Source organism: Paenibacillus artemisiicola (assembly GCF_017652985.1).
Lineage (GTDB): Bacteria > Bacillota > Bacilli > Paenibacillales > Paenibacillaceae > Paenibacillus_Z > Paenibacillus_Z artemisiicola.
On record NZ_JAGGDJ010000010.1, the window covers coordinates 57,672 to 115,342 of the forward strand.

The following is a 57,671-nucleotide window of genomic DNA, read 5'->3' on the forward strand; positions in this document are numbered from 1 at the left end:
AGAATCAGTCTTCTCTTCAGCGCGCTGATGGTCGCGAGCGCGATCGTGCCCGCCGTGACGAGCGGCAACGCGATCCATCTGCATCTCAACCTGATCGCCGTCGGCGTCTTCCTGCTGATGAGCAATTGGACGACCCGCCGCAACATCCCGTTCCTCTTTCTCCGCTTCCTGACGAACCGCGCGTCTGCCGCGTCCAAATCGGTGACCCGCGGGACGTGGGCGTTTCCGATCATCGTGCCGAAGGGCTATACGGTGCTCGCCGCGCTGCGGCTGTTCAAACGGGACAGCTACCATTTGATCGTCGTGATGGAGGAGCAGGGGGACGTGCTGGGCGTGCTGCCGGAGCAGCGGCTCGTGAGCGGATTTCTATCGGACGGAAAAGCGGACCGTGCAGTCTTGGAGCTTTTCATGTAAAATAGGTATCCGTGGAGACCGACCGAGGCAGGAGGTCATGGAATGAAAAAAATGCTCGTACACGGTCAGAAAGACATGCTGCAAATCGCCATCGTCGACGATCATGCCCTGCAAGAATATTATATGGAAAAAACCGAAAACGCCGGCCAGCTCGTCGGCAGCATCTATAAGGCGCGCGTCGTGAACGTGCTGCCCGGCATGCAGGCGGCCTTCGTCGATATCGGACTGCCGAAGAACGCGTTTCTGTACATCGACGACGTGCTGCATCCGCACCTGGAGCGCCAGCCGAAGGAGAAGCCGCAGATCAACCGGCTGCTCCAGCCCGGCCAGGAGCTGCTCGTGCAGGTAATGAAGGAACCGCTCGGCGGCAAAGGGGCGCGGGTCACCACGCATTTCTCCCTGCCGGGCCGGTTCCTCGTCTATATGCCGATTGCCGATTACATAGGCGTCTCGAAGAAAGTAAGCACGGAATCGGAACGTTCCCGCATGCGCGCGATCGGGGAGCGGATCCGTATGCCCGGAGAAGGCGTCATCATGCGGACGGCCGCCGAAGGCGAAAGCGTGGAGTCGCTGGAGGAAGACGTGCGGTTTCTGCGCGAGCTCTGGCAGGAGATCCGCAACCGCGGCGAATCGGCTTCGGCGCCGATGCTGCTGCATCGCGACGCCGATCTCGTGCACCGGCTGGTCCGGGATCTGCTGACCGCCGAGATCGATCAGATCTGGATCGACGACGGCGCCGTCTTCCGCAAGACGAAGTCCATGATGAAGCGGCTGGCGCCTGCCATGCTCCCGAGGCTGCGGTTGTTCGAGCCCGTGATCGGCGGCGCTTCGCTCTTTCAGCAGGCGCATATTCACGAGCAAATGCAGGAGGCGTGCCAGCGCCGCTACCGGCTCAAGTCGGGAGGCGACCTCGTCTGGGACGCGACCGAGGCGCTAACCGTCATCGACGTCAACACGGGACGCTTCGTCGGCACCTCCGACCTGGAGGATACGGTATTCCGGACGAACTTGGAGGCGGCCGAGCAGATCGCGCGGCTGCTCCGGCTCCGCGACGTCGGCGGCATCATCATCGTGGATTTCATCGACATGGAGCAGGAGCTGCACCGGGAACAGGTCATGGGGCTGCTCGAACGCTGCGTCCGTTCCGACCGGACCAAGTGCCAGGTCGTCGGCTGGACAAGGCTCGGCCTGCTCGAGATGACGCGCAAGAAGGTGCGCGAGCAGAAGGCGCCGCCGGCGAAGGAAGCGACGGGTAGCAAGGAGTAGCAAGGAGTAGCTGGAGCTAGAAGAAGTAAGGAACAGCGAGAAGCATCAAGGAGCAGCAAGAGATAGCGGGGTACTTAGGCAGCGGAAAGCTTCTTGGCAAGCCGCGGCCGCGCGGCCGGGCAAATACCTGATTTATGCGTTGCTATCGGGCATGATATGTGTTATTATGTTATGGTGTCTGCGATTGAGATAGGCGAATTGCAAACGCGTTTACCGCACAGAACGGGTTATGAAGCTCGCGCGAGCTCCGCTTACGCGGCACCTGAATCAGGCGAGTCTTCGATATAAGGAGGTGCAACACATGTTTGCAATCATTGAAACGGGCGGAAAGCAATACAAAGTACAAGAGGGCGACGTACTGTACATCGAGAAACTGGATGCCGCAGAGGGCACGAGCGTCACGTTCGACCGCGTATTGGCTGTTTCCAAAGGCGAAGAGCTCGTTACGGGCACGCCGGTCGTATCCGGCGCTACGGTAACGGCAACCGTCGAGAAGCACGGCAGAGGCCAAAAAATCGTCGTTTACAAATATAAAGCGAAGAAAAACTACCGCCGTAAGCAAGGTCACCGTCAACCGTACTCCAAAGTAACGATTGGCAAGATCGAAGCGTAAGAGGCAACGCTATGATTACGGTCACCATTGCGCGGCAGTCCGCCGCCGATCGACGGATCGTATCGTTCGCGATAGAGGGACATGCCAAGTTCGCCAATCCGGGCAAAGACATCGTTTGCGCCGGCGTGTCGGCCGTATCGGTCGGCACGGTGAACGCGATCGAAGCGCTGGCGGGCGTCGAGCTCCCGGCTTCGATGAAGAGCGGCTGGCTCCGATCCGAAATCCCCGCCGGAGCGGATGCGGATTCCGACGCGAAGACGCAGCTGCTTCTGGAGGGCATGATCGTGATGCTCGAATCCATCGCGGCCTCGTACGGCAAGTTTGTCGTCATTCATCAACAATTTCGTCAATGAAGGAGGGAACATCCATGTTGAAACTGAATCTTCAGCTCTTCGCTTCGAAGAAAGGCGTAGGTTCGACGAAGAACGGACGCGATAGCCAATCGAAACGTCTCGGCGCAAAACGCGCCGACGGCCAGACGGTAACGGCGGGAAGCATTCTTGTTCGTCAACGCGGAACGAAAGTTCATCCGGGCAACAACGTCGGCATCGGCAAAGACGATACGCTCTTCGCGAAAGTGGAAGGCGTCGTGAAATACGAACGTTGGGGACGCGATCGCAAGAAAGTCAGCGTTTACCCGGTTGCAGCGGCAGCGGTCGCTGCGGCGGAATAAGAAACACTCCCCGGTCTGCTCGCAGGCCGGGGTTTTCTTTTTTTTGCCGGAGAGTCGGCGCCGCTAAATCGGCGACAGCCGCCCTAGCCTTGTGCTATACTGTTAAGGTTAGGAAAGAATAGGAAAGTAGGCTCGGTCGTCATGAATCGCATCCGATATTACGCGGCCGCTTCCGTTATCCTGCCGGCGGCTGCGGTTCTGGTTTGGCCTATGCATCGATGGCTTATAGCAATTTTTCTGGCGTGGACGGCGTGCGCGTGGGTATTGTGGAACCGCTCTCTCGCGGCGGAGCAGGCCGGACGGCGCAAGGATGCGGAACGCGCGATGCAGCGGGCCGCGATCGCGACGCTGAATCACCACCGGCATGATTGGATGAACGACCTGCAAATCGTCTACGGCTATATTCGGATGGGCAAGACGGATAAGACGATCCAGTGCGTGGAACAGATAAGGGAACGGATGCAGACGGAAAGCAAAATCGCCAAACTCGGGGTCCCCGCGTTGGTGCTGTTTTTGCAATCGTTCCGCACGACGACCAACGCGATGGTTATTGACATGGACATCGACGGAGAAGTGAACCTGGCCGAACTGTTCCCGAACGGCGAACGGGCGGCGCATGCGATCATAGAACTGATTCGGGCATACCGCGAAGCGGCGGCGTCGAACGGCGGGGAACCGGCCAAGCTGCTGGTGGATTTGTCCGCGGAGGAAGACAAGCTCATGCTGTCGTTCTACTTCGACGGCGAGCTGGCTTCCGGCGAGACATGGAAGAAGAATTGCGAGCTGGCGCTTAAGGGCACCCCGCTGGAGCCGACGGAATGGGATCCGGCAAAAGGGACGCTCATGCTTGAGGCGCAGCTTGGGAAGTAAACGGAGGAAGCAAAGACATGTTTGTCGATAAGGCGAAAATATTCGTTAAAGGCGGCGACGGCGGGAACGGCATCGTCTCGTACCGCCGGGAAAAATACGTGCCGCAGGGCGGGCCGGCCGGCGGCGACGGCGGCAAGGGCGGCGACGTCATCTTCCGCGTGGACAGCGGCCTCAGGACGCTGATGGATTTCCGCTACCAGAAGCATTTCAAGGGCGAGCGGGGCGAGCGCGGCAAAGTGAAGACGATGCACGGGTCGAACGCGGAGGACATGGTCGTCCGGATTCCGCCGGGAACGGTCATCCTCGACGACGATTCCGGCGAAATTCTCGCGGACATGACGACGCACGGCTCGGAAGTCGTCGTAGCCCGCGGCGGACGCGGCGGACGCGGCAACACGCGGTTCGCGACGGCGAGCAACCCGGCGCCGGATTTCGCGGAGAACGGCGAGGAAGGCGAAGAGCGCTGGATCATTCTGGAGCTGAAGGTCATGGCGGACGTCGGGCTCGTCGGGTTTCCGAGCGTGGGCAAGTCGACGCTGCTGTCGATCGTGTCGGCGGCGCAGCCGAAAATCGGCGCTTATCACTTCACGACGATCTCGCCGAATCTCGGCGTGGTCGACGTCGGCGACGGACGCAGCTTCGTTATGGCGGACCTGCCGGGGCTGATCGAAGGCGCGCACGAAGGCGTCGGACTCGGGCACGACTTCCTGCGCCACGTCGAGCGGACGCGGATCATCCTGCACGTGCTGGACATGTCGGGCTCAGAGGGGCGCGATCCGTACCAGGATTGGGTGACGATCAACCAGGAGCTGGAGCTGTACAACGCCGCGCTCGCGACGCGGCCGCAGATCATCGTCGCGAACAAGATGGACATGCCGGAAGCGGAGGAGCAGCTCGCGCTGTTCCGCGAACAGCTGGCGGCGCGCGGCGACGAGACCGAGCACCGGATCGTGGCGATGTCTTCGCTGACGAAGCAGGGCGTGCAGGAGCTGCTTTACAAAGCGGCCGACCTGCTCGAGACCGTGCCGGAGACCCGTCAGATCGAGGAAGTGCGGGACGTGGCCGAACGCAAGGTGTTCCGGCTGGACCAGGAAGAAGACCGCTCCTTCAAGGTCGGCAAGGAGAACGAAGGTTTCTACGTGGAGAGCCCGTACATCGAGAAGTTCATGAAGCGCGTCAACCTGAACAATTCGTACGACGCGATCATGCGGTTCGCGCGGACGCTGCGGATGATGGGCGTCGACGCGGCGCTGCGCAAGATCGGCGCGAAAGACGGCGATATCGTTCGCATCGGGGATTATTCGTTCGAATTTTTCGAGGGAAGCGACTTCTATTACCACGATTAGCATCCCGGAGCCCGGCTGCCGGAGCCCCGTCTGCCCTGTTGCAGGCGCGGCTCGCGGCGGCTTTTTTCGTTTGGGCGGCGGGCGCGAGGGGACGGCAAGGAAATGTCTATTGCCGCGGCTTCGTTTATTGGTTATAATGTCCTCTATGGAAGAACAGATGTCTTTGATGGGAGGACGGCCAGTGGAGGAACGATATTACGTCGTTCGCGAGGATATGCTGCCGGAAGCGATCGTGAAGACCATCCAGGTCAAAGAAATGCTTCGCCGGGGCGAAGCCGCCACCGTTCACGAAGCCGCCGAACGGGTCGGCCTCAGCCGCAGCGCCTTCTATAAGTACAAGGACGGCGTCTACGCGCAGAACCAGCTCGCGCGCGAGACGATCGTCACGATATCGATGGATTTGGATCATCGTTCGGGCGTCCTCTCCAAAGTGCTCGGCCTCGTGGCCGGCTCCGAAGGAAACGTGCTGACGATCCATCAAACGATCCCGCTTCAGGGACTGGCAAACGTCGTCATTTCCGTTGATACCTCGCTCATGCGCGGCGCGCTGTTCGATTTTTTGGAGGCGCTCCGCAGGCAGGACGGCGTCCGCAAGGCGTCCATCATCGGCCAAGGATAGATTTTAACGTTGGAGGGTAAACGGAATGAAACCGATTAAAGTAGGATTGCTCGGACTCGGCACCGTGGGAACGGGCGTCGTGCGCATCGTGGAAGGCCATCAGACGGACCTGCAAAGCCAGGTCGGCTCCCCGATCGTCATCGAGAAGGTGCTCGTGCAAAATAAAAGCAAGGCCAGATCCATCAGCATCGATCCCGCGAAATTGACCGAGGACGCATGGGACGTCATTCATCATCCCGACATCGACGTCATCGTCGAAGTCATGGGCGGGATCGAAACGACCCGGACGTACATTCTCGAAGCGCTGGCCCGCGGCAAGCACGTCGTGACGGCGAACAAGGACCTGATGGCGCTGCACGGACCGGAGATTCTCGCCGCCGCGCAGGAGAACCGCTGCGACGTGCTCTACGAAGCGAGCGTGGCCGGGGGCATCCCGATCATCCGCACGCTGATCGAAGGCTTCTCCTCCGACCGGATCACGAAGATCATGGGCATCGTGAACGGGACGACGAACTATATTTTGACGAAGATGAGCCAGGAAGGCGCGGCCTATGCCGACGTGCTGAAGGAGGCCCAGGACCTCGGCTACGCCGAAGCGGATCCGACCTCCGACGTGGAAGGCTTGGACGCGGCGCGCAAAATGACGATCCTGGCGACGCTCGGCTTCCGCGCGAACGTGGCGCTCGAGGACGTCGACGTCAAGGGGATTTCGGCGATCAGCCGCGAGGATATCCTGTACGCGAAGCGCCTCGGCTACGAAGTGAAGCTGCTCGGCATCGCGGAGCGCCAGGACGATTACATCAGCGTCGGCGTGCAGCCGACGATGGTGAAGACGTCGCATCCGATCGCGTCCGTTAACGGCGTGTACAACGCGGTGTACGTCTATGGCGAGGCCGTGGGCGAGACGATGTTTTACGGCCCGGGCGCCGGCGAGCTGCCGACGGCCACGTCCGTCGTGGCGGACCTGGTGGCGGTCGTGAAGAATCTCAAGCTCGGCGTGAACGGCAAGCAGGAATTGCTTGCCTATAAAGAAAAGAAGCTCAAAACCGACGAGCAGATCGCCTCGAAATACTTCATTCTGCTGCACGTCGCCGACCGCGCCGGGGTGCTCGCCCAGATCACGCAGGCGTTCGCGGAGCACGAGGTCAGCCTGGAATCCGTGGTGCAGCAGCCGAACCCGAACATTCCGGAGGCGGAAATCATCATCATTACGCACGACGCGAGCAAAGCGGCCGCAAACCGCGTGCTGAATTCGTTCGAACGGATGGACGTCGTGAAGACCGTCAAGAGCGTGTACCGCGTGGAAGGCTAACAAGCCGCTCTCGCTTGCGGCGAGACGGCGACGGGCAAGCAATACAATACGCAGCGGATGAACAGACCTGACAGGGCAGCAAAGGTTAAGGACGCCATCCGTCAATTATGGAGGGTGCGGTAGGATGAGAAACGGCCAGGTATTGGTGAAGGTTCCGGCCAGCACGGCGAATCTCGGCCCGGGCTTCGACACGCTTGGCATGGCCTTGTCGTTGTATTCGTGGATCGAGATGGAACCTGTCGAAGGCAACACCGTCGTCGAACTGTACGGCGACGATTTGGGCGGCATACCGACGGACAAGACGAATTTGATCTACAAGGTCGCGCAAATGGTTTTCGCCGAAGCCGGCGTCGACATGCCGGAGCTGCGCATCGCGATGTACAGCGACATCCCGCTGACGCGCGGGCTCGGCAGCAGCGCCACGGCGATCGTCGGCGCGCTCGTGGCGGCGAACGCGTTGTCCGGCGGCAAGCTGGGCGAGGACGAGCTGTTCCAGATCGCTTCGCGGCTGGAAGGCCATCCGGACAACGTCGGCGCTTCCCTCTTCGGGGGCATCGTCGTATCCTCCTGGGACGGCGAACGCGCCGAGAAGGTCCGCCTTGAGCCGCATGCCGACCTGGAGGTGCTGGTCGCGATTCCGGCGTTCCAGCTGCAGACGGAGAAGGCGCGGCACGCGCTGCCCGCGAAGCTGGACCTGAAGGACGCGGTCTACAACGTCGCGAACAGCTCGCTGCTCGTCGCGGCGTTCGCGAGCGGCCGGCTGGACCTCATTCCGTTCGCCATGCGGGACAAGCTGCATCAGCCGTACCGCGCGCCGCTCGTGCCCGGCATGTCGGTCATCCTGGAGCGGGCGACCGAGCACGGCGCGCTCGGGGCCGCCTTGAGCGGAGCGGGTCCGACGCTGCTCGCGCTCGTCGACCGCAAGAGCGCGCGGAAGGCGGAGCTCGAAGCGTTCCTGCTCGATACGCTGCGCGCGCACGGCATCGAGGCGGAGACGAAGTGGCTGACGCCGGACAAGCGCGGTCCCGAGCTGACCGCGGGAGCGGCCGGCAACCAAGGTTCCTTCATGGAACGGATCAAAGGAGAAGTCAACGCATGATAAGCGCATCGTGTTTGACCAAAGGATCGACGTCGGACGAAGCCGCTCGGCTGATGCTGAACGGCCTCGGCGTCGAAATCCGGTACGAGTACCACCGCATGATCGCGGACGTCTTCCTGTCCACGGCGGAAGGCCGGACGGATTATGCCGTCATTCCGATCGAGAACACGATCGACGGCTCCGTCAGCCTGCATACCGACTGGCTCGTGGACGAGGTGAACCTGCCGATCCAGGCCGAATGGGTGTATCCCTCCATTCAGAACCTGATCGGGGCTTCCGCGGAATTGACCGAGACGGACGGCAGCCTGGCGTACGGGCGCATCGTGAAGGTCATGAGCCATCCGGTGGCCATGGCGCAGTGCACCCAATATTTGAAGCGGCATCTGCCGCATGCCGAGCTGGAGCATGTCGGAAGCACGTCGGAGGCGGTCCGCATCGTCCGCGACAATCCGGGACGCGGCTGGACGGCGATCGGCCAAGTGTCCGCCGCGGCCGACAACGGCCTCGACGTGCTGGAATCGGCGGTGACCGACCACGACAACAATTACACCCGGTTCCTGCTGGTCGGCCCGAAGCCGTTCGCGCTGCGGACGTCGGAGAAGCATAAGACGACCATCCTGGTGACGCTGCCGGAAGACTACCCGGGCGCGCTGCATCAGGTGTTGTCCGCCTTCTCGTGGCGCCGCATCAACCTGTCCCGCATCGAATCGCGGCCGACGAAGAAGAAGCTCGGCAATTATTATTTTCTGATCGACATCGAAATGTCGACCGACACGGTGCTGCTGCCGTCCGCCATCGCCGAAATCGAAGCGATCGGATGCCAAGTGCGCGTGCTCGGCAGCTACCCTAGCTTTTCGTTCGAAGCTTTGCGGCCGTAACGACGAACCTATTCCGGAGGTGCAGGTACCATCATGGCGGAACAAGTGATTTATCTCAACGGGAACTACGTAAGCAAAGAGGATGCCAAGGTTTCGGTGTTCGATCACGGATTTCTCTACGGCGACGGCATTTTCGAAGGGATCCGGATTTACAACGGCAACATCTTTAAATGTAAGGAGCATCTCGACCGGCTGTACGATTCCGCGAAATCGATCATGCTGGACATTCCGCTCTCCTACGGGGAGATGGAAGCGGCGCTCGTCGAGACGATCCGCCGCAACGAGCTGCGCGACGGCTACATCCGGCTCGTCGTTTCGCGCGGTCCCGGGAACCTGGGCCTGGATCCGACGCGCTGTCCGGCGGCTTGGGTCATCATCATCGTCGAGCAGCTGGCGATCTACCCCGAGGAAGCGTACCGCGACGGCCTCGTATCCGTATCGGTCTCGCAGCGCCGCAACCTGCCGGAAGCCCTCAATCCGAAGATCAAATCGCTGAATTACTTGAACAACATTTTGGTGAAAATCCAGGCGAACCTGGCCGGCGTGGGCGAAGCGATCATGCTGAACGCCCAGGGCTACGTCGCGGAGGGCTCCAGCGACAATATCTTCATCGTCAAGCGCGGGGTCGTCTACACGCCGCCTTGCTACGTCGGGGCCTTGGAAGGCATTACCCGCGCGACCATCATCGAGCTGTGCGCGAAGCTGGGCTATTCGCTGAAGGAGGAGCCGTTCACGCTCCACGACGTCTACGTGGCGGACGAGGTGTTCTTCACGGGCACGGCGGCGGAAGTCATCGCGGTGCGCGAAGTGGACGGCCGGACGATCGGCGAAGGGAAGGCGGGCCCGGTCACGTCGCGGCTGCTGGCGGAGTTCCGCAAGACGGTCGAGCTCGACGGCGTGAAGGTCTACGAATAAGCGTCCCGATCGGATTGAATCGAAGCTTTTCCAAGGGCGTCCGCCCGCGGGAAGCTTCATTTTTTTTTTGCGAACATGGGTGACACTCGCCCACCTCCTGCATAGGATGTAGGGATTGATAACGGGCGTTTGCCACGTCTGCCCCAGACGTAAAAACGTGACAGGAGGTTTTTGGCGGGTGAAAATTCATATTGTGAAAAAAGGCGATACGCTGTACTTGATCGCGCAAAAGTACGACGTGTCGCTGGAAGAGATTTTAAAGCTTAACCCTTCGATTACGAATCCGGACGAAATCGACGTCGGCATGAAGATCAAAGTGCCGGCGACGACGGGCGGCGATATGGACATCATGCACCAGCACGTCGTGCAGCAGGGCGATACGCTGTGGAAGCTGTCCAAAGCATGGGGCGTGCCGCTCGGCGATATGATCAAGGCGAATCCGCAGCTGAAGAACCCGAACGTGCTGCTGACGGGCGAAGTCGTCAACATCCCGAAGCCGGGCATGTCCGGAACCATGCCGGAGACGCACGAGATGCATCACGGCCACAAATCGGGAACGGGCCACCATCCGCTCCATCCGTCCTCCGTCATGCAAGGCGTGCAAGGGCTAATGGGCAAAATCCCGACCGGTAAAATTCCGACGGGCAAAAAATCGACCGGTCAAAAGCCGAGCACGGCGCCCGTGCCGACGCCGATGCCGGAACCGACGCCCGCGCCGATGCCGATACCTACGGAAATTCCGGTCGTAGAGAAAAAATATCCGACGTATCCGACCTACGAACATAACGTCGACTTGTTCAAGCAGTACGGCATTCCCGCGACTGAAGTCATGTCGCTGCACGACCTGCCGGCAGCTCCGGTACACAGCGGCTACGGCTACAGCCAGCCGACGGCGGTGTCGCCGGAGATGACGGGCGGCTACATGCCGACGGCGGTGTCGCCGGCCATGACGGGCGGCTACATGCCGACGGCGGTATCGCCGGCCATGACGGGCGGCTACATGCCGACGGCGGTATCGCCGGCCATGACGGGCGGCTACGGCATGCCGACGGCGGTGTCGCCGGCCATGACGGGCGGCTACGGCATGCCGACGGCAGTATCGCCGGCCATGACGGGCGGCTACGGCATGCCGACGGCAGTATCGCCGGCTATGACGGGCGGCTACATGCCGACGGCGGTGTCGCCGGCTATGACAGGCGGCTACGGCATGCCGACGGCAGTATCGCCGGCCATGACTGGCGGCTACATGCCGACGGCGGTATCGCCGGCGTCGACGGGCGGCTATATGCCGACGGCGGTATCGCCGGCGTCGACGGGCGATTATAGCATGCCGACGGCGGTGAGCCCGGCGGAAACGTCGCCGCAATCCAGCCTGCCTTGGGGAGCGCCGAGCTACGGTTGGGGATCGCCGATGGTCAGCCCGGCCAGCACGCAGGACTACGGCATGCCGTCGATGGTATCGCCGGAGAGCACGGGCCCCATGGGCGGCTACGGCATGCCGTCGATGGTATCGCCGGAGAGCACGGGCCCGATGGGCGGCTACGGCATGCCGTCGATGGTATCGCCGGAGAGCATGGGTCCGATGGGCGGATACGGCATGCCGTCGATGGTCTCGCCGGAGAGCATGGGTCCGATGGGCGGATACGGCATGCCGTCGATGGTCTCGCCGGAGAGCATGGGTCCGATGGGCGGTTACGGAATGCCGTCGATGGTATCGCCGGAGAGTACGGGTCCGATGGGCGGCTACGGCTTCAATCCGTCGGTCGTCTCGCCGGCAAGCATGGGTCCGATGGGCGGTTACGGCTACTACAATCCGTCCATGGTGTCGCCTGCCGGCACGGCGCCGTACAGCTACGGCTACATGGGAGGCGGTCAAGTGTCGCCCGTCAGCACGAGCGGCAACAATAAACCGTGCAACTGCGGCTCGCGGGACGAAGACGAATTCGAAGCGCCGGAAGAGCCCTTCGAATCCGTGAACGCCAAAGTCAGCAAGGCGCCGGCGAGGAAGCCGGCCAAAAAGGCCGTCGTCCGCCAGAAAAACAGCATGAAGCCGAAGCGCCGCGACAGCTTGCCTTGGATCAACCGCTAAGCCCGAAGGAACGCGCCCCGTCCGCATCGATGGCCGATGCGACGGGGTTTTTCTTATGCGCCGGGCGCGCATGCATATTTCGCCAATGCATAAGCCAAACTAACAAAAAAGGCAAATGGGGGGAACCCATATGATGACATTCAACGTGTGGCGCAAAGTCAAAGAGAAGCTAAGGCGCGGCCGACGGCCCATGTGGCAGCTGGCCTGCTTCTGGCTAGCGGTCGGCCTGTTCGCGCTCCCCGGCCCGCAGGCCGGTTCGGCGGCCGCGGAGCCGGGCGCTCCCGCGGCGGCGGCCGAGCCGGACGACGGCAGCCGGAGCGTCATCGGGGCGCTGTCCGACATGCGGGCGACGGTCACGGTCAAGCTTCACCGGGTCTACATTTGCGGCGAAGAATCGGAAACGATCGGCAGCCTGAGCTCCGCAGACGCGCTGCGCATGATGAAGCAACACCCGGAGTGGACGGCGATGGTGGACGAGCAGGGCGCCGTCGTGATGGAGCAGCGGATCGACGATCTATCGGATGCGTGCAAGCGCAGCGCTTATTTCGGATTGGACAAGCTGGGCCGCTTGTCGCTGTTCGACGGCGAGCCAAAGAAGGAGAAGGTGATGCGCACCTTCTTCCAGCTGGACGTCAATTACATGGAGAGCAGCCTGCCGCGCGAGCGGATCGACGAGCTGGTCAATGGCATCCGCGTGACGGACAAGGACGACTTCAACAGCGTCCTGTCGACCTTCAGCGATTATGCGGTGGAGCGCACCGAGAAAGTCATGAAGCGCACGTTTTAACGCCGTTTCCGGCGTCATACGCGAACATCGAAGGACGGTCGCCCCGGGCGGCCGTCCTTTCGCTTTGCCCGCCGCGGCGGGCGGGACAAAACGCGTGTTCTCATTCGACCCATCATTTGATATAATGGGAGGAAGCCATTATTAGCTATTGCGTCAATTATATCGGGTGGCTCGGGGAGAGAAGAAGCTTTGCGGGTGCTAGGCATTGATCCGGGAATCGCCATCGTGGGCTTCGGATTCATCGACAAAATCGGGAGCAAGCTCGTTCCCGTGCAATACGGCTGCATCACGACGGAAGCGAAGACGCCGCAAGAAGAGCGCCTGAAACAGGTGTACGAGTCCGCTTGCGCGCTCATGGACCGCTACAAGCCGGACACCGTCGCGGTGGAGAAGCTGTTCTTCAACCGCAACGTCACGACGGCGTTTTCGGTCGGCCAGGCGAGGGGCGTCATTATTTTGGCGGCGGCGCAGCGCGGTCTTCCGGTGGCGGAATATACGCCGCTGCAGGTGAAGCAGGCCATAGTGGGCTACGGCAAAGCGGAGAAGCGGCAGGTGCAGGAGATGGTGCGGATGTTTCTGAAGCTGAGCGCCATTCCGAAGCCGGACGACGTCGCGGACGCGCTGGCGGTAGCCATTTGCCATGCCCATTCGGCGGTTCTGGTCAACAAAATCAACGAGGTGAACCGCTCATGATCGATTACGTCAAAGGGCGGGTCGTCCATCTGGACACGGAATTCGTGGTGGTGGACGTGCGGGATATCGGCTATCAAATTTTCGCGCCGAATCCGTACGCGTTCGCGAAGAGCGACGAGCCCGTCACGATTTATACGCATCATCACGTCCGCGAGGACGCGACGCTGCTGTTCGGTTTCGCGACCCGCGACGAGCAAGCGATGTTCCGCAAGCTGCTGGACGTGTCCGGCATCGGTCCCCGCGTGGCGCTCGGCATCCTGACGGGCGGGAAGCCGGAAACGATCGCGGCGGCGATCCAGCAGGAGAACCTGACGTTCTTGACGAAGCTGCCGGGCATCGGACGGAAGACCGCGCAGCGCATGGTGTTGGACTTGAAAGACAAGCTGGACGCGATTCCGGGCGGCTTTAGCTTCGCGGCGGCGGGCGTCGCGTTCGAAGACCCCGGGACCGGCGCGGCGGAGGCGCAGGGCGGTAAGAATTGGCGCGAGGCGCGCGAAGCGCTGATGACGCTGGGCTACACGGCGGCGGAGCTCGACCGCGCCTGGCAGGCGATGCAGTCGTCGGCCGCGCCGGACGAATCGGTCGACGCGCTGATGAAGCGGGCGCTGCAGCAATTGTTTAAAGGCTAGGAGGAGGGGCGAGGCGAATGGACGAGAGGATAATTTCCGCCAACCTCATGATGGACGACCAGGCGGTGGAGCTTAGTTTGCGTCCCCGCTACTTGTCCGAATATATCGGTCAGTCCCAAGTAAAGGAAAATTTGAAAGTATTCATCGAGGCGGCGAAGTTCCGCAAGGAGGCGCTCGACCACGTGCTGCTGTACGGCCCGCCGGGCCTCGGCAAAACGACGCTGTCGAACATCATCGCGAACGAGCTCGGCGTCAATCTGCGCACCACGAGCGGACCCGCGATCGAACGGCCGGGCGACCTGGCCGCCCTGCTGACGAACCTGCAGGAAGGCGACGTGCTGTTCATCGACGAGATTCACCGGCTCCACCGCTCGGTGGAAGAAGTGCTGTACCCGGCGATGGAGGACTTCGCCCTCGACATCATGATCGGCAAGGGGCCGAGCGCCCGCTCCGTGCGGCTGGAGCTGCCGCCGTTCACGCTGATCGGCGCGACGACGCGCGCGGGCCTCTTGTCCGCGCCGCTGCGCGACCGCTTCGGCGTCGTCAGCCGGCTGGAGTTCTATACGACCGACGAGCTGGCGTACATCGTGTCGCGCGCGTCGGAAATTCTCGGCGTAAGCGTCATCGGCGAGGCGGCCCAGGAGATCGCGATGCGCGCCCGCGGAACGCCGCGGATCGCGAACCGGCTGCTGAAGCGGGTGCGCGATTTCGCCCAGGTTCGGGGCGACGGCATCGTCACGCACGAGCTGGCGCGCACCGCGATGGGACTCATTCAAGTGGATCCGCTCGGGCTCGACAGCATCGACCACAAGATGCTGCGGGCGATGATCTCGATCTATCGGGGCGGCCCCGTCGGGCTCGACACGATCGCGGCGACGATCGGCGAAGAGGGCCAGACGATCGAGGACGTCTACGAGCCGTATTTGATGCAGATCGGCTTCCTGCAGCGGACGCCGCGCGGCCGGATGGCGACGCCGCTCGCGTACCGCCATTTGGGCTTGCCGGTCCCTGAGGAGGCCGCCGCGTCCGGCGACGCGGCGGAAGCGGAGGAAGAAGGAGGCGGCTTCGTCTAATGGGCTCTAGAAGGAAACAAGCTGAAGAGGAGAGGCGGGAGAAGCTGATCGTCCTCTACGACGGAACGTGCAATTTGTGCTTGGCCAGCGTCCGCCGTTTGAAGGAGCTTCAGTCGACCGCGATTTTGCGGTTCATTCCGGTCCAATCGCTCGAGGACACGTACGAAACGATTCCCGAGCTTTCAGCTGTAACCGAAGATCAGCTTCTGACGAAAATGCATGTCGTGGAAATGGACGGCACCGTGCATGCCGGGGCGGCCGGCGTCGTTCGCATCCTGCGGACGGTGCGCGGCTGGAGATGGCTCGCGCCGCTGTACCGGGTGCCGGGACTGCGCGGCGTGGCCGATTTGCTTTACCGGATCATCGCGGGCAGGCGCTACGAATGGTTCGGCAGGTCCGACGAGAGCTGCCATGAAGGCGTCTGCGCGCTGCCCAAGCGGGATTAAGCCATTAGGAGGACAAGAAAGCCGATGAGAGGCGAACACGTGCAACTCGACGGGAGGCGGAGAACGAAGCGGCGGCCGGCGGCGATGCCGCGGGCGAAGCGGACGCTGGCGGCCATCGCGGCCGGCGCGATCGCGCTGTCCGTATGGACCTCCCACCCGTCCCAAGGCGCCGCCGTACCGGCGCTGGATACGATCCGAGTCGGCATTTTTCTTAATACGAGCAAATACAGCCTCAGCACGGCCGCGGCGACGTTCGGCTCGGCCGGCGCGCTGGCGGTCGGCGTGCGGACCCCGTCCGACATCGTTCCGCTGTTTCAGACGGGCGCCGGCGAATCCGTCCGGATCACGCTGGACGATTACAAGCCGCTGCTGCTGGAAACGACGGATTTCATGAAGGCGCTGAACGTCATGAAACGGCTGAAGGCGCTCGGCGCGTCCGGCTTCATGACGGCGGCGGCCGGGTCCGGCGGCAAGCTGTACCGCATCCTGGAGGGCTCCTACGCGACGGCCGCGCTGGCCGGCGCCGCGGGCGACAAGTGGATGAAGGACGGGACGATCGCCGGTTACGCCGGCACGTCCAAGAAAGCCGGCTTGACGGGTCCGCTGCATCTGGACACGGGCGCGAAGTACGCGTCCCAGAGCGAAGCGGCCGCCGCCGCGCAGAAGCTGAACGACGCCGGCGTAGACGCCTATGCGGCGCTGAAGCAGACGGGAACCGCCGCCGGCTTCTATACCGTATTGGTCGGCGCCGCGGCGGACCAGACCGCCTTGGCCGCGGTCAAAGCATTGGCGCAGCAAGCAGGCGGGGGAGGAACGCTGAGCCCGACGGACGCCAAGTCGTCGTACTTTCTCATCCGCGACGACTACACGACGGCGGATTCGGCCTCGAAGCCGGCCGTGCCGCTGATCGCCGTGCCGGCTACCGGCGCCAAGCTGTGGCTGGACTCGGCGTCGGCGGGCGGCATAAAGCTGACGGAGCGGTATAACCGCAGCTATCGCGGGTCGTTCGAAGTCAGCGGCCAAAGCGGCAAGCTGGCCGTCATCAACGAGCTGCCGTTCGAGCAGTACATCTATTCCGTCGTCGGCGGCGAGATGCCGGCGTCCTGGCCGGCGGAAGCGCTCAAGGCCCAAGCGATCGCGGCGCGTACATACGCCCTGTACCAGGGCTTCGGCTTTCAAATCGCCCACGTCGTGGATACGACGCTCAGCCAGGCTTACGGCGGCATCGGCGCGGAGAAGCCGACGACGATCGCCGCGGTCGACGCGACGCAAGGCGAAGTGGCGACGTACGAGGGCAACGTGATCAATACCGTATTCTCGTCCAGCGCGGGCGGCTTCACGGCGGACGCGCAGGAGATCTGGGGCAGCAGCGTCGATTATTTGAAGAGCGTCGAAAGCCCGGACGCCTCCTCGGAGAAAGGCTTGTACAAATGGTACCGCGTCGTGTTGCCGAACAGCCTCGTCGGGTATATCCGCGAGGATCTGCTCGAGGACACGGGCCAGGAATCCGCGGGCGGACAAGCCGTGCTGCGCGTGAAGACCGACGGGACGAAGGTCCGTCCGATTCCGCTCGTGCAGGACAACGTGGCGGTCGTGGACACGGTGAACCGCGGCACGCTCGTCGTGCAGCTGGAGAAGGTGACCCAATCCAACGAAATGTCGTGGGTGCGCGGCACGTATTCCGCGGCCGAGCTGCTCAAGCTGACGCAAGGCAAGCTGAGCAAGCCGATCAGCGGCCCGATCCGGACGCTGGAAATCGGCAAGGAGGGCCCGTCCGGACGCCCGACCGAAATCTTGGCCAACGGACAAGCCGTCTCCGTCAAGACGCCGGACGCGTTCCGTTCCGCCTTCGGAAGCTTGCCGAGCACCCTGTTCACGATCGACGAAACCGCGCGGATGACGATCGCCGGCGCCGGCGGAGCCACGCGCGAACGCCCCGCGGACAGCGGTGCGCTCTATACGGTCGGCGCCGACGGTCAGACGCAGGAGCTCAAAGCCGCCAACTTCTTCATCCTGAACGGCGACGGCACGGTCCGGGCCGCGACGAAGGACCCTTCGTTCCGGTTCGTCGGTTCCGGCAACGGCCACGGCGTCGGGCTTTCGCAGTACGGCGCGCGCGGATTGGCAGAACTTGGGTATGACTACAAATATATTATGCAATACTACTATAAAGACTCGAAGATCGTGAAGGAATGACAAGAACCCCATGAATGTAAACGAATTTGATTTTGACCTGCCGGAGCGCTTGATCGCGCAAACGCCGCTGGCCGACCGCACGTCGTCCCGGCTGCTGACGCTGAACAAGGCGACCGGCGACATCGGGCACGAGCGCTTCACCAAGCTGGCCGAGCTGTTGAACCCCGGCGATACGCTGATCTTGAACGATACCCGCGTCATGCCGGCCCGGCTGCTCGGCGTCAAAGCCGACACCGGCGCGAAGGTCGAGCTGCTTCTTCTGAAGCAGCTGGAAGGCGACCGCTGGGAGACGCTGGCAAAGCCCGGCAAGCGGCTGAGAGCCGGCGTTAAGCTGAACTTCGGAGATGACGGCGAGGGCCGGCCGCTGCTGGAAGCCGAAATCGTGGCGGAAGGCGAACAGGGCGCGCGCGTCGTGGAATTCCGGTACGAAGGGATTTTCAACGAGCTGCTGGACCGGCTAGGGGAGATGCCGCTGCCGCCGTATATCAAGGAACGGCTGGACGACCGCGAACGTTACCAGACGGTATACGCGAAGCATGAAGGCTCCGCCGCCGCGCCGACCGCCGGCCTGCATTTCACGAAGGAATTCCTGGACGAGCTGGCGCGCAAAGGCGTGCGGATCGGCTATATCACGCTGCACGTCGGGCTCGGCACGTTCCGGCCGATGTCGGTCGATACGGTCGAGGAGCATACGATGCATGCCGAATATTACGAGCTGAGCGAAGAGACGGCGGCGCTGCTGCGCGAAGCGAAGGCCGGCGGCGGGCGAATCGTCGCGGTCGGCACGACTTCGGCCAGAACGCTTGAAACCGTTGCGGCACGTTATGCGTATGAAGAGTTACGGGCTTGCAGCGGCTGGACCGACATCTTCATTTTCCCGGGGTACGCATTCAAGCTCGTGGACGCGCTGTTGACGAATTTCCACCTGCCGAAGTCGACGCTCGTGATGCTCGTCAGCGCCTTGGCCGGACGTTCGGCGATCATGCGGGCGTACAAGGAAGCCGTCGACCGGGAGTACCGGTTCTTCAGCTTCGGCGACGCCATGTTTATTTACTAGCAATTGCGGAAAGAGGCAGAAGCATAGTGGCAATTACTTACGAATTATTGAAAACCTGCAAGCAAACGGGCGCGCGGCTCGGCCGCGTGCATACGCCGCACGGCGTCATCGAGACGCCGACGTTCATGCCGGTCGGCACGCAGGCGACCGTCAAGACGGTCAGCCCGGAAGAGCTGAAGACGCTCGACGCTCAAATTATCCTCAGCAACACGTACCACCTGTTCGTCCGGCCCGGCCACGAGATCGTCCGCAAGGCCGGCGGACTCCACAAGTTCATGAACTGGGACCGCCCGATATTGACGGACAGCGGCGGCTTCCAAGTGTTCAGCTTGAGCGAGATGCGCAAGATCAAGGAAGAAGGCGTGGAATTCCGCAACCATCTGAACGGTGATAAAATGTTCATCTCGCCGGAGAAAGCGATGGAGATCCAAAACGCGCTCGGTCCCGACATCATGATGGCATTTGACGAATGCGCGCCTTATCCGGCCGAATACGACTACGTCAAGCAATCGATGGAACGGACGACCCGTTGGGCCGAGCGCTGCCTGGCGGCCCATGCGCGCCCGCACGACCAGGCGTTGTTCGCGATCGTGCAGGGCGGCATGTACGAGGATCTGCGCCGCCAAAGCGCGACCGAATTGACTTCCCTGGATTTTCCGGGGTATGCTATTGGGGGCCTCAGCGTAGGCGAACCGAAGGATCTGATGTATCGGATGCTGGAATGTACGGTTCCGCTGCTGCCGGCCAACAAGCCCCGCTACTTGATGGGCGTCGGCTCGCCGGACGCGCTGCTGGACGGCGCGATTCGCGGCGTGGACATGTTCGACTGCGTCCTGCCGACCCGGATCGCGCGCAACGGCACGACGATGACCAGCTCCGGCCGGCTCGTGATCCGCAACGCCAAGTTCGCGGAAGACTTCGGTCCGCTCGATCCCGAATGCAGCTGCTACACGTGCACGAATTACTCGCGCGCCTATCTTCGCCACCTCATCAAGGCGGACGAAACGTTCGGCATTCGCCTGACGACGATTCATAACCTGCACTTCCTGCTGGAGCTCATGCGGGGCGTTCGCCAAGCGATCATGGACGACCGGCTGCTCGATTTCCGGAACGCGTTTTTTGACAAATACGGCTTGAACGAGAACGACAAAGGATTTTAACGAAAGGGGTGAAATGAAATGTCAGGAGCTGCATCCTTAATTCCGTTCATTCTGATGTTCGCGGTGTTCTACTTCCTGCTGATTCGTCCGCAGCAGCGCAAGTCGAAGCAGCGGAACCTCATGCTCGGCGGAATCAAAAAAGGCGATAAAATCGTCACGATCGGCGGCATGCACGGCACGATCCTGGAGCTGACCGACGATACGGTCGTGCTTCGCGTGAACGATGCCACGAAGATTACCTTCGATCGCAGCGCGATCAACACGGTCGTCTCCTCGAGCGCGGCCATGACCGCGGCGCCGGCGACGGCACCGGCGACGGCACCGGCCATGGTGAAGGAAGAGAAGCCGGAAGATATCAAAGGCTAATACGAAGGAACGAAGCGGCGCCCGCGAGCGCCGCTTTTATTATTGCCCGCCGATCCCGGCCGGAGGCTCATAGTTTCCAGCAAGCGGGCAAATACTATAGCGACGATAACGGGATCGAGGTGTGAAGCAAACCATGTACCTATGGGTGGAAATCATCCTGCGCACGCTGTCCGCGGTCGTCTTCCTGCTGCTGCTGACGAAGGTGCTCGGCAAGCGGCAGGTGACGGAGCTGTCCGTCTTCGAATACATTACCGGCATTACGATCGGTAACCTCGCGGGCTACGTGTCTTTGGAAGCGGAAAATACGTGGTATCTGGGCATGATTTCGCTGGCGGTGTGGGCAGCCGTGTCGCTCGCCATCGAATTGTTGCAAATGAAGAGCAAAAAGGCGCGCGATTGGATCGACGGCCAGCCGACGGTGCTGATCCAGAACGGCAAAATCCTGGAGGGCAACCTGAAAAAAGAACGCGTAACGACGGACGAGCTAATGGAAAGCCTGCGGCGGAAGGACGTGTTCAAGCCGGCCGACGTCGAGTTCGCCGTCATGGAAGTGAGCGGCGCCATTAACGTCATGCTGAAGGCGGAGAATCAGCCGGTTACGCCGAAGACGCTCGGCCTTCGGGTGCAGCCGGAGCATGAGCCGCAGGTCGTCGTCATGGACGGCAAGATCCTGCCGGATCCGCTTCGGTCTTCCGGCTATAACGAGGTTTGGCTGAAAAAGGAATTAAAGAAGTCGGACGTCAAGATCGAGGACGTCTTCCTGGCGCAAATCGACGACAACGGCTCGCTGTACTTCGATCTCTTCGACGACAAGGCGAAGCTGCCGAAGAACCCGAACGGCCAAGCCGGACTGCTCGCGGCGCTCAAGAAATGCGAAGCCGACATGGAGATGTACGGCTTGCTGTCGGGGGACGACAAGGAGAAAGTGCAGTACGCGGCTTGCGCGAAGCAGCTGCAGAAGCTTATCGACGACGTGCGGCCGCTGATTTATCAATGACCGCGAACGACAAAAGACCGCTGCCAGAGGCCGAAGCCCCGCCGCAGCGGTCTTTTGTCGTAAAGGGAAATGCGTTGAAACGGTCGGGATCATGCATCTGCCGCTTACTTGGCGTCCTCCCGCAGGTAGCTGACCGGCGAAGGCGGAACGACCGTCCCCCGGCGTCCGCGCAGCGACCATGTCGCCTTGCTGAGCCGGATGCCCATGAACGAAGCGAAGGTCGCGAGCGCGAGGCCCCCGCACATGTCGATGAGCCAATGGATGCCGAGGTAGAAGATCGCGAAGATGATGACCGCGGCGCTAATGCCGCAAAACCATGCCCAGCGCTTAATCCCGGACTTCGCGGCCAAAATCGCCAACGTCACGGATATCGACGTGTGCAGGCTAGGGAAGCAGTTGTTCAAGCCCGACAAGGCGCGATATTGGTGCTCGAAGTTCGGGAACACCTGCAGCATCAGGAAGCTGACGTTCGGATCGTGGTACCAAACTTCGCTGACCGGGAAGAACAGGTAGAACGGAATCGCGACCGCGTAGTTGATCATGATCGCGTAGCAGGTTGCGTAGAACATCCTTTTATTCGGGCTTCGCAAGGTATAGATGCCGACGGATGCGATCAGCAGCGCCTGAAAGACGACGACGTACATGAACGCAAGGAACGGCGTCAGCCAGTCGTGCTGGAACGTATGCTGGAAGTTCGCGACGAAGCTGCCTTCGATCGATTGAAAAAAGCCAGCGAAATCATGCGTGTTCGACATGCCCTTTTCGATGCGAAGTTCGAACTTATTGCAGAACAGGATCAGAATCAAAAGCACGAAATGCGCGTTATATTTACGGTTGAACAGGTTCTCTTTCAGGAACAATCCGGCGACTTTAAACGGATTGGCCGCGGCCCCGTACCAGATAAGAACGACGACGGTCAGCGCCGTGTAAATGGCGACAGTCGTCATATTATTGAACAAAGTCATGATTCTAATAATCCCCCTAAGACGTTGCGTCGTTACGATCCGATTTAGTATAACACATTCCGCGGGGATGATTACAATCGCGAAATGCGCGGGCTCGGGCCGCAACCGGGGCGCGCGGCGGTCAGGAACGCTTCGTGTTGACGCCGATCATGCCGCCGAAAGAGCCGCACAGGAGCGTTTCGAGCATCATCGTCAACGTTTTGCCGCTGAAGCCGGTATTGCTGGCCAGAAAGCCGATCAGCAAAATAAGGATGCCGTAGACCAAGCCCAGCACGCCGCCGTAATACCAACCCCGCTGCCTGGAACGCCGGCCCGAGACGAATCCGCCGGCCAAGGCGGAGCAGCCGTGCACGAACAGGCTATACGTCGGCAGCTCGCTCTCCTGCATGCTGCCCCAACGCAGCATCATCGAGAGCAGCAATGCCCCGGCGGCCAGCCATATGGCCGCATACAGGATGCCGGAAAGCAGCGGCGAGGACATGTGCACTTTCGGAACGTTTTTCATCGCGGTTATCGGTTTCATCCGAGATCTCCCTCCATCTTCGCTTCTTGTCCAATTACTACAACATATGGCCAAGCCGGGTGGAATAGTACAGGTGAAAACGCCGTTTCGGGGCAGGCCGCGGCGCGAACGGATTCCATAATTTCGAATCGGCCCCTTCGTATGTCGGGATGACCATCCGGTGACAATAGTTGTACCTTACGCTGGGAGGGCGGTCCTTATGGAATACTGGAGTCTGTTGTTCCGTACGCTTCTCATTTATTTGGTCGTGTTCGTCATCATGCGGCTGATGGGAAAGCGGGAAATCGGCAAGCTGTCGGTGTTCGATCTGGTCATCTCCGTCATGATCGCGGAAATCGCCGTTTTCGTGATCGAGGATACGAAGCGTCCCATCATGGACGGGATATTTCCCATGGCCATCCTGCTCGTGGTCCAAATCGGAATAGCGCTGGTCTCTCTTAAGTTCCGCCGCATGCGAACCTTGATCGACGGCGAACCGACGATCATCGTCGAGCGGGGCAAGCTGAATCGCGAGGCGATGCGCAAACAGCGTTACAATTTGGACGACCTGCTGCTGCAGTTCCGCGAGAATAAGACGAACATCGCCGACGTCGAATTCGCGATTCTCGAATCCACAGGCAAGCTGTCCATCATTCAGAAGGACAAAGCGACCGACCCGTCATCGGCCGGGGAGGAAGAGACGGGGAACCGGGAAGAGCCGCTGCCCAAGACGTTTCCGCGCAACTATCGGTTCGAGAATTTGCCCGTGCCGTTGATCATGGACGGCGAAATTCAGAAGCGTAACCTGGAAATGCTCGAGAAAGACCGCTTCTGGCTCAACAATCAGCTCCGGCAGCGCGGCATCGTCGACGCGAAGCAAGTGTTCCTGTGCACGATCGACCACCGGGGGAAACTGTTCGTCGATTTGAAGCACAGGGGCAAACCGACCCCATAGACGAATCGCAGCAAAGCCGCAACGCAGCCGAACCCGGCAGCGAGAACCGCATGTCCGTCCCGATTCCGATACAAGCGAAAGCACCGGCAAGCGAGCCGGTGCTTTCGTCATGACCGGAACCAGCGTCCGATGAGCGGCAGCCTCGCGGCGTCGGACCGGTCGATGATGCGCAGCGCGACCATCAGGACGAGGTAGACGACGACGCCGGCGGCGCAGGCGGCGACGAGGTTCAGCCATAGGGCCGGCAGCGTCCGGAGGTTCATGACCCACAGCGCCGCGGCGCCCATGATCAGCATCGCCGCCCCCACCTTCAGGAAGTCGAGCCACTTCATGCGGAAGCCGACGAACCGCACCACGCTGATCCAGTGGAGCACCGTGACGAGCACGATGTTGATGTTGATCGCGATCAATGCGCCATAGATGCCGAGCTCCGGCATCGAAGCGAGCTTCAAGATGAGCACGAGCTTCACGACGGCGCCGATGAACGTGTTCGTAAGCGCGGTCGTCGGCTTATCCAGCGCCTGCAGCGCAGCCTGCAGCGGCGCCTGCAAATAGATGAACAATCCGACCGGGGCGATCCACTTGAGCATGGGGGCGATTTCGGCGTGATTGTACAGCACGCGGCAGATGGGCTCGGCGAAGAGGAGCATGACGACGATGAAGGGGGCGCCGGTCACGAGCGCGAGGCGCATCGATTGGTGCAGCCGGATATGGATCGTCTTCTTGTCGCCCTTCGCCGCGGCTTCCGACAGCGACGGCACGAGGGAGACGGCAAGGGAATAGGTGAGCGCGGTCGGCAGGAGCAGGATCGGGATGATCATGCCCTGCAGCGCGCCGTATTGCGCCGTCGCGGCGCCCGTGGCGATGCCGGCCATCAGAAGCGCGCGGGCAGTGAAGATGGATTCCAGCAGGTACGAGAACGAACCGATCATGCGGCTGGCCGTCACCGGAACGGATAGGCTGACGAGGCGGCGCATGACGGGGATGCGTTCCGCGGACGCCGGTCCCCCGTAAGCGGGCTTGCGAACGTCCGGCGGGGATGCCTGCTCGTCCGGGAGCGAGGAAGCCGGAGCCGCCGTCTTCCTTCTCCGCTCGCGGGCGTAATGGAGCAGCAGCACGGCGAAGCCGGCCACCTCGCCCGCGACGACGCCGAGCATCGCGCCAGCCGCGCCCCAAGCGAGGCCGAGCGGCAGGAGCCACTTCGCGAACAAGAGCGCGAATATGATGCGGATGACCGTTTCCATCGTTTGCGAGAGCGCGGTCGGAATCATGTTCTGCTTGCCCTGGAAGTAGCCGCGGTAGACGGAAGAGACGCCGATGATCAGCAGCAGCGGACTCATCATCCGGAACGTCTGGAACACGCGCGGGTCGGTCATCAGATGGGTCGTAATCCACGGCGTCAGCCAGACGAACAGCGCGGTCAGCGCGGCCGCGAGCATCAGCGTAAGCGCCATGGCCGAGCGGAAGATCTGCTTGACGCGCCGGGCGTCGCCTTGGGATTCCGCTTCGGCGATCCATTTGGCGACCGCGAGCGGGATGCCGCCCGTGATCAGCGTCAGCAGCACGATCAGAAACGGATAGCCGAGCTGGTAGATGCCTACGCCTTCGGGACCGATAATGCGGGGCAGCGCGATTCGCGGCACGAAGGCGAGGATCCGGTTAACGATGCCGGCGGCAAGCAGAATCAAGGCGCCCTTAATGAACGTTTGCTTGGTCAATGCGTTCCTCTCCCTCTACCGTGAACATGTCCTATCTCCATGCTTATGCGCGGCATGTCCGCTTCCATGCAGTCAATTTTTGGCGTGCGGACGTTTTTGCAGGAATGTCGGAAGGGGACGGCGAATGAGTAGAGCAAACAGCAGGCAAGGAGGTCGTGGAATGGAGACGGATGACAGGCCGATGACGGAGGAAGAGTGGGTCGCGACCATCGAATACTTGTGCAACAGCAAGGCGGAGGAATTTCACCTGTTCGGATACGAGCACGTGACCGGCGAAGAGATTTGGCTCTGCGTCAGCGAGAAGTACGGGAAGACGGGGCAGCCGGCCAAACACCAGGTGGTCAACGACATATTATCGTTAAAAGTGACGAAGTTCATGAACTTTATGACGCTCAGCGCGTTTAAAGGAACCCATTTTTAACGGATGGGCTCTTTTTTTTGACTCGTTTTTAAGCCATCGTTATAATAGGACTATTGAGCAGAGCACTTAAGGGGGATTTGTAGGAATCATGAATCGTCGACTGTTAGCGTTTATCCTCATCGTCGCCGTATCGCTCGGCGTCGTCGGAGGCTTGTCCAAGTGGGTGGTGGACGACGTCAAACTTGGACTGGACCTGAAGGGAGGCTTCGAAATCCTGTACGAAGCCGAGCCGATCGAAGCCGGAGGCAAGGTGACGAAGGAATCCCTGACGGAAACGGCCAAGAGCCTCGAAGCTCGCGCCAACGCCACGGGCGTGGCCGAGCCGGAAGTCACGACGGAGGGGACGAACCGCATCCGGGTCAAGATCGCCGGCGTGACGGACGAAGCCAAAGTGCGGGACATCCTGAAGAAGCCCGCCGAATTGACGTTCCGCAGCGCGCGCGGATGCGCCGCCGACAAGGGCTACTGCAAAATCGAGCTGCGCGGCAGCGATTTCAAGCAGAACGGCGCCGACGTTCGCCAGACCCAGCTGAACGAATACGAGATTACGATCAAGATGAAGAGCGCCAGCAAATTCGCCGAGATTACCCGCGAAGTGGCCAAGCTCAGCACGAACGGCACGAACCAGCTGGCCATCTACCTGGACGATAAAATGCTGTCGGCGCCTAACGTGTCGAGCGAAATCAACAGCACCGACGCCTCGATCACGGGTACTTTCACCCGCGAGGAAGCGTACGATCTCAAGAACACGATCAACCTTGGCGCCCTGCCGCTGAAGCTGACCGAGAAATACACGCAAAGCGTCGGCGCGACGCTCGGCAAGCAATCGTTGGACGAAACCATGGAGGCCGGCATCATCGCCACGATCGTCATTCTGTTGTTCATGATGATCTTCTACCGGCTGCCCGGCGTCATCGCGAGCATCTCCATCATCGTGTATATCTGGCTGCTGCTGCTCGGCTTCAATCTCATTCACGCCACGCTGACGCTGCCGGGCATCGCCGCGTTCATTCTCGGCATCGGCATCGCGGTCGACGCCAATATCATCATGGCGGAACGGATTCGCGAAGAGCTTCGCAGCGGCAAGAGCATCATGTCGTCGCAGAAGGCCGGATCCCGCCACTCCTTCCGCACGATCATCGACTCGCACGTCACGACGGCCATCGCCGCGCTCGTGCTGTTCTTTATCGGCGTCGGCTCCGTCAAGGGCTTCGCCGTGATCCTGCTGCTCAGCATCGTCATGAGCATTATCACGAACGTGTTCTTCTCGCGCCTGCTCCTCACACTTCTCGTCCGCAGCGGTGTGGTCAAGAAGAAAACCAATTTCGGTGTGAAGGAGAGTGAAGTACGTGCATTATAAGGCATTCGACAACGTCGACGAGAAGAAATTCAGCTTCGTGAAGACATCCCGTTACTTCTTTATGCTTTCGATCGTGATTACGATCGTCGGCATCCTGACCCTCGGAATATTCGGCTTGAATTACGGCGTCGATTTCAAGGCGGGGTCCAGCGTCGATATTACGTTCAAGAAGGACGTCAGCAGCCAGAAGGCCGCGTTCGAGCAGTACTTGAAAGACAACGATTTCGGCTCGCCGGGCATGACGTTCGGCGCGAAGCGCGTCACGCTCCGTTTCGACGACGTCCTGTCGGACACGAAGGAGAAGGCGCTCAAAGCGGGCATCGCCGATAAATTCGACAAAGACGCGTCCATGGAAGTCAACACGGTCGACGTCGAAATTGCCAAGGAGCTTCAAGGCAACGCGATCAAGGCCGTGCTGATCGCCAGCATCGGCATCGTGATTTACGTCAGCATCCGGTTCGAATGGCGATTCGCCGTGGCGGCGATCGTAGCCCTGCTGCACGACGCTTTCATCGTCATCAGCTTGTTTTCGATTTTCAGGCTGGAGGTCAATCTGCCGTTCATCGTAGCGGTATTGACGATCATCGGTTATTCCATTAACGATACCATCGTTATCTTCGACCGGATCCGCGAGAATCTCCGGTTCGCGAAGCTGAAGTCGGTAACGGACATCGCCAAAATCGTCAACGACAGCATTTGGCAGACGATGTCCCGTTCCATCAACACCGTCATGACGGTATTGTTCGCGACGATCTGCCTGCTCATCTTCGGCAGCGAATCGATCCGGCTGTTCTCTCTCGCGATTCTGTTCGGTCTCATCAGCGGCGCGTACTCGTCCATCTTCATCGCGAGCCCGCTGTGGCTGCTGCTGAAGAGCAAACAAAAACCGAAGGCGAATGTCAAGTCTTCGGCCGCATCGTAGTAAGATAGGGAGTACAACGCTATAACAGGAGGCATCCATGACAGCGAACCATCGTTACGCCAGAGCGGAGTCTGCAGCATGGACCGGGCTTATCGGCAATGTCTGTATCGCAGCGGTTAAAGGCGGCGTCGGCGTCATGACGGGCAGCAAGTCGCTGCTCGCCGATGCCTGCCGTTCGGCCTCCGACGCGGCCGCCTCGTTCGTCTCGCTGACCGGCATCCGCCGGTGCCGGCAGCTGGGCTCGCCGTACGCGCCCGTTCCGGCGGCCCGGGGCCGCTCGGAAGCCGCGACGGGCGTGCTGGCGTCCATCCTGCTGATGATCGCCGGACTCGAGATCGGCATCGCCGCGATCAAGTCGATCGCGGACGGCGTGGACGACAGTCCGGGCTGGCCGGCGGCCGCGGTCGTGCTGGCTGCTTTCATCCTGAAGGAAGCGGGCTTCTCGACCAAGGAACGCGGCGCGGATTTTTACGCGTCGCTCGCCGCCCTCGTCGGAACCGGCGGATCGATGCTCGGCAGGCCGCTCCATCTGCACTTGCTCTATTACTTGGATCCCGCGGCGTCGCTCATCATCGTCGTCATCGTCTTCACGAGCGGGTATCGGGTCGCATCGGCGTCCGTGATGCGGAGCCGGTACCTGGAAGTGGAGCCGGCGGATCTCTCGGAGCTGAAAGCCGTTGTCCTGCGCATGGAAGGCGTCATCAGCGTCGAGCTGCTGCGCGCGAGAGAGCACGGTCATTACGCCGTCGCGGAAGTCGTCATCAGCGTGAACCCGCGCATCTCGGTGCTGGAAGGCAACGAGATCGCCAAGCGGGTCAGAGAATTTATCATGAAACGGTTCAATCACATGACGGAGGTTACGGTCCACGTAGAACCTTACGATCCCGGTTATCCGTATAAAAGCAATCATGAGTCCAATCCGGAACACGTGACAACGCTACTGCAATAGCAGCAGCGTTCATTTTTTTGAGAAGAGAGGTGAGGGGTGCCTTGCTGCAATCGAAAACACGCTGGCGCCTCGCTTCGCTGGACGTCGAGGGCGAAGCCCGCGCGGCCGCCCTGGCGCGCGCCTTGTCGCTCCCGCCGCTGGTCGCGCGCCTGCTCGTCCAGCGCGGCTACGACCGCATCGAAGACGCCCGGCGCTTTTTGACCGGGGGCCTCGAGTGCCTGCACGATCCTTTCCTGCTGAAAGGGATGAAGGAAGCCGCGGACCGGATCGCGCTTGCCCGCGAACGCGGCGAGCGCGTCCGGATCTACGGCGATTACGACGCGGACGGCGTGTCGTCGACGACCTTGATGACGTACTTGTTCAAGCGGCTGGCGCTTGACTTCGACCACTACATACCGCATCGCACGCGAGAAGGCTACGGGTTGAACAAAACGGCGCTCGACGCGGCGGCGGCGGCCGGCGTCACGCTGATCGTCACCGTCGACACGGGCATCAGCGCAGTCGAGGAAATCGCGCACGCGGCCGTACTCGGCATCGACGTCGTCGTGACCGACCACCATGAGCCGCCGCAGGAGCTGCCTGCCGCTTTCGCGATCGTCAATCCGAAGCAGGAGGACTGCGGCTATCCGTTCAAGGGACTGGCAGGCGTCGGCGTCGCGTTCAAGCTGGCGACGGCGCTCCTCGGGGAGCCGCCGGTCGAATGGACCGACGTCGTGGCGCTCGGAACGATCGCGGACCTCATGCCGCTCACGGACGAGAACCGCGTGCTCGTGCGGCTGGGGCTGGAGCGGCTGCGCGCGACGGACAAGCCCGGCTTCCGGGCGCTCGCCGACGTGTGCGGCATCGAGCTGCCGTCGCTGCTGGCGACGCATATCGCCTTCGGCATGGCGCCGCGCATTAACGCCGCCGGCCGCCTCGACCACGCGAACGCGGCGGTGGAGCTGCTGACGGCCGCCGACGAGGAAGCCGCGACGGCCGGCGCGTTCCGGCTCGACGGGCTGAACAAGGAGCGCCAGGGGATTGTCGAGGATATCCTGCGGGAAGCCGATGAGCAGTGGACGGCGAAATGCGAAGCGGCGGACGCGGCCGGAACGCGACGGCCGTCCGTGATCGTCGTCGCCGGCGAAGGCTGGAATGCCGGCGTCGTCGGCATCGTCGCTTCCAAGCTGATCGAACGCCATTACAAGCCGACGATCGTCCTCGGCATCGACCCGGAGACCGGCAAGTGCAAGGGCTCGGCCCGCTCGATCGAGGGCTACGACCTGCACGCGGCGCTGACGGCGTGCGAGGAATGGCTCGACCATTACGGCGGGCACCAGGCGGCCGCCGGCATGACGCTGCACCGCGACAAGCTTGCGCCGTTCGAGGAGCGGCTGTCCCGTCTCGCGGACGAATGGCTGACGGAGGACGATTGGATTCCGAAGCTGACGATCGACCTGGCTTGCAAGATGGAGGACGCCACCATGAAGGTGCGCGAGCAGCTCGCCAAACTGGAGCCGTTCGGCGCCGGGAACGGCGCGCCGAAGCTCTTGCTCACCGGCGTGACGCTCGCCGAGCGCAAGACGATGGGCAAGGAGAAGAATCACCTGAAGCTGGCGCTCGCCGGCCAAGGCAAGCTGCTGGACGCCGTCGGCTTCGGCTGCGGCCATCTGGCGGAGCGCCTGTCAAACGGCGCGGCCGTCGAGGTCGTCGGCGAGCTGGCCGTGAACGAGTGGAACGGCCAGCGGAAAGCCCAGTTCATGCTGAGCGATCTGCGCGTGCCGCATATCCAGCTGTTCGACCTCCGAAGCGAGCCCGACTGCGAGTCGTTTCGGACGGCGGAGCGGCTGCTCGCCTCGGACGTCATGCAGCAAAGCCAAGGCGTCCTGCTCGTGCCGAACGAGACGTGGCTCGAAGCCGCGGAAGCGCCGGGCCGGCTCCGGCTGCCGGAACGTTTCGGCCTCCTGACGTACGATGCCCTCGCCGGGCAGCGCGTGCCGTGCCGGCAACTGGCGGTCTTCGGCAAGCCGCCGTCGGCCGAGAAGCTGGCCGCGGCGATCGCCGCGTGCCGGGACTTGGAGTCCGTGCATCTGCTGTACGCCGCGGATCCGGAGTCGGGCGAGTTTCCGACGCGGGAGCAGTTCGGACAGCTCTATCAGCTGCTGCGGCGCGAATGCCCGCTGCCGGAAGCCGGCGCCGCCGCGGCCCTGGCCGCCAAGCTCCGTCGGTCGGCCGATAGCGTAACGCTCATGCTGGACGTCTTCAAGGAACTGCGGTTCGTCGAAGAGGCGGATGGCGGCCTGGCGCTGAGCGCGGTCACGGGCAAGAAGGAGCTGTCCCTGTCGCGGCATTACCGCGACGGCCAGCGGAACGCGGAATCGAACGCGATTCTCGCGCTGCCGGTCAAGCAGCTGACGGATTGGCTGACGGTGCAAGCGGGCCTCATTCACGATCAAACAACCGAACAAGAAAACGAAGGAGTAGGTACTTCATGAACTATAAAGAGCATATTCGCGTCATCCCCGATTTCCCGCAGCCGGGCATCCGGTTCAAGGACATTACGACGCTGACGAACAACGGCGCCGTGTACGCGTCGGCGATCAACGACATTCGCCAAGCGATACAGGACAAGCAGATCGACCTGATCGCGGGACCGGAAGCGCGGGGCTTCATCATCGGCGCGCCGCTCGCCGTGTCCATGGGCCTCGGCTTCGTGCCGATCCGCAAGAGCGGCAAGCTGCCCGGCGAAGTCGTCGAGGCGAACTACGACCTAGAGTACGGCAAGGATAAGCTGACGATCCACAAGGACGCGATCAAGCCCGGCCAGAAGGTGCTGATCGCCGACGACCTGCTCGCGACGGGCGGCACGATCGCCACGACGATCAACCTGATCCGCCAGCTCGGCGGCGAAGTGGTCGGGGCGGCGTTCCTCATCGAGCTAGGCTATCTGGACGGCCGCAGCAAGCTGGACGGCATCGATATTTTCTCGCTCGTCACCTACTAGAAGATAGCTTCAACCGGCGCCGGACACGGGAGCGAACGCTACCGTCGTCCGGCGTTCTGCAATCGCGGAGTTGACGGAAAGGCTTGAAAACAGGCATAATAGTAGGAAAAACTCGGGCCGAACGGTCACGCTGGACCTGGCAGGATTTTCATTGATTTGGAAAGCAGGCGGCGCCAATCGGACGCGCGCTTTTCCGGAAAGGGACATTCATGGGCATAGAGCAGCTACTTGATAAAGCATCCACCTATTTGAAGGAACAAGATTTGAACCGGATCAAAGAAGCTTACGAATTCGCCGATCAGGCCCATCACGGGCAGGTGCGCAAATCGGGAGAGCCGTACATCCTTCATCCGGTCGCCGTCGCGGAAATCCTCGTCAATATGCAGATGGACGTATTGTCGATCATCGCGGCGCTCCTTCATGACGTGGTTGAGGATACGACCGTCCCGCTGGAAGAAGTCCGGTCCCGGTTCGGCGAAGCATGCGCGGCCGTCGTGGACGGACTGACCAAGCTGGAGAAGATCCAATTCCGCTCCAAGGAGGAGCAGCAGAACGAGAATTACCGCAAAATGTTCGTGGCTATGGCCCAGGACATGCGCGTCATCTTGATCAAGCTGGCGGACCGGCTGCACAACATGCGGACGTTGAAGTATCAATCCGAGGAGGCGCAGCGGCGGATCGCGTACGAGACGCTGGAGATCTTTTGCCCCATCGCGCACCGGCTCGGCATTTCGGCGATCAAGTGGGAGATGGAGGACATCGCCCTTCGGTATTTGAATCCGCAGCAGTATTACCGGATCGCCAATCTCATGAAGAAGAAACGCGCGGAGCGCGAACAATATATCGACGACGTCATCGGCCGCATTCGCGAGAAGCTCGAGGACATGGGCATCGACGGCGACATATCGGGACGGCCGAAGCATATTTACAGCATCTACAAGAAGATGACCGCGCGCAGCAAGCAGTTCAACGAAATCTACGACCTGCTCGCGATCCGCATCATCGTCGACAATATCAAAGACTGCTACGCGACGCTCGGCATCATCCATACGCTCTGGAAGCCGATGCCGGGGCGCTTCAAGGATTACATCGCCATGCCGAAGGCGAATATGTACCAGTCGCTGCACACGACCGTCATCGGGCCGACCGGCGAGCCGACGGAAGTGCAGATCCGCACGTGGGAGATGCACCGCACGTCCGAATTCGGCATCGCGGCCCACTGGGCGTACAAGGAAGGCGGCGTCGTGCCGGGCGGTTCGTTCGAGGACAAGATGACGTTGTTCCGCGAAATCATCGAGCTGCAGCACGAAGCAAGCGACGCGTCGGAATTCGTCGAGTCGCTGAAGATGGATTTCTTCTCCGATCTCGTCTTCGTGTTCACGCCGAAGGGCGAGGTGTTCGAGCTTCCCGCCGGCGCGGTGCCGCTCGATTTCGCGTACCGCGTCCATACGGAGGTCGGCAACCGGACGATCGGGTCCAAGGTGAACGGCCGAATCGTGCCGCTCGATTACAAGCTGAAGACGGGCGACATCGTCGAGATTCTCACGTCGAAGCATTCGTACGGACCGAGCCAGGACTGGATCAAGATCGCGCAGTCGTCGCACGCGCGCAGCAAGATCAAGCAATGGTTCAAGAAGGAGCGCCGCGAGGAGAACGTTATCAAAGGCCGCGACGCCATCGAGCGCGAGCTGAAGCGGCTCGGTCTGGAGCCGTCCAGCTTCATGTCCGACGCGCAGCTGCAGGAGGCGGCGTATAAATTCACGTTCAACGACATCGACGACATGCTGTCGGCCGTCGGGTTCGGCGGCATCACCGCCGCCCAGATCTGCACGAAGCTGACGGAGAAGATGCGCAAGGAAGCCGAAGAAGCGAACCAGATCGAGCTCACGAACGAGATGAAGGAAATGAAGTCGTCGCCCGCGATGCGCAAGACGCGTCCGACGCACGGCGTGTCCGTCAAAGGCGTGGACAATCTGCTCGTTCGTTTCGCCCGCTGCTGCAATCCGGTTCCGGGGGACGCGATCGTCGGCTATATCACGCGGGGCCGCGGCGTGTCGGTGCATCGCGCGGACTGTACGAACCTGACGACGAGCGTCGACGGGGAAGAGGCGGCGCGCATGATCGAAGTGGAATGGGAAGACTCGGTCGAGGCGAATTACAGCGTCGATATCGAGATTACGGGCCATGACCGGCCTGGCTTGCTGAACGAAGTGCTGCAGGCGGTCTCGGAGAGCAAGACGAACATCTCGGCCGTTTCCGGCCGATCGGACAAAAACAAGCTGGCGATGATTCATATGACCGTGCTGATCCGCAATATCGAGCATTTGCAATCGGTCGTCGAACGGATCAAACGGGTGAAAGACATTTATTCCGTGCAGCGGATCATGCAGTAATCATTCCCATCGCGTCGAAGGAGCAAGCGGACTGATGAAGGTAGTCGTACAGCGAAGCAAGGAAGCGGCCGTCATTGTAGACGGCGAGACGGTCGGCGCCATCGCGAAAGGGCTCGTGCTGCTCGTCGGCATCACGCACGAGGACACCGACGCGGATATACGGTGGATGGCCGACAAGATCGCGGGCTTGCGGATTTTCGAGGACGGGAGCGGGAAAATGAACCTGTCCGCGGCGGACGTCGGCGGCGATATCTTGTCCGTCTCTCAATTTACCTTGTACGGGGACTGCCGCAAGGGCCGGAGGCCGAATTTTATGGCGGCGGCGAGACCGGAGCAGGCGGAGGCGCAATACGAGGCGTTCAACGACGCGCTTCGCGCGTCCGGACTGAAGGTCGAGACCGGCCGGTTCGGCGCCATGATGGACGTGACATTCACGAATTGGGGACCGGTCACGCTGATCGTCGACAGCAAAGCGTAGCCGTTTCGAACAGCAACATGTCTACCGGCAATATCCCTAACAGCAGGATAAGCGAAACAGGCGGCATTCAGGCATGCCGTTTTTTGTTGTTCATCATTCGTCGGCGGCTCGAGACCGTCTTATGCGCGCAGCTTTAAATTCCGATGCTTCGGACACCGCGGGCGGTGTTGAAAACGGACGGGGCGGGCACACTAAAGGCTGACAACGCGCCATCGACAGGCGCCAAGATTAGCGGAGGGTGACCGGAATGCATCAATCACGCAAGGAACAAGGCATCGAGAGAACGGCCAAACGGCTGCTGTTTGCCGATCGCCGCGAGGCGATCATGCTGGCCCGGGAAGAATCCGGCATCGAAGCGGGCGGCGAACTGGGCCGGGCCGCGGTCGTGCCGCCCAGAATGCCTTGAAGCACGACCGGAAAAGTCGAAGCGAGGCGTAAGGGTTTGTGTCCTAACGATCGACCGCGGACGCAGGGGTACGAAAAAGGAGCGTAACCGCTTCATATTTTGTAATGGAACTGTAACCTGTTTTCAATGATTCTCTAACATGGCGTGCCTATAATAAAAGTCGACCCCCTTTTTTGAATATATTATTGATGGACCTACAACTCGTTTGTAGGTTTTTTTCTTTTCTCCGGCTTTCGCTCCGATCCTTCGATGTATATTGACAGCATAAATCCGGAATGCTATTATAGATGAGATAAAGTGTCGATCCGTTGATAGGAAGATTTCGTTCTACCCGCACCGATACAGAGAGGGATTCCTTGGCTGGAAGAATCCTTGGCGTGCTTGAGCGAGAGGACATCCTGGAGGACATGCGGCGAACCCGCCGGCGATTTCGGGCCGGTTCAGTAGTCGTATTGCGTAGCCGGGCGTTAACCGGATAAAGCGGGACGAAGGCCGATCGCGGCGAACGTTCCGGAATGTGGGTGGTACCACGACAGCTTCGTTTTCGACAAGCTCTCGTCCCTTTGGCCTGAACAGGCGGAGGGCGGGAGCTTTTTTAGTCCCCGGCCACCGGGAACTTGGCATGATCATCAGCATATGGGAGGGAATGGGCATGGCTTTTCAGAAGCCTCCGGGCACGCAGGATTTTTTGCCGGGCGCCGTAGAGAAATGGCAGTACGTCGAACGCGTGGCGCGCGACATTTGCCGGCGGTTTAATTTCCGCGAAATTCGCACCCCGCTCTTCGAAATGACGGAGCTGTACAAACGGGGCGTCGGCGAAACGACGGACATCGTCGAGAAAGAAATGTACACGTTCACCGACCGCGGCGACCGCAGTCTGACCCTCCGTCCGGAGGGCACGGCCGGTGCCGTCCGCGCGTACGTGGAGAACAAACTGTACGGAGAGCCGGACGTATCGAAGCTGTACTACATCGGTCCGATGTTCCGGTACGAGCGCCAGCAGGCGGGCCGGTACCGGCAGTTCCACCAATTCGGCGTGGAGGCGCTCGGCGCGGTCGATCCGGCGCTGGACGCGGAAGTCATCGCGCTTGGCTACGCGTTCTATGCGGAGTTCGGCCTGAAGGACGTCCGGGTGGAAATCAACTCCGTCGGCACGCCGGAAGTGCGGGCGGCTTACCGCTCGCGGCTGCTCGCGTTCCTGGAGCCGATGCGCGAGACGCTGTGCAAGGACTGCCAGGCGCGCATGGACCGCAATCCGCTCCGCGTCCTCGATTGCAAGACCGACCAGCACCGGTTCGACGGCGCGCCGTCCATTCTGGAAAGCCTGGACGACGAGTGCCGGACGCACTTCGAAGCCGTGCAGCGTAATCTGACGGACATGAATATTCCGTACGTCATCAATCCTCGCCTCGTGCGCGGCCTCGATTACTACACGCACACCGCGTTCGAATACAAAGCGGAAGGCATCGGCGCGATCGATACGATCGGCGGCGGCGGGCGGTACAACGGCCTGGTCGCCGAGATCGGCGGCCCGGACCAGCCCGGCGTCGGCCTCGGCATCGGCCTGGAGCGCACGGTCCTGCTGCTGGAAAGCCAAGGCGTTCAGCTCGATAACCTCCACCGGGTCGACGTGTACCTGGTCGGGCTCGGGGAAGCGGCGGAGCGCGAGACGACGCGGCTGCTGCACGGGCTGCGCCTGCGCGGCATCGCGGCGGAACGGGATTATCAGAGCCGCAAAATGAAGGCGCAATTGAAATCGGCCGATCGGCTGCAAGCGCGCTTCACGGCCATTCTCGGCGACGACGAGCTGCAGCGCGGCGAAATCGCGCTGAAAAACATGGCGACGGGCGAGCAGACGTTCGTGGCGCTGGACGCGCTGGCGGATGCGATTTTGAAAGGGTAGATTCATTCATTCACGATCATAAAGGAGACATGAACATGGTGATGCTTAAAACGCATGCTTGCGGAACATTGACGAAGGCGGATATCGGACAGACCGTGACGCTGAACGGCTGGGTGCAGCGCCGCCGCGACCTCGGCGGGGTGCTGTTCATCGACCTGCGCGACCGCACGGGCATCGTGCAAATCGTCTTCAACCCGACCTTCTCCGGCGACGCGCTGGCGATCGCCGACCGCGCGCGCAACGAATACGTCCTGGCCGTCCGCGGCCAAGTCGTCGAACGCGACGCCGAGACGGTCAACGCGAACCTCGCGACGGGCGAGATCGAAGTCCGCGTCACCGAAATCGAAATCATGAACGCGGCAAAGACGCCGCCGTTCCCGATCGAAGACGGCGTCGAAGTCGACGAGTCGCTTCGCCTGAAGTACCGTTACCTCGACCTGCGCCGTCCGGAAATGCAGAAAACGCTGCTCCTCCGCTCCAAATCGGCGAAGGTGTTCCGCGACTTCCTCGACGGCCAAGGCTTCATCGACGTGGAAACGCCGATTCTGACCAAGAGCACGCCGGAAGGCGCGCGCGATTACCTCGTGCCGAGCCGCGTGCACCCGGGTGAATTTTTCGCGCTGCCGCAGTCGCCGCAAATCTTCAAGCAGCTGCTGATGGTCGGCGGCCTCGAGCGCTATTACCAAATCGCGCGCTGCTTCCGCGACGAAGACCTTCGCGCGGACCGTCAGCCGGAGTTCACCCAGGTCGACATCGAGACGTCCTTCCTGTCCCAGGACCAGCTGCTGGATATGATGGAAGAGCTCGTCGCGAAGCTGTTCAAGGAAACGATCAACGTGGACATCGCGCGTCCGTTTCAGCGCATTACGTATGCGGACGCGATGAACAAATACGGCTCCGACAAGCCGGATCTCCGGTTCGGCATGGAAATGGAAGACATCACCGATATCGTGTCTTCGAGCGACGTGAAGGTATTCGCGACCGTATCGGCAAGCGGCGGCGTCGTCAAGGCGCTGAACGCCAAGGGCTGCGCGAGCTGGAGCCGCAAGGAGCTTGACGACCTGCAGCCGTTCGCGGCGCGCTATGGCGGCAAAGGCCTGGCTTGGGTCACGGTGAAGGAAGGCGAATGGCGCGGACCGATCGTGAAGTTCTTCAAGCCGGAGGAGATCGCGGCCCTGACGGAGCGGCTCGGCGTCGAGGAAGGCGACCTGCTGCTGTTCTCCGCGGACAAGAAGAAGGTCGTCGCGGACGTCCTCGGCAACCTGCGCCTCAAGATCGGCAAGCAGCTCGGCCTGATCGACGAATCCCAGTTCAAGCTGGAATGGGTCGTCGACTTCCCGCTGCTCGGCTACGACGAGGAAGCGAAGCGTTACGTGGCGGAGCATCATCCGTTCACGCGTCCGAACGAAGACGACCTGCACCTGTTCGAGACGAATCCGGGCGAGATCCGCGCGCAGGCGTACGATCTCGTGCTGAACGGCTACGAAGTCGGCGGCGGCTCCATGCGGATCTATAAGCGAGACGTGCAGGAAATGATGTTCAAGGCGCTGGGCTTCACGCTGGAGGAAGCGCGCGAGAAGTTCGGCTTCCTGCTCGACGCGTTCGACTACGGCACGCCTCCGCACGGCGGCATCGCGTTCGGCTTCGACCGTCTCGTCATGCTGCTTGCGGGCCGCACGAACCTGCGCGAAACGATCGCGTTCCCGAAAACGGCGAGCGCGACCGACCTGCTCAGCGACGCGCCGTCCGAAGTCGACATCGCCCAGCTGCAGCAGCTGCATATCCGCACGATCCAGAAGGCCGCGAAGCAGCCTGAGGCAGCGGCGGCGGCATCGGCACAGACCGCCCAAAACTAAGCCCTTTCCCGGCTTTCGTCCGCCCCGCGCGGCGAAAGCCGGATTCGTTATCTATCGCCTTTGGAGGTGCAAGGAAGGATGCTTCATCAATTTTCCCGTACGGAGCTGGCGATCGGCCCGGAGGGATTGGATATCATGAAAGGCAGCACGGTCGCGGTGCTCGGCGTCGGCGGCGTCGGCGCGATGGCGGCGGAAGCGCTGGCGCGCACGGGCGTCGGCCGGATCATTCTGATCGATAAGGACGTCGTGGACATCACGAACGTCAACCGCCAGATACACGCGCTTACGACGACGGTCGGCCAGCCGAAAGCGGAGCTGATGCGCGACCGCATCAAGCTGATCAATCCGGAGTGCGACGCCATCGCGCTTCGCATGTTCTACACGGAGGAGACGTACGAGCAGTTGTTCGCGTACAAGCTCGATTACGTCGTCGACGCGTCCGATACGATCATTTACAAGGTGCATCTCATCAAGGAATGCCTGCAGCGGAACATTCGGGTCATCTCCAGCATGGGGGCCGCCAACAAGATGGATCCGTCGCGGTTCCGCGTCGCGGACATCTCGCAGACGTCGATGGATCCCGTGGCGCGCGTCGTTCGCCAGAAGCTGCGGAAGGAAGGCATCAAGCGCGGCGTGAAGGTCGTCTTCTCGACGGAAGAGCCGATCAAGCCGCGCGAAGACGTCACGCAGCGGATCGTGCCGGAGAACGCGCCGGAGATCCGCAAGGCGAAGCAGCCGCCGGCAAGCAACGCGTACGTGCCGCCGGTGGCCGGCCTGATCATGGTCAGCGCGGTCGTCAACGATTTGCTCGAAGCGGGAGGACAGGCCCTATGAACGTGGAATTGATGAACAAGCTGCGGCTGTCGCTCGACATGCGCATCGCGCTGCTGGAAGCGCCGGACGAATCGTACAAGGAGGCGCTCGGCGCCGAGAACGCCGAGCCGTTCAGCGAGATGGATGCCGGCACGTACGATTTCGTCCTGCTGTTCGCGAAGGACATCGCGAGCTTGAACGAACATGCGCCGAAAGCGCTCAAAGCCGTGAAGAAGGACGGCCTGCTCTGGATCTGTTATCCGAAGGGCACGTCGAAAATCAGAACCGACATCAACCGCGACCGCGGCTGGAAAGCGGTCCGCGACGAAGGCTGGGAAGGCGTCTCGCTCGTCTCCGTCGACGAGACGTGGTCGGCGATGCGGTTCCGTCCCGTCGGCGCGGTCCAGACAAGCGCGCGGGCGAAGCGGGCGGCGGACGCCGTCCGCGAGGCGGGCACGGGCGCGGCGAAGGAGCTCGTCGTGCCGGACGACGTCAAGGCGGCGCTTGCAGCGCTGCCCGAAGCCGAGTCGTTCTTCGCGGAACTGGCCCCGTCGCACCGCAAGGAATACATTCGCTGGATCAACGAAGCGAAGCAGGAAGTTACCCGCGCCAAGCGCATCGGCGACATGACGGCGAAGCTGGCGCAGCAGCTGAAGCGCCCGTCGGACAAGCCTCAGGCATAACGGAATCGCGCGAATGGCTTAGCCCCAATAAGCGGCGCTGAAGAAGCGATGAAGAGCCCAAGAAGCAGGATTATCGGATATCCGTCCGGTAGTCCTGCTTTTTTGTCTAGGCCATGAAATTTGTCCCAATCAACAAAAGTTGCCTTGATGAAACTTTTTTGGTGGTGTACAATGAAAATAGGAAACAATGGTTTCCGCCCTGCATACTTGTAGGTTATAACATAGTGACACTACGAACACGAAGAGGTGAAAGGCAAATGAGTACCAATCAATCGGCTCCGCTGGCGCAAGAAACCGGATGGAGACAGAAGAGAGCCCAGAACTCGCTTCCGGAAGTGTACCGCTCGATGAAGATTCCGAAGCACGGTTCATGGTTCCGTAAATTTTTAGCGTTCGCGGGTCCCGGCTATCTGGTCGCCGTCGGGTACATGGACCCCGGCAACTGGGCGACGGACATCGCCGGCGGTTCCCAATTCGGCTATACGCTGCTCGCCGTTATTCTGCTGTCGAACCTGATGGCGATCCTGCTTCAAGCGCTGGCCGGCAAGCTGGGCATCGTGACGGGACGCGACCTGGCGCAGGCCTGCCGAGACCATTACAGCAAGCCGGTCGCCATGGGGCTCTGGGTGCTGTGCGAGCTCGCCATCGCGGCGTGCGACCTTGCCGAAGTCATCGGCTCGGCGATCGCGCTCAACCTGCTGTTCGGCATTCCGCTGATAGCCGGGGTCATTTTGACGGTGCTCGACGTCCTTCTCGTGCTCCTGCTGCAAAATAAAGGCTTCCGGTTCATCGAGTCGCTCGTGATCGTGCTGATCGTGACGATCGGCGGCTGCTTCCTGATCGAGATGTTCTGGTCCCATCCGCAAATGGGCGAGGTCATGAAAGGCTTCGTGCCGAGCACGGAGATCATTTCGAACCCCGCGATGCTTTATATCGCGATCGGCATTCTGGGCGCGACGGTCATGCCGCATAATTTGTATTTGCACTCGTCCATCGTTCAAACGCGGCAGTACGAACAGACCGAGCTCGGCAAACGCCAGGCGATCAAATACGCCACGTGGGATTCCACCATCGCGCTGTTCTTCGCTTTGTTCATCAACGCGGCGATTCTGATCATCGCGGCCTCGACGTTCCATACGTCGGGCCACACGGACGTCGCCGAGATCGGCGACGCGTTCCACCTGTTGTCGCCGCTGCTCGGCACGACCGCGGCAAGCATCCTGTTCGGCGTGGCGCTGCTCGCCTCCGGCCAGAACTCCACGCTGACGGGCACGCTGGCCGGCCAGATCGTGATGGAGGGCTTCCTCAACATCCGGCTGAAGCCATGGCTGCGCCGCCTGATCACCCGGATGATCGCCGTCGTGCCGGCCGTCATCGTCACTTGGCTGTACGGCGCGAGCGGCACGGCGGATTTGCTCATCCTGAGCCAGGTCATCCTGTCGCTGCAGCTCTCCTTCGCGGTCATTCCGCTCGTGAAGTTCACGAGCGACAAGGCGAAGATGGGCAGCTTCGCGAATAAGCTCTGGCTGAAAATACTGGCCTGGTTCGTGGCGATCGTCATCGCCGTCTTGAACATCTACCTGCTGTACCAAACGTTTGCGGGCTAACGCGCGACGCATAACCGGGTTTGGGAAGCCTTCTCCGCATGGGGAAGGCTTCTTTGCATGCGCGGACGTCGTGGCGAACGTGTGTGCTTGTATGGTATGATGAACCGGAAAGGAACGTGATTCGGATGGATTTGTTTACCTACCAAGAGGAGGAACGGCAGCCGCAGGCCAAGCTGCTCGCGGACCGGATGCGCCCCCAGACGATCGACGACTACATCGGCCAGCGCGACGTCGTCGGTCCCGGCAAGCTGCTGCGACGAGCGATTGAAGGTGACCAAGTGTCTTCGATTCTGCTCTACGGCCCTCCGGGCTGCGGGAAGACGACGCTCGCGCATATTATCTCCCAACGGACGCAGGGCGAATTCGTGAAGCTGAACGCGGTCGAGGCCTCGGTCAAGGACGTCCGGGAGGTCATCGATCGGGCCAAGCTGACCAAGTCGATGTACGGCCGCAAAACGATCCTGTTTCTCGACGAGGTGCACCGCTTCAACGCTTCCCGCCAGGATGCGCTGCTGCCGGCGGTCGAGCAAGGCATCATCGTGTTCATCGGCGCGACGACCGAGAATCCGTTCCATTACGTCAACGGGGCGCTGCTGTCCCGGTCGACGCTGTTCCAGCTCGAAGCCTTGACGCGGGAGGACGCGCTCGAAGCGATGCGCCGCGCGCTCGCCGATCCCGTCAAGGGGCTCGGCTTCATGAAGCTGCAGGTTGCCGAAGACGCGCTGCGGCATATCGCGTCCATGGCGGGCGGCGATATCCGCAGGGCGCTGAACGCGCTGGAGCTGGCGGCGGTGACGACGCCGTCTCAGCCGGACGGAAGCGTCGCGATCACGCTCGAGGTCGCGGAGGAATCGATCCGCAAGCCGACGATCCGCGCCGACGAGTCGACGCAGTACGACGTCTTGTCGGCGTTCCATAAGAGCATCAGAGGATCCAGCGACGCCGCGCTGTTCTGGTTCCTATACGCCGTCGAGAAGCTGGGCATGGACCCGATGACCTTCCTGCGCCGCCTCATCGTGGCGTGCAGCGAAGATATCGGGCTCGCCAACCCGCAGGCGATGGTGCAGGCCGTGACGGCGATGGACGCTTATCATAAGATCGGGTGGCCCGAAGCCAAATACAACATCGCCCAGGCGATCCTGTTCGCGGTGGAGAGCCCCAAGTCCAACGCCGCCGCCGTGGCGATCGGCAACGTCATGTCGACGATCGAGAGCATCGGGAACGCCGAGGTGCCGCTGCATCTCCGCGACGCCCATTACAGCGGCGCCGCGAAGCTCGGCCACGTGGGTTACCTGTACCCGCACGATTATCCCGGCCATTACGTGAAGCAGGCGTATCTCCCGGAACGGATCGTCCAAAAGAAATTCTATAGCGCGACCCAGCAGGGCATGGAGGACAAGATTCGACAAAATCAGGAGCGGCGCAAGTAGGCGATTTCGCTGCGTTGCCTTCATAAACGGTAGCAGGAGCGCGAAAACGGCGCATAAAAGGCGACCTTTACAGAATAAACATGAGTAAAACCCGATTTTCGGGCCAGAAGGTGGGATGGCGGCATTTGACGCAACGAGACCTGATCGTCTAATGTAGTATTATAAAAGAAGTTTATAATTTCATTCCCTGAAGGAGGTGCACCTGTTAGTCGTGATCGCGGCTTTAGGCGCGAACGGCGAACAGGGAATCGTTGAGTAGTGACCCGTTACCCATATTGTTGAGCTTTCTCTTAATTTTGGCGCTCGTGTTTTTGAACGGCTTTTTCGTCGCCGCCGAGTTCGCCATGGTCAAAGTGAGAAGCAGCCGGATCGACACGCTCGTCCAAGACGGCAATCGCCGGGCGCGCTTCGCGTCCGCGCTCACGAACAATTTGGATGCGTATCTGTCGGCCTGTCAATTGGGCATCACGCTGGCTTCGCTTGGATTGGGCTGGGTAGGGGAACCTGCCATCGCGCATATTCTGGAGCCGCTGCTGGAGAAGCTGCATTTCAGTCCCGTCGCCATTTCGACGGTATCGTTCATCATCGCCTTTTCGTTGATTACCGTGTTTCACATCGTGCTCGGCGAGCTTGCGCCGAAGACGTACGCGATTCGCAAGTCGGAAACGGTGACGCTGTGGACGGCGTTTCCGCTGATGACGTTTTACAAAATCATGTACCCGTTTATTTTCCTGCTGAACGGCATGGCGAATCTCATGCTGAAGGCTTTCGGCATCGAGCCGGCCGCCGAACATGAATCGGCCCACACGGAAGAGGAAATCCGCATTCTCATGAAGGAGAGCCACAAGTCCGGATTGATCGACAATACGGAACTGACGCTCGTGGACAACATTTTCGAGTTCGCCGAAACCCATGCCCGAGAAATCATGATTCCACGCACCGAGATGATCTGTCTGTACGCCAACCTGTCGTTCGAAGAGAATCGGGCGATCGCGCTCAAGGAAATGCATACCCGTTATCCCGTCTGCGACAAGGACAAAGACAACATTATCGGATTCATTCATATAAAAGACCTGCTCAAAGTGACGAACCAAACGATTCACGACATCCGGCAGATTGCCCGTCCGATGACGACGGTGCCGGATTCCATGCATATCAGCTCGCTGTTGAAGCTGATGCAGAAGAAGAAGACGCAGATCGCCATTCTGATCGACGAATACGGCGGCACGTCGGGCTTGGTCACGCTGGAAGACATCATGGAAGAGATCGTCGGCGAGATTCAGGACGAATTCGACGAAGAGCGTCCCGACATCGAGCCGAAGGAAGACGGCACGCATTCCATCAACGGGATGATGCTGATCGAAGAAGTGAACAGCTATTTCGGCACCGAGATCGGAAGCGACGATTACGACACGATCGGCGGGTGGATGTACGCCCAGATCGAGAATCCGCCGTCGGCGGGCCAGCGGATCGTCCATCCGGTCGGGTTCGAGTTCATCATCGAGGAAACGGATCATCTGCGCATCTCGCGGATTCAAATCCGCAAGCGGACGGTCGAGGAAGTCGAAGAAGAGCTGCTGCACGAGGTCGAAATGCAGGCCGAGACGGGTTAAGCCCGCGGCGATCCGGAGCGTGCGTACCAAGCAATTAAAAATCGATAAATAAATAAACAAAGAGGCGTTCGACTAATCGAACGCCTCTTTTCTTTCCCGGATGTTGCGGTTCCGCCGCTCAGGCTTTGTTTACCGCGTCGATCGTTCCGCCGCCGAGGCAGACGTCGCCGTCGTAGAACACGACCGCTTGTCCCGGCGTGATGGCTTTCTGCGGTCCGTCGAAGACGATGTCTGCCGTGGTGCCGTCCGGACGGAACGTCAGCTTGACGCCCTGGTCCGGCTGGCGATACCGGAATTTCGCGGTGCAGGCGAATTCGCCGTCCGGCCGGACGGGAGAGATCCAGTTGATGCCGGTCGCGGTCAAGCCCTGCGAGTACAAGCTCGGGTGCGCGTCGCCTTGGACGACGTACAGGATGTTTTCCTTCAAGTCCTTGTCGGCCACGAACCACGGCTCCCCGCTTCCGGATCCCCCGATGCCGAGGCCTTGGCGCTGTCCGAGCGTGTAATACATGAGTCCGTCGTGCCGGCCTTTCGTTTCGCCCGTTGCGATGTCGATCATCGGTCCCGGCTGCGCGGGCAGGTAACCGCTCAGGAACTGCTTGAAGTTGCGTTCGCCGATGAAGCAGACGCCGGTGCTGTCCTTCTTCTTGGCGGTTGCAAGGCCGAACTCGGCGGCGATGCGCCGGACCTCGGGCTTCGGCAGATGGCCGATCGGGAACATCGCTTTGGCCAGCTGGTCCTGCCGGAGCGCATGCAGGAAGTACGTTTGGTCCTTGCCGGCATCGACCCCGCGCAGCAGCTTGGCTTCGCCTTCCGCGCTTCGTTCGAGGCGGGCGTAATGGCCGGTCGCCAAGTAATCGGCGCCGAGCTCCAGCGCTTTTTGCAGGAAATCGCCGAACTTGATTTCCCGGTTGCACATCACGTCCGGGTTCGGCGTGCGCCCGTTGCGGTATTCGTCGAGAAAATAAGCGAAGACTTTATCGAAATACTGCTTCTCGAAGTTGACCGTATAATAAGGGATGCCGATCTGGTCGCAGACGCGGCGCACGTCTTCCGCGTCCTCCTCGGCCGTGCAATGGCCGAATTCGTCCGTATCGTCCCAGTTTTTCATGAAAATGCCGATGACGTCATAGCCTTGCTGCTTCAGCAGCAGCGCGGTCACGGACGAGTCGACGCCGCCGGACATGCCTACGACGACGCGCGTATTGGAATTGCTCATGGGTACAGATCCACCACCTTCAAGATTTCAGCCCTATTCCGTGTTTGAAGGCATGGCAGGGCGCTTAAGATTCTATTGTAGCACACTTCTTGAATGATTTTCATGAAAGTGTCAACGAATTTTCAACATAATTGGCCGCGAGTATGTTAACATAGATGTGATATGGGAATACCATGAATTGTAATCTTTTTACAATCGCAACCTTTAAATAAGATATCGTCCCGTCGAAGAAGAGGTGTTCGAATTGAAAATATCAACGAAAGGCCGTTACGGCCTGACGATCATGATGGAGCTCGCAGGCAAATTCGGCGAAGGTCCGACGTCGCTGAAGAGCATCGCGGAGCGCAACCAATTGTCGGAGCATTATTTGGAGCAGCTGATCGCGCCGCTGCGGAACGCGGGGCTCGTCAAGAGCATCCGCGGGGCTTACGGCGGCTATATTTTGTCGAAGGACCCGGCGCAGATTACGTCGGGGGACGTCATCCGCATTTTGGAAGGACCGATTTCGCCGGTCGATTTCACGGAGGAAGACGATCCGGCCAAGCGCAACCTGTGGCTGCGCATTCGCAACAGCATCGCGGAAGTACTGGATTCGACGACGCTTGCGGACCTCGTCACGTACAAGGAAGAGGTTCAGCAAGACTCCTATATGTTCTATATTTAAGGATGATTGCCTAATGGTACGCATTTATTACGATCACGCGGCTTCGTCGCCGATGCATCCGGACGCCGCAGCGGCGATGATGGACGTCTACGCGGGCGCGGGCGGCAACGCTTCGAGCACGCACGGCTTCGGCCGCGAGGCGCGGGCGGTGCTTAACCGGGCGAGGGACGCGATCTCCGCGGGCATCGGCTGCGCGCCGGCGGAGCTTGTCTTCACGAGCGGCGGGACCGAGAGCGACAACCTGGCGCTGATCGGAGCCGCCCGGGCCGCCCGCAAGCGCGGGAAATCCCATATCATCACGAACGCGGCGGAGCATCATGCGGTGCTGCATGCCTGCGAGTTCCTGCAGCGGGAAGGCTTCGTCCTCACCGTGCTGCCGGTGGACGGGCAGGGGCTCGTCGCGGCCGCGGACGTGGAACGGGCAATGACGGACGATACCGCGCTCGTCAGCGTCATGTACGTCAACAACGAGACCGGAACGATTCAGCCGATCGAGGACATCGGGGCGATCGTCCGGTCTCGAGGCGCTGTGTTTCATGTCGATGCCGTTCAGGCGCTCGGCGCGCTGCCGATCGAACTCCGCGAACTGCCCGTCGATCTCATGAGCTTCTCGGCTCACAAGATCAACGGGCCGCAAGGCGTCGGCGCGCTGTACGTGCGCAAAGGCACGCAGCTCGAACCGCTCCTTCATGGCGGCTCTCAGGAACGGAAGAGAAGGCCGGGCACCGAAAACGCGGCAGGCATCGCGGGTTTCGCCGCCGCGTTTGAACGTTGTGTGAATTCGGCCGCGGAGAGGAAACCTTTCCTGGACAAGCTTCGTTATACTTGGATAGAACGGATGAAAACCATCGCCGGCGAGGAACGGGTCGTCGTGAACGGCCACCCCGGGCTGCATGCGCCGCATATCGTCAATCTCAGCTTTCTCGGAATCGGTTCGGAGACGATGCTGATGAATTTGGACTTGGCGGGCATCGCGGCTTCCAGCGGCTCCGCGTGCACCGCGGGAGCGCTCGAGCCTTCGCACGTGCTTCAGGCGATGGGCATCTCGCAAGAACGTCGCGATTCGGCCGTTCGATTTAGCTTCGGATTGGGGAATACTATGGAGGAACTCGAACTGGCGGCAAAAAAAGTTGAAACCTTTATGAGCCGCGTTCGTACTAATGCCTAGGAGGCTCCCAAACCTTGTTGCGATTACAGCACCTGATTGGACTGCCTGTCATCGAAATGAACGCCGGCAAGCATGTCGGGCACGTGAAGGACGCGTGGTTCGACGAGCATTGGCAGCTCGGCGGCATCATTTTGGACGCCGGACGGCGCTTTCTGACATCGATGAAAGCCGTTCTGTGGAACGAAGTTCTGGTCTGCGGGGAAGACGCCGTGATCATTATGGACGAAACATCCGTGAAGCGGACCAAACAAGCGGACGTGCAGCGCTCTTTTTTGACCGGAACCGTACGGTTGAAGGATTTACCCGTCATTACCGCTCATGGCGAACAACTTGGCCGCGTATCGGATGTTTATTTTAACGACTTACAGGGTACACAAATAATAGGCTATGAGTTGACGGACGGTTTCATAGCGGATATTATGGAAGGCCGCAAGTGGCTTCCCGCTCCGCTGCAAGCTGATGAAGTCATGCTTGGCAACGATGTAATTATAGTACCGGCCGGAAGCGAGGACAACCTGTCGCCGGTCGCGGGTTCAGAGACGGATATTAGGGAGAAATGAGCTATGAAATGCCCAAACTGCAGTTCTAAAGATATCGGTAAAATCGGATCCCATCAGTATTATTGCTGGGGCTGTTTCATCGAATTGACGGTGAACGGCGAGAAAATGTCGGTGTATCAAGTGGAAGAGGACGGAACGCTGAGCTCGCTCGACGACTTGTTCTTCGAAGACGAAATGCCGCAAGTTCACGCGAACTGACGCGCGGAACCCAATTGTAAGAAGGACGGCCTTGAAGAAGGCCGTCTTTTTTGCGTTTGCCGAAAAAGAGCGTGAGCGGGAGCATGGTACGTATCGATTTGGGCGATGGGATGAAGATCAAGAAACCGGTGAAGACATGAACGGAAGCCTTCGGCGCGAAGGAAGGGGCGGCGGAAGCAAGAGCTTTCTTCCCGGGAGCGGGATGATTCCGGGAACTTGTACATATACTGTAGTACTAGGGATATCGACGCGGCTCGCGCGGGAGACGCCGCGGTTCGCGCTAGCCGATTCAAGGGAGGGATACGGCCGTGGAACGGTTTACGAACAACCGGATATTTACATGGCTCGTCTATCTCATCTTGGGACTGGCCGCCTTGTATTTGCTGCTGCTGCTCAAGCCGATCTTCATCCATATCTACGTGTTTTTGCGGGCGGTGCTGGCGCCTTTCCTGATCGCGATGATCATCTCGTACGTGCTGAATCCCATCGTCAGCATGCTTCACGAACGCAAAGTGCCCCGCACGATGGCCGTGCTGCTGATCTATGCCGTGTTTTGCGCGGCGCTCACCGTCATTCTGATGAATGCCATTCCCATGTTTCTGGAGCAGCTGCAGGAGCTGAACCGCCATATGCCGGACTTGACGATGAAAGCGCAGAATATCGTCGACGACTTCAACAATTCGTCGTTCCTGCCGGAGAGCATCCGCTCGGGCATCAATAAATCGCTGTTCAAGCTGGAGAAACAGGGCTCGGACGCCATCTTCAGCTTCATTAACAATATCGGGGCGATGCTGAACGTCGTGTTCATCGCGTTCATCATTCCGTTCCTCGCCTTCTATATCCTAAAGGATTTCGAAGTGTTCGAGCGGACGCTGCTGACCTACGTCCCCAAGCCGCACCGCAAGCATGCGGTCCGCCTGCTGAAAGACATCGACAACGCGCTCGGAAGCTACATCCGCGGTCAATTCCTCGTTTGCGTCATCGTCGGCACGCTCGCGTACGTCGGCTACCTCATCATTGGGATGCCGTATCCGCTGCTGCTTGCCAGCGTCGTCGCCGTGACGAACATCATTCCGTACCTGGGCCCGTTCTTCGGGGCAGCCCCGGCGCTCGTCATGGCCTCGACCGTCTCGGTTAAAATGATGCTGATGGTGGTCATCGTGAACACCGTCTGCCAAATTCTCGAGGGCAACGTCGTGTCGCCGCAGGTCGTCGGACGGACGCTGCATATGCACCCGCTGTCGATCATCTTCGCGCTGCTGGTCGGCGGAGAAATCGCGGGGATCGTCGGCATGATTTTAGCCGTTCCGATCTTCGCCGCGCTCAAAGTCATCGTGCAGCATATTTTCGCGTATTACGTCCGGAGGAAGACGATTTGACAGCGCATGCAGTTTCCTGATATTCTGATTCTATCTAGGTCAATCGCATGATATGAAAACGTGGATGGAACCGAAGTACGCCATAGACCGCCACCCAGAGAAAGAATTTCTTCGCGCTTCGCAAGAGGAGCGCGTCGGCTGAGAAAATTCTAAGGGCGAAGGATGGCCGAACGCTGGTTCCGGAGTGCGAACGAACTTCGCCGGGTGGACCCGTTACCGTTCTGATAAGGAGATTGTTTGGCCGCATGCGGCGCCGTTCCGGCGATCGCGCGCGCGGGCGAATGATAACCAGGGTGGTACCGCGAACGATTCGTCCCTGTTTTTAGGGGCGTTTTTTTATTTTCATTTGACAATGTGGAGGCTGAACCGAATGAAAGCTAGTGAAATTCGTTCCAAATGGCTCGCTTTTTTTGAAAGCAAAGGCCACAAAATCGAGCCGAGCGCCTCGCTCGTGCCGCATAACGACCCGTCCCTGCTCTGGATCAACGCGGGCATGGCGCCGCTGAAGCCTTACTTCGACGGCCGCGTCATCCCGGACAACCCGCGCATCGCGAACTCGCAGAAGTGCATTCGCACCAACGACATCGAGAACGTCGGCAAAACCCGCCGTCATCATACGATGTTCGAAATGCTGGGCAACTTCTCGATCGGCGATTACTTCAAGGAAGAGGTCATCACGTGGGCGTGGGAGTTCCTGACGAGCCCGCAGTGGATCGGCTTCGACCCGGACCGGCTGTCCGTCACGGTGTATCCGGAGGACGAAGAGGCGTTCCGGTACTGGAACGAGAAGATCGGCCTGCCGGCGGAGCGCATCTATAAGCTCGAGGAAAACTTCTGGGACATCGGCGAAGGCCCTTGCGGCCCGTGCACGGAAATCTTCTACGACCGCGGCGACGCTTTCGGCGACCTGAACGACCCGGAATGCTGGCCGGGCGGGGAGAACGAACGGTTTCTCGAAGTATGGAACCTCGTTTTTTCGCAATATAATCATAATAAAGACGGCAGCTACACGCCGCTGCCGAACAAGAATATCGATACCGGCGCCGGACTCGAGCGCTTCACGTCGATCCTGCAAAACGTCGACTCCAACTTCGACACCGATCTGTTCCGTCCGATCATCGACCGGACGTGCGAGATCGCGGGCGTCTCGTATCACGTCAACGCGGATCACGACGTCGCGCTGAAGGTCATCGCCGATCATATCCGCACCGTGGCGTTCGCCGTCGGCGACGGCGTCATGCCGTCGAACGAAGGCCGCGGCTACGTCATCCGCCGTCTCCTTCGCCGCGCCGTCCGATACGGGAAGACGCTCGGCGTCGACCGTCCGTTCCTGTTCGAGCTCGTCGGGATCGTCGGCGAAATCATGGGCACGCACTATACCGAAATCGTCGAGAAGCGCGAGTTCATCGAGAAGGTTATGCGCACGGAGGAGGAACGCTTCCACGAAACGTTGTCCGACGGACTGTCCCTGCTCGGCGAGCTGGTTAAGGGGGCTCAGGCGGCGGGCGGCACGCAGATCAGCGGACCGGACGCGTTCAAGCTGTACGACACGTACGGATTCCCGTTCGACCTAACGGAAGATTACGCGGCCGAGCAAGGCATGACGGTGGACCGCGAAGGCTTCGACGCTTCCATGGAAGAGCAGCGCACACGCGCCCGCGCGGCGCGTCAGGAGACGGGCGGCATGAACGTCCAGGGCGGCCCGCTCGCGGACTTCACGGAGAAGTCCGAGTTCGTGGGCTACCGGGACCTGACGGTAGACGGCGCGAAGGTCGTCGCCATCGTCGACGGCGACGCGCTCGTGCAGGAAGCCGGCGCCGGCAGCCATGTGCTGGTCATTCTCGACCGCACGCCGTTCTATGCCGAAAGCGGCGGCCAAGTCGGCGACAACGGCGCGATCGCGGGCAGCGGCTTCGCGCTTTCCGTCGACAACGTGACGAAAGCGCCGCACGGCCAGCCGCTCCATCACGCGGTCGTCGAGCACGGCACGTTGAAAGTGGGCGACACCGTGCAAGCCGCGGTCACGTCCAAGACGCGCGAGGATACGATCAAGAACCATACGGCGACGCATCTGCTGCACCGCGCGCTGAAGGACGTGCTCGGCGAGCACGTCAACCAGGCGGGTTCCTTGGTCGAGCCGGAGCGGCTGCGCTTCGACTTCTCGCATTTCGGCAGCATCAGCCCGGAAGAGCTGACGGACATCGAACGCCGCGTCAACGAGCAGATCTGGCTCGGCACGACGTTGGACATCGACTACAAATCGCTTGCCGAAGCGAAGGCGATGGGCGCCATGGCGCTGTTCGGCGAGAAGTACGGCGACGTCGTCCGCGTCGTGCGCGTCGGCGACTACAGCCTTGAGCTGTGCGGGGGCTGCCACGTGGCGAATACTTCGCAGATCGGCTTGTTCAAGCTCGTGAGCGAGAGCGGCATCGGCTCCGGCGTGCGCCGGATCGAAGCGGTGACGGGACGACATGCGTACCTGTACATGGAAGGCCAGCTCGACCTCCTCAAGCAATCGGCCTCGCTGCTGAAGTCGAACCTGACCGACGTGCCGAAGCGCATCGAAGCGCTGCACGCGCAGGTGAAGGACTTGACGCGCGACAACGAGTCGCTGCAAAGCAAGTTGAGCCGCATCGAAGCGGGCTCTCTGGAAACGCAAGCTAAGAGCGTCGGCGGCGTAACGCTGCTGGCGGCGGAAGTGAACGCGCCGTCGATGGACGCGCTGCGCGGCATCGCCGACGAGCTGAAGGCAAAGCTGCCGAGCGCCGTCATCGTGCTCGGCGCCGCCGCCGAAGGCAAGGTCAATCTGGTCGCGTCCGTGTCGCCCGATCTCGTCAAGCAGGGCTTCAACGCCGGCAAGATCGTGAAGGAAGCCGCGGCGGTTTGCGGCGGCGGCGGCGGCGGGCGTCCCGACATGGCGCAGGCCGGGGGCAAAGACCCGTCGAAGTTGGCCGAGGCGCTCCAAATTGCCGAGGAACTGGTTCTTGCACAGTCAAATGTGATATGATATAGCTATAAAACGGCTGTCAAGCGGCTTGGAAAGCGAGGTGCTGGCGATGAATTCAATGGACAAGACAATGAAATTCGACGTAAAGGCGGAAGGGGAAGCTTCCTCGAGAGAGATCATGCTTTCCGTATACGACGCGCTTCTGGAGAAGGATTACAATCCGATCAACCAGATCGTCGGGTATTTGTTGTCGGGAGATCCGGCCTACATTCCGCGGCATAACAATGCACGGAGCTTGATCCGCAGGAAAGAGCGCGACGAATTGATCGAGGAGCTGGTACGCTCTTACTTAAGTCAGCACAGCAAATAATCGGAACAGAAATGAGGCTCCCGTCGCATGCGTCTTATGGGTTTGGATTACGGCGACCGCAGGATCGGCGTCGCCGTCAGCGATGCATTCGGCTGGACCGCGCAAGGGATCGGCGTCGTGGAGCGAAGGCGCGACAACGGCGAAGACGAAGCGATCGCCAAGCTTGTGCAGGAGCATGAAGTATCTGAGATCGTAGTCGGATTACCGAAGAACATGAACGGCACCATCGGGCCGCGTGGCGAAATTTGCATCGCATTCGCGCAACATTTGCAGCAAAAGCTAAATGTACCCGTACACCTTTGGGACGAACGGTTGACGACCGTCGCCGCGGAGCGGACGCTTCTCGAGGCGGATGTTAGCCGGAAGAAGCGAAAGTTAGTGGTGGACAAAATGGCGGCGACGCTCATTTTGCAAAATTATCTCGATTCTAAAACGAAAAGGTGAGGGTAACGATGACAAAGGACAACATGCCGTTTGAAGAGCCGGAAATCATCTATATTCCGGATGAAGAAGGCAACGAAGAAGAGTTCGAGGTAGTCATGAAATTCGAGGTAGACGGCTCCGATCAGAAATATATGATGGTCGTTCCGCTGAACGCAGACGCCGAAGACGAGCAGGACGAGGAAGCGGACGAAGTGTACGCGTTCCGCTACGAGGAAGACGGCGACGATTTGAAATTGTATACGATCGAGGACGAGGAAGAGTGGAACATGGTCGAAGAAACCTTCAACACGCTTCTTGCCGAGATTGACGATAACGACTAACGGCTCGCCCGCGGGCCGAAGGGAGCTTGGAACGTGTCCGAAGTGAAACGCATTGCCATTTTGAAGCCCGTCTTCGGTACGGAAGTCGATTTGATCGGCGATCAAGGCGAGACGGAGCCGTATCGCATCGCGGCCGAGTTCCAGCTGGGCGATCGGGCCTATGCGGGCCTGCAATCGCAGAGCATGCGGAAGGACGATGAGATGGCCTTTTTCCGGATTCTGATCGACGGCGAGCAAGAACCCGAGCTCGAGTCCATCGAAGACGACGAAGAATGGGAAGCCGTCGCGGAAGCGTACGACGATTTATTGTTCGAAGGCGACGAACGCCCCTAAGGCGTTTGCGCCCGGAAAGACATACGGCACGGAACGGGGGCGGCGATGCCGCCCCTTTCCGCGCGGATTCGCGTCGATAGTCGAAGAACGGGGGAGCATGGCTTGAGTCGATCAGAGCACCTGCCGGATCGCGAACGGACGAACGGGGAAGACCGTCCGGCGGGACCGGGAAAAGCACGCATTACGTTTTGGGTCATTACCACGATTTTGGGCCTCATGATCTTGATCGCGGGCGGCACGTATCTGTATATTTGGAACGGTTTGCGTCCGACCGGCGCCGGCGATGCCGTGCAGGTGGAGCTGAAGAAGGGCTCTTCGCCGTTTCAATTCGCCGAAGCGCTCGAGGAGAACGGCATTATCCGGAACGCGTTTCTGTTCAAATATTACCTGCGATATAAAGACGAAGGTCCGCGTTTCCAAGCCGGCATGTACGAATTAAAGCCGGGCATGGACAAGCAGGCGATCATCGCGAAGCTCAACGCGGGCGAGACGGTCAAAGCGCCGACGGTCCGGTTCACCATTCCGGAGGGATTCACGGTTCAGCAGATCGCGGACACGCTCGCGAAGGACGGCATCGTCGACAAATCCGCGTTCCTCGCGCTGGCCGACAAGGACCAAGCGTGGCCGGATACCGACGCGTCCAAGAACATTCCGAAGAATGCGAAGCTTCGCCATCGTCTGGAGGGGTACTTGTTCCCGGAGACGTACGAGCTTCCGAAGGACAGCAAGCCGGACGCGATCATCGACCGGATGCTTCAGGAGCTGGACCGCAAACTCGACGGCCTGCCTGAGAATTGGGAAGACCAACTTGCCGCGAACGACGTCGACTTCAACGGCATGCTGACGGTCGCATCGCTCGTCGAACGGGAAGTCGTCGTCGACGAGGAACGTCCGATCGTGGCGGGCATTATCTTCAACCGGTTGAAGAAAGGCATGCCGCTGCAGATCGACGCGACCGTGCAATATTTGCTGGACAAACAGAAGGAACGGCTCATGCAGTCCGATCTCCAGGTGGAAAGCCCGTACAACACGTACAAGGTCAAAGGCCTGCCGCCCGGGCCGATCGCGTCGCCGAGTCTCAAGTCGATCGAAGCGGCGCTCTTTCCGAAGAAGACGGACTATTATTATTACGTCACGAAGAAAGACGGCAGTCACGAGCATTTGTTTGCCGAGACGCTGAAGCAGCACAACGAGAACATCGCGAAGAGCAATCAAACCGCGAAGCAATAGATTATGCTTTCGAAGCAGCTTTGGTTTCTTTGCCGGTAAACTGGCTCCAGGCTTCGCTCACAAAACTTTTAGGAGGATTTGCAAATGGCAACAAAGCCGGAGCTGCTCATCGACGCAGCTTCTCTAGCCGATATGGAACGGCTGATCGAAGCGGGCGCGGATGCGTTCGTGATCGGCGAGTCCCGGTACGGCATGCGTCTCCCCGGCGAATTCGACGTCGCCGCGATGGCCGAGGCCGCGAAGCTGGCCCATCGGCATGGCGCGGCCGCTTACGCGTCCGTCAATAACGTCATGGATAACGCGACGGTGGCGTCGCTGCCGGACTACCTGCGGGCGCTCGCGGCGGCCGGCATCGACGCGGTCGTGTTCGGAGACCCCGCCGTGCTCATGGCGGCGCGCGCGGCCGCGCCGGAGATGAAGCTGCATTGGAACGCCGAGATGACGTCGACCAACTACGCGACGGCGAATTATTGGGGACGGCGGGGCGCGTCCCGCGTCGTGCTCGCGCGCGAGCTCAACCTGGACCAAGTCCTGGACGTGAAGCGGAACACGGAGTTGGCCGTGCAGGTTCAGGTGCACGGCATGACGAACATTTATCATTCCAAGCGGCCGCTCGTGCACAATTACTTCGAACATCAGCGCAAAGACGGTTCCCTCGAAGACGTGCCGGTGCACGGCAAGCGGGAGGACGGTCTCTACCTGGTCGAAGCGGAACGCCCGAACGAGCGCTTTCCGATCTATGAAGACGCCTACGGAACCCATATCATGAGCTCCGACGATTTATGCATGATCGAGAACCTGCACGAGCTGATGGAAGCGAATATCGATAGCTTTCGGATCGAAGGGCTGTTAAAATCAAGTACGTATAACGAGACCGTCGTGCGCGCCTATCGCGCGGCGATCGACGCGTACGCCGCGGACCCGCTGGGGTACGCATTCGACGAAGCTTGGCTCGATTCCATCGCGAAGCTGCAGGATCCGGACCGGGAGCTGTCCTACGGGTTTTTCTATAAAGAGCAAGTGTATTAAGGTACAAGGTCACCCTTGGAAAGTGGAGGTGAACGCGGTGACGACCACAGAAACGGCCCCCCGGCGTTATCGGGGGAAACGCAACCGGCTGGAGAAGCCGGAATTGCTTGCTCCCGCAGGCAATTTGGAGAAATTGAAATTCGCCGTCCATTACGGCGCGGACGCCGTCTATATCGGCGGTCAAAAATACGGTCTGCGTTCCAACGCGGACAATTTCAGCTTCGAGGAAATGAAGGAAGGCGTCGAGTTCGCCAAGCGTTACGGCGCCAAAGTATTCGTTGCGACGAACATTTACGCGCATAACGAAGATATCGCGGGCTTGGAAGACTACCTGCGGGAGTTGGAACAGGCGGGC

Annotated in this window: 57 protein-coding genes (2 of these 57 cut by a window edge); 53 read left to right on the forward strand and 4 right to left on the reverse strand. The window is 60.6% G+C overall.

Annotation, left to right across the window (positions count from 1 at the left end; all coding sequences use genetic code 11):
* From I8J29_RS14870 to I8J29_RS14980, 23 genes are all read left to right on the forward strand, one after another.
* Positions 1 to 414, forward strand: partial view of a site-2 protease family protein gene (locus I8J29_RS14870; protein WP_208848352.1) — the end only. 474 nt of this gene lie to the left of the window's left edge; the window shows 414 of its 888 coding nt (coding positions 475-888); its start codon lies off the left edge, out of view; its stop codon occupies positions 412 to 414.
* Positions 415 to 456: 42 nt separating this feature from the next.
* Positions 457 to 1,680 (forward strand): Rne/Rng family ribonuclease, encoded by a 1,224-nt coding sequence (locus tag I8J29_RS14875; RefSeq protein ID WP_208848353.1) that lies wholly within the window; start codon positions 457 to 459, stop codon positions 1,678 to 1,680.
* 301 nt (positions 1,681 to 1,981) lie between these two features.
* Positions 1,982 to 2,293: a 50S ribosomal protein L21 gene (rplU, locus tag I8J29_RS14880; protein WP_090641683.1), complete on the forward strand. Its 312-nt coding sequence runs from the start codon at positions 1,982 to 1,984 to the stop codon at positions 2,291 to 2,293.
* An 11-nt stretch (positions 2,294 to 2,304) separates the two neighbouring features.
* Positions 2,305 to 2,646 (forward strand): ribosomal-processing cysteine protease Prp, encoded by a 342-nt coding sequence (locus I8J29_RS14885; protein WP_090641681.1) that lies wholly within the window; start codon positions 2,305 to 2,307, stop codon positions 2,644 to 2,646.
* A 14-nt stretch (positions 2,647 to 2,660) separates the two neighbouring features.
* A complete protein-coding gene (rpmA, locus tag I8J29_RS14890) occupies positions 2,661 to 2,966 on the forward strand; it encodes a 50S ribosomal protein L27 (RefSeq protein WP_090641680.1) in 306 nt (101 codons plus the stop codon).
* A 264-nt stretch (positions 2,967 to 3,230) separates the two neighbouring features.
* Positions 3,231 to 3,836: a Spo0B domain-containing protein gene (locus I8J29_RS14895; protein ID WP_208848354.1), complete on the forward strand. Its 606-nt coding sequence runs from the start codon at positions 3,231 to 3,233 to the stop codon at positions 3,834 to 3,836.
* 17 nt (positions 3,837 to 3,853) lie between these two features.
* Complete coding sequence (gene obgE, locus I8J29_RS14900) at positions 3,854 to 5,182, forward strand: GTPase ObgE (protein WP_208848355.1); 1,329 nt, start codon at positions 3,854 to 3,856, stop codon at positions 5,180 to 5,182.
* A gap of 181 nt (positions 5,183 to 5,363) precedes the next feature.
* Positions 5,364 to 5,801, forward strand: coding sequence for an ACT domain-containing protein (locus I8J29_RS14905; protein WP_090641674.1), 438 nt, complete (start codon positions 5,364 to 5,366; stop codon positions 5,799 to 5,801).
* 25 nt (positions 5,802 to 5,826) lie between these two features.
* Positions 5,827 to 7,113 carry a homoserine dehydrogenase gene (locus I8J29_RS14910; protein ID WP_090641673.1) on the forward strand — a complete coding sequence of 429 codons (1,287 nt, stop codon included), beginning with the start codon at positions 5,827 to 5,829 and terminating at the stop codon, positions 7,111 to 7,113.
* Between the two features lie 124 nt (positions 7,114 to 7,237).
* Positions 7,238 to 8,212: a homoserine kinase gene (thrB, locus tag I8J29_RS14915; RefSeq protein ID WP_208848356.1), complete on the forward strand. Its 975-nt coding sequence runs from the start codon at positions 7,238 to 7,240 to the stop codon at positions 8,210 to 8,212.
* Positions 8,209 to 9,090: a prephenate dehydratase gene (gene pheA / locus I8J29_RS14920; RefSeq protein WP_208848357.1), complete on the forward strand. Its 882-nt coding sequence runs from the start codon at positions 8,209 to 8,211 to the stop codon at positions 9,088 to 9,090. The genes thrB and pheA overlap by 4 nt, the downstream gene beginning before the upstream one ends.
* A gap of 33 nt (positions 9,091 to 9,123) precedes the next feature.
* Positions 9,124 to 10,005, forward strand: a complete 882-nt coding sequence (gene ilvE / locus I8J29_RS14925; RefSeq protein ID WP_208848358.1) for a branched-chain-amino-acid transaminase — start codon at positions 9,124 to 9,126, stop codon at positions 10,003 to 10,005.
* A gap of 178 nt (positions 10,006 to 10,183) precedes the next feature.
* Entirely contained in the window at positions 10,184 to 12,094 is a 1,911-nt protein-coding gene (locus tag I8J29_RS14930; protein WP_208848359.1) for a LysM peptidoglycan-binding domain-containing protein, read from the forward strand.
* A 130-nt stretch (positions 12,095 to 12,224) separates the two neighbouring features.
* Positions 12,225 to 12,881: a BofC C-terminal domain-containing protein gene (locus I8J29_RS14935; protein WP_208848360.1), complete on the forward strand. Its 657-nt coding sequence runs from the start codon at positions 12,225 to 12,227 to the stop codon at positions 12,879 to 12,881.
* A gap of 189 nt (positions 12,882 to 13,070) precedes the next feature.
* The gene (gene ruvC / locus I8J29_RS14940) at positions 13,071 to 13,574 is read left to right on the forward strand and encodes a crossover junction endodeoxyribonuclease RuvC (protein WP_090641666.1); all 504 of its coding nucleotides are present in this window, start codon (positions 13,071 to 13,073) and stop codon (positions 13,572 to 13,574) included.
* On the forward strand, positions 13,571 to 14,203 hold the full coding sequence (gene ruvA / locus I8J29_RS14945) for a Holliday junction branch migration protein RuvA (protein ID WP_208848361.1): 633 nt from the start codon (positions 13,571 to 13,573) through the stop codon (positions 14,201 to 14,203). Before ruvC ends, ruvA begins: the two co-directional genes overlap by 4 nt.
* Before the next feature lie 17 nt (positions 14,204 to 14,220).
* A complete protein-coding gene (gene ruvB, locus I8J29_RS14950) occupies positions 14,221 to 15,276 on the forward strand; it encodes a Holliday junction branch migration DNA helicase RuvB (protein WP_208848362.1) in 1,056 nt (351 codons plus the stop codon).
* On the forward strand, positions 15,276 to 15,722 hold the full coding sequence (locus I8J29_RS14955) for a thiol-disulfide oxidoreductase DCC family protein (RefSeq protein ID WP_090641662.1): 447 nt from the start codon (positions 15,276 to 15,278) through the stop codon (positions 15,720 to 15,722). The genes ruvB and I8J29_RS14955 overlap by 1 nt, the downstream gene beginning before the upstream one ends.
* A 24-nt stretch (positions 15,723 to 15,746) precedes the next feature.
* Entirely contained in the window at positions 15,747 to 17,918 is a 2,172-nt protein-coding gene (locus I8J29_RS14960; RefSeq protein ID WP_240546209.1) for a SpoIID/LytB domain-containing protein, read from the forward strand.
* Positions 17,919 to 17,928: 10 nt separating this feature from the next.
* Complete coding sequence (queA, locus tag I8J29_RS14965) at positions 17,929 to 18,975, forward strand: tRNA preQ1(34) S-adenosylmethionine ribosyltransferase-isomerase QueA (protein ID WP_208848363.1); 1,047 nt, start codon at positions 17,929 to 17,931, stop codon at positions 18,973 to 18,975.
* A gap of 23 nt (positions 18,976 to 18,998) precedes the next feature.
* Positions 18,999 to 20,135, forward strand: a complete 1,137-nt coding sequence (tgt, locus tag I8J29_RS14970; RefSeq protein WP_208848421.1) for a tRNA guanosine(34) transglycosylase Tgt — start codon at positions 18,999 to 19,001, stop codon at positions 20,133 to 20,135.
* An 18-nt stretch (positions 20,136 to 20,153) separates the two neighbouring features.
* Positions 20,154 to 20,501, forward strand: coding sequence for a preprotein translocase subunit YajC (yajC, locus tag I8J29_RS14975; protein WP_208848364.1), 348 nt, complete (start codon positions 20,154 to 20,156; stop codon positions 20,499 to 20,501).
* Between the two features lie 133 nt (positions 20,502 to 20,634).
* Positions 20,635 to 21,498, forward strand: a complete 864-nt coding sequence (locus tag I8J29_RS14980; protein WP_208848422.1) for a DUF421 domain-containing protein — start codon at positions 20,635 to 20,637, stop codon at positions 21,496 to 21,498.
* A gap of 104 nt (positions 21,499 to 21,602) precedes the next feature.
* On the opposite strand, the gene I8J29_RS14985 is transcribed toward I8J29_RS14980, so the two are convergent.
* Both I8J29_RS14985 and I8J29_RS14990 read right to left on the reverse strand, forming a co-directional pair.
* A complete protein-coding gene (locus tag I8J29_RS14985) occupies positions 21,603 to 22,463 on the reverse strand; it encodes a phosphatase PAP2 family protein (RefSeq protein WP_208848365.1) in 861 nt (286 codons plus the stop codon).
* 121 nt (positions 22,464 to 22,584) lie between these two features.
* On the reverse strand, positions 22,585 to 22,986 hold the full coding sequence (locus I8J29_RS14990) for a TIGR04086 family membrane protein (RefSeq protein ID WP_208848366.1): 402 nt from the start codon (positions 22,984 to 22,986) through the stop codon (positions 22,585 to 22,587).
* Positions 22,987 to 23,185: 199 nt separating this feature from the next.
* Between I8J29_RS14990 and I8J29_RS14995 the strand changes: the two genes are divergently transcribed.
* Positions 23,186 to 23,920 carry a DUF421 domain-containing protein gene (locus tag I8J29_RS14995; protein ID WP_208848367.1) on the forward strand — a complete coding sequence of 245 codons (735 nt, stop codon included), beginning with the start codon at positions 23,186 to 23,188 and terminating at the stop codon, positions 23,918 to 23,920.
* A 107-nt stretch (positions 23,921 to 24,027) separates the two neighbouring features.
* Here I8J29_RS14995 and spoVB read toward each other — a convergent pair whose 3' ends face one another.
* Complete coding sequence (gene spoVB, locus I8J29_RS15000) at positions 24,028 to 25,638, reverse strand: stage V sporulation protein B (RefSeq protein ID WP_208848368.1); 1,611 nt, start codon at positions 25,636 to 25,638, stop codon at positions 24,028 to 24,030.
* 160 nt (positions 25,639 to 25,798) lie between these two features.
* Here spoVB and I8J29_RS15005 point away from each other — a divergent pair, with 160 nt between their 5' ends.
* The 16 genes from I8J29_RS15005 (at position 25,799) to I8J29_RS15080 (ending at position 45,455) form a co-directional block, all read left to right on the forward strand.
* Complete coding sequence (locus I8J29_RS15005; protein ID WP_240546210.1) at positions 25,799 to 26,059, forward strand: post-transcriptional regulator; 261 nt, start codon at positions 25,799 to 25,801, stop codon at positions 26,057 to 26,059.
* A gap of 88 nt (positions 26,060 to 26,147) precedes the next feature.
* Positions 26,148 to 27,419 carry a protein translocase subunit SecD gene (gene secD / locus I8J29_RS15010; RefSeq protein WP_208848369.1) on the forward strand — a complete coding sequence of 424 codons (1,272 nt, stop codon included), beginning with the start codon at positions 26,148 to 26,150 and terminating at the stop codon, positions 27,417 to 27,419.
* 61 nt (positions 27,420 to 27,480) lie between these two features.
* Complete coding sequence (gene secF / locus I8J29_RS15015; protein ID WP_208848424.1) at positions 27,481 to 28,341, forward strand: protein translocase subunit SecF; 861 nt, start codon at positions 27,481 to 27,483, stop codon at positions 28,339 to 28,341.
* A gap of 37 nt (positions 28,342 to 28,378) precedes the next feature.
* Positions 28,379 to 29,290 (forward strand): cation diffusion facilitator family transporter, encoded by a 912-nt coding sequence (locus I8J29_RS15020; RefSeq protein WP_090641651.1) that lies wholly within the window; start codon positions 28,379 to 28,381, stop codon positions 29,288 to 29,290.
* Positions 29,291 to 29,331: 41 nt separating this feature from the next.
* Positions 29,332 to 31,764, forward strand: coding sequence for a single-stranded-DNA-specific exonuclease RecJ (recJ, locus tag I8J29_RS15025; protein WP_208848370.1), 2,433 nt, complete (start codon positions 29,332 to 29,334; stop codon positions 31,762 to 31,764).
* Positions 31,761 to 32,273 carry an adenine phosphoribosyltransferase gene (locus I8J29_RS15030; RefSeq protein ID WP_090641649.1) on the forward strand — a complete coding sequence of 171 codons (513 nt, stop codon included), beginning with the start codon at positions 31,761 to 31,763 and terminating at the stop codon, positions 32,271 to 32,273. Before recJ ends, I8J29_RS15030 begins: the two co-directional genes overlap by 4 nt.
* Before the next feature lie 209 nt (positions 32,274 to 32,482).
* Positions 32,483 to 34,666 carry a RelA/SpoT family protein gene (locus I8J29_RS15035; protein WP_208848371.1) on the forward strand — a complete coding sequence of 728 codons (2,184 nt, stop codon included), beginning with the start codon at positions 32,483 to 32,485 and terminating at the stop codon, positions 34,664 to 34,666.
* Between the two features lie 34 nt (positions 34,667 to 34,700).
* Positions 34,701 to 35,144, forward strand: a complete 444-nt coding sequence (dtd, locus tag I8J29_RS15040; protein ID WP_208848372.1) for a D-aminoacyl-tRNA deacylase — start codon at positions 34,701 to 34,703, stop codon at positions 35,142 to 35,144.
* Between the two features lie 247 nt (positions 35,145 to 35,391).
* Positions 35,392 to 35,550, forward strand: a complete 159-nt coding sequence (locus I8J29_RS15045) for a hypothetical protein (RefSeq protein WP_177222165.1) — start codon at positions 35,392 to 35,394, stop codon at positions 35,548 to 35,550.
* Between the two features lie 652 nt (positions 35,551 to 36,202).
* On the forward strand, positions 36,203 to 37,453 hold the full coding sequence (hisS, locus tag I8J29_RS15050; protein ID WP_208848373.1) for a histidine--tRNA ligase: 1,251 nt from the start codon (positions 36,203 to 36,205) through the stop codon (positions 37,451 to 37,453).
* 41 nt (positions 37,454 to 37,494) lie between these two features.
* A complete protein-coding gene (gene aspS / locus I8J29_RS15055) occupies positions 37,495 to 39,309 on the forward strand; it encodes an aspartate--tRNA ligase (RefSeq protein WP_240546221.1) in 1,815 nt (604 codons plus the stop codon).
* A 78-nt stretch (positions 39,310 to 39,387) separates the two neighbouring features.
* The gene (locus I8J29_RS15060; RefSeq protein WP_208848374.1) at positions 39,388 to 40,143 is read left to right on the forward strand and encodes a tRNA threonylcarbamoyladenosine dehydratase; all 756 of its coding nucleotides are present in this window, start codon (positions 39,388 to 39,390) and stop codon (positions 40,141 to 40,143) included.
* A complete protein-coding gene (locus tag I8J29_RS15065; protein WP_208848375.1) occupies positions 40,140 to 40,805 on the forward strand; it encodes a YdeI/OmpD-associated family protein in 666 nt (221 codons plus the stop codon). Before I8J29_RS15060 ends, I8J29_RS15065 begins: the two co-directional genes overlap by 4 nt.
* A 257-nt stretch (positions 40,806 to 41,062) precedes the next feature.
* Complete coding sequence (locus I8J29_RS15070; protein ID WP_208848376.1) at positions 41,063 to 42,412, forward strand: Nramp family divalent metal transporter; 1,350 nt, start codon at positions 41,063 to 41,065, stop codon at positions 42,410 to 42,412.
* Positions 42,413 to 42,537: 125 nt separating this feature from the next.
* Complete coding sequence (locus I8J29_RS15075) at positions 42,538 to 43,842, forward strand: replication-associated recombination protein A (RefSeq protein ID WP_208848377.1); 1,305 nt, start codon at positions 42,538 to 42,540, stop codon at positions 43,840 to 43,842.
* Between the two features lie 251 nt (positions 43,843 to 44,093).
* Complete coding sequence (locus I8J29_RS15080; protein ID WP_208848378.1) at positions 44,094 to 45,455, forward strand: hemolysin family protein; 1,362 nt, start codon at positions 44,094 to 44,096, stop codon at positions 45,453 to 45,455.
* Positions 45,456 to 45,573: 118 nt separating this feature from the next.
* On the opposite strand, the gene mnmA is transcribed toward I8J29_RS15080, so the two are convergent.
* Positions 45,574 to 46,674: a tRNA 2-thiouridine(34) synthase MnmA gene (gene mnmA, locus I8J29_RS15085; protein ID WP_208848379.1), complete on the reverse strand. Its 1,101-nt coding sequence runs from the start codon at positions 46,672 to 46,674 to the stop codon at positions 45,574 to 45,576.
* A gap of 244 nt (positions 46,675 to 46,918) precedes the next feature.
* Between mnmA and cymR the strand changes: the two genes are divergently transcribed.
* The 13 genes from cymR to I8J29_RS15150 all read left to right on the forward strand — a co-directional run.
* Positions 46,919 to 47,338, forward strand: coding sequence for a cysteine metabolism transcriptional regulator CymR (gene cymR / locus I8J29_RS15090; protein WP_090642135.1), 420 nt, complete (start codon positions 46,919 to 46,921; stop codon positions 47,336 to 47,338).
* A gap of 13 nt (positions 47,339 to 47,351) precedes the next feature.
* The gene (locus tag I8J29_RS15095) at positions 47,352 to 48,506 is read left to right on the forward strand and encodes a cysteine desulfurase family protein (RefSeq protein WP_208848380.1); all 1,155 of its coding nucleotides are present in this window, start codon (positions 47,352 to 47,354) and stop codon (positions 48,504 to 48,506) included.
* Between the two features lie 14 nt (positions 48,507 to 48,520).
* Positions 48,521 to 49,066 (forward strand): PRC-barrel domain-containing protein, encoded by a 546-nt coding sequence (locus I8J29_RS15100; protein ID WP_208848381.1) that lies wholly within the window; start codon positions 48,521 to 48,523, stop codon positions 49,064 to 49,066.
* A gap of 3 nt (positions 49,067 to 49,069) precedes the next feature.
* Positions 49,070 to 49,264, forward strand: a complete 195-nt coding sequence (locus I8J29_RS15105; RefSeq protein ID WP_090641631.1) for a hypothetical protein — start codon at positions 49,070 to 49,072, stop codon at positions 49,262 to 49,264.
* 308 nt (positions 49,265 to 49,572) lie between these two features.
* Complete coding sequence (locus tag I8J29_RS15110) at positions 49,573 to 50,643, forward strand: AI-2E family transporter (protein WP_090641629.1); 1,071 nt, start codon at positions 49,573 to 49,575, stop codon at positions 50,641 to 50,643.
* Positions 50,644 to 51,013: 370 nt separating this feature from the next.
* Positions 51,014 to 53,650, forward strand: coding sequence for an alanine--tRNA ligase (gene alaS / locus I8J29_RS15115; protein WP_276316291.1), 2,637 nt, complete (start codon positions 51,014 to 51,016; stop codon positions 53,648 to 53,650).
* Positions 53,651 to 53,699: 49 nt separating this feature from the next.
* Positions 53,700 to 53,960 (forward strand): IreB family regulatory phosphoprotein, encoded by a 261-nt coding sequence (locus I8J29_RS15120; RefSeq protein WP_090642134.1) that lies wholly within the window; start codon positions 53,700 to 53,702, stop codon positions 53,958 to 53,960.
* 27 nt (positions 53,961 to 53,987) lie between these two features.
* Positions 53,988 to 54,404, forward strand: a complete 417-nt coding sequence (gene ruvX / locus I8J29_RS15125; protein WP_090641626.1) for a Holliday junction resolvase RuvX — start codon at positions 53,988 to 53,990, stop codon at positions 54,402 to 54,404.
* Between the two features lie 8 nt (positions 54,405 to 54,412).
* A complete protein-coding gene (locus I8J29_RS15130; protein WP_090641625.1) occupies positions 54,413 to 54,724 on the forward strand; it encodes a DUF1292 domain-containing protein in 312 nt (103 codons plus the stop codon).
* 33 nt (positions 54,725 to 54,757) lie between these two features.
* Positions 54,758 to 55,057 (forward strand): DUF1292 domain-containing protein, encoded by a 300-nt coding sequence (locus tag I8J29_RS15135; RefSeq protein WP_338113169.1) that lies wholly within the window; start codon positions 54,758 to 54,760, stop codon positions 55,055 to 55,057.
* Positions 55,058 to 55,159: 102 nt separating this feature from the next.
* Positions 55,160 to 56,287, forward strand: coding sequence for an endolytic transglycosylase MltG (gene mltG, locus I8J29_RS15140; protein WP_240546211.1), 1,128 nt, complete (start codon positions 55,160 to 55,162; stop codon positions 56,285 to 56,287).
* 84 nt (positions 56,288 to 56,371) lie between these two features.
* Positions 56,372 to 57,316, forward strand: coding sequence for a peptidase U32 family protein (locus I8J29_RS15145; RefSeq protein ID WP_208848383.1), 945 nt, complete (start codon positions 56,372 to 56,374; stop codon positions 57,314 to 57,316).
* Positions 57,317 to 57,353: 37 nt separating this feature from the next.
* Positions 57,354 to 57,671: the 5' portion of a peptidase U32 family protein gene (locus I8J29_RS15150; RefSeq protein ID WP_208848384.1), read on the forward strand. 939 nt of this gene lie beyond the right edge of the window; 318 of the gene's 1,257 nt are visible here — the first part of the coding sequence; the start codon lies at positions 57,354 to 57,356; its stop codon lies off the right edge, out of view.

Bases quoted from the DNA above. Each gene is read 5' to 3' on its own strand.
- thrB (WP_208848356.1), top strand. From the start codon at position 7,238: ATGAGAAACGGCCAGGTATTGGTGAAGGTTCCGGCCAGCACGGCGAAT.
- mnmA (WP_208848379.1), bottom strand. From the start codon at position 46,674: ATGAGCAATTCCAATACGCGCGTCGTCGTAGGCATGTCCGGCGGCGTC.
- ruvX (WP_090641626.1), top strand. From the start codon at position 53,988: ATGCGTCTTATGGGTTTGGATTACGGCGACCGCAGGATCGGCGTCGCC.
- ruvB (WP_208848362.1), top strand. From the start codon at position 14,221: ATGGACGAGAGGATAATTTCCGCCAACCTCATGATGGACGACCAGGCG.
- I8J29_RS14985 (WP_208848365.1), bottom strand. From the start codon at position 22,463: ATGACTTTGTTCAATAATATGACGACTGTCGCCATTTACACGGCGCTG.
- dtd (WP_208848372.1), top strand. From the start codon at position 34,701: ATGAAGGTAGTCGTACAGCGAAGCAAGGAAGCGGCCGTCATTGTAGAC.
- I8J29_RS14990 (WP_208848366.1), bottom strand. From the start codon at position 22,986: ATGAAACCGATAACCGCGATGAAAAACGTTCCGAAAGTGCACATGTCC.
- I8J29_RS14935 (WP_208848360.1), top strand. From the start codon at position 12,225: ATGATGACATTCAACGTGTGGCGCAAAGTCAAAGAGAAGCTAAGGCGC.
- I8J29_RS14995 (WP_208848367.1), top strand. From the start codon at position 23,186: ATGGAATACTGGAGTCTGTTGTTCCGTACGCTTCTCATTTATTTGGTC.
- I8J29_RS14955 (WP_090641662.1), top strand. From the start codon at position 15,276: ATGGGCTCTAGAAGGAAACAAGCTGAAGAGGAGAGGCGGGAGAAGCTG.
- I8J29_RS15105 (WP_090641631.1), top strand. From the start codon at position 49,070: ATGAAATGCCCAAACTGCAGTTCTAAAGATATCGGTAAAATCGGATCC.
- I8J29_RS15060 (WP_208848374.1), top strand. From the start codon at position 39,388: ATGCTTCATCAATTTTCCCGTACGGAGCTGGCGATCGGCCCGGAGGGA.
- secD (WP_208848369.1), top strand. From the start codon at position 26,148: ATGAATCGTCGACTGTTAGCGTTTATCCTCATCGTCGCCGTATCGCTC.
- I8J29_RS15120 (WP_090642134.1), top strand. From the start codon at position 53,700: ATGAATTCAATGGACAAGACAATGAAATTCGACGTAAAGGCGGAAGGG.
- I8J29_RS14885 (WP_090641681.1), top strand. From the start codon at position 2,305: ATGATTACGGTCACCATTGCGCGGCAGTCCGCCGCCGATCGACGGATC.
- I8J29_RS14910 (WP_090641673.1), top strand. From the start codon at position 5,827: ATGAAACCGATTAAAGTAGGATTGCTCGGACTCGGCACCGTGGGAACG.
- rplU (WP_090641683.1), top strand. From the start codon at position 1,982: ATGTTTGCAATCATTGAAACGGGCGGAAAGCAATACAAAGTACAAGAG.
- yajC (WP_208848364.1), top strand. From the start codon at position 20,154: ATGTCAGGAGCTGCATCCTTAATTCCGTTCATTCTGATGTTCGCGGTG.
- secF (WP_208848424.1), top strand. From the start codon at position 27,481: ATGCTTTCGATCGTGATTACGATCGTCGGCATCCTGACCCTCGGAATA.
- I8J29_RS15035 (WP_208848371.1), top strand. From the start codon at position 32,483: ATGGGCATAGAGCAGCTACTTGATAAAGCATCCACCTATTTGAAGGAA.
- hisS (WP_208848373.1), top strand. From the start codon at position 36,203: ATGGCTTTTCAGAAGCCTCCGGGCACGCAGGATTTTTTGCCGGGCGCC.
- I8J29_RS15005 (WP_240546210.1), top strand. From the start codon at position 25,799: ATGGAGACGGATGACAGGCCGATGACGGAGGAAGAGTGGGTCGCGACC.
- queA (WP_208848363.1), top strand. From the start codon at position 17,929: ATGAATGTAAACGAATTTGATTTTGACCTGCCGGAGCGCTTGATCGCG.
- I8J29_RS15145 (WP_208848383.1), top strand. From the start codon at position 56,372: ATGGCAACAAAGCCGGAGCTGCTCATCGACGCAGCTTCTCTAGCCGAT.
- I8J29_RS15020 (WP_090641651.1), top strand. From the start codon at position 28,379: ATGACAGCGAACCATCGTTACGCCAGAGCGGAGTCTGCAGCATGGACC.
- I8J29_RS14980 (WP_208848422.1), top strand. From the start codon at position 20,635: ATGTACCTATGGGTGGAAATCATCCTGCGCACGCTGTCCGCGGTCGTC.
- obgE (WP_208848355.1), top strand. From the start codon at position 3,854: ATGTTTGTCGATAAGGCGAAAATATTCGTTAAAGGCGGCGACGGCGGG.
- I8J29_RS15075 (WP_208848377.1), top strand. From the start codon at position 42,538: ATGGATTTGTTTACCTACCAAGAGGAGGAACGGCAGCCGCAGGCCAAG.
- aspS (WP_240546221.1), top strand. From the start codon at position 37,495: ATGCTTAAAACGCATGCTTGCGGAACATTGACGAAGGCGGATATCGGA.
- ilvE (WP_208848358.1), top strand. From the start codon at position 9,124: ATGGCGGAACAAGTGATTTATCTCAACGGGAACTACGTAAGCAAAGAG.
- I8J29_RS14960 (WP_240546209.1), top strand. From the start codon at position 15,747: ATGAGAGGCGAACACGTGCAACTCGACGGGAGGCGGAGAACGAAGCGG.
- ruvA (WP_208848361.1), top strand. From the start codon at position 13,571: ATGATCGATTACGTCAAAGGGCGGGTCGTCCATCTGGACACGGAATTC.
- I8J29_RS15065 (WP_208848375.1), top strand. From the start codon at position 40,140: ATGAACGTGGAATTGATGAACAAGCTGCGGCTGTCGCTCGACATGCGC.
- I8J29_RS15095 (WP_208848380.1), top strand. From the start codon at position 47,352: ATGGTACGCATTTATTACGATCACGCGGCTTCGTCGCCGATGCATCCG.
- I8J29_RS15070 (WP_208848376.1), top strand. From the start codon at position 41,063: ATGAGTACCAATCAATCGGCTCCGCTGGCGCAAGAAACCGGATGGAGA.
- I8J29_RS15045 (WP_177222165.1), top strand. From the start codon at position 35,392: ATGCATCAATCACGCAAGGAACAAGGCATCGAGAGAACGGCCAAACGG.
- alaS (WP_276316291.1), top strand. From the start codon at position 51,014: ATGAAAGCTAGTGAAATTCGTTCCAAATGGCTCGCTTTTTTTGAAAGC.
- rpmA (WP_090641680.1), top strand. From the start codon at position 2,661: ATGTTGAAACTGAATCTTCAGCTCTTCGCTTCGAAGAAAGGCGTAGGT.
- I8J29_RS14875 (WP_208848353.1), top strand. From the start codon at position 457: ATGAAAAAAATGCTCGTACACGGTCAGAAAGACATGCTGCAAATCGCC.
- I8J29_RS15030 (WP_090641649.1), top strand. From the start codon at position 31,761: ATGAACTATAAAGAGCATATTCGCGTCATCCCCGATTTCCCGCAGCCG.
- pheA (WP_208848357.1), top strand. From the start codon at position 8,209: ATGATAAGCGCATCGTGTTTGACCAAAGGATCGACGTCGGACGAAGCC.
- I8J29_RS15130 (WP_090641625.1), top strand. From the start codon at position 54,413: ATGACAAAGGACAACATGCCGTTTGAAGAGCCGGAAATCATCTATATT.